This is a genomic window from Streptomyces sp. NPDC050145, from assembly GCF_044460245.1.
Taxonomy (GTDB): Bacteria; Actinomycetota; Actinomycetes; order Streptomycetales; family Streptomycetaceae; genus Streptomyces.
In genome coordinates this window covers 340,617-398,287 of sequence record NZ_JBITJS010000006.1, presented here as the reverse complement: position 1 = coordinate 398,287, position 57,671 = coordinate 340,617, and the positions used below count along the sequence as shown (strand labels likewise).

Here is a 57,671-nt window from a genome sequence, read left to right as displayed (position 1 = left end):
CGCTGAAGGACAGCACCCTGCACGCCTGGTTCCTCGATCCGGGGGTCGACGGGCTCGGCACCCCGAACCCCACCAATGCCGACCAGCTCCTCATCCACCCGACCGGCACCCTCCACCACCGCCCCTCGGCCCGCACGGCGATCCCGAACCTCTACCTCGCGGGCGACTACGTGGCCGTGCCGATCGACCTCGCGACGATGGAGGGCGCCAACACGTCCGCGCGGCTCGCAGTGAACGCGCTCCTCGACCGGAGCGGCTCGGCCGCCGCTCGCTGCACCGTGCGGGCCCTGCACCGCGAGCCCGCGCTCGAACTCCTCAAGCGGCACGACCGCACCCGCTACCGGCTGGGCCTGCGCAACGCCCTCGACCTGGGATGACGGGCCCCTCCGGCGGGTATGAGCCGGGCGTGGACGCACTGCGCAGACGCGTCGCCCTCGTGGCGGGACTGCTCGCGGCGCTGCTCGCGGCCTGTACCCCCGGCGGGACGCCGCCCGACGGGGGCGACTCGTCGGGGCCGGCGCCGGGCGGCGCCTCCGTGCTCGCCGTCAAGATCGACAACGTGGGGGCGGCGCGGCCGCAGACCGGGATCGAGAACGCGGACGTGGTGTACGCGGAGCGGGTCGAGGGCGGGCTGAGCCGGCTCATGGCCGTGTACGGGACGCGGGTGCCCGGGGTCGTGGGGCCGGTGCGCAGCGCCCGCGAGACCGATCTCGAACTGCTCGGGCAGTTCTCGCGGCCGACGCTCGCGTTCTCGGGTGCGCAGCGGGCGCTGCTTCCGGAGATTGCGGCTGCGCCGCTGCGAGCAGTGACGCCGGACTCGGCGGGCGGCGCCTTCTCTCGCGGCGCCGACCGGCCCGCACCGCACAATCTGTATCTGCGGCCCGGGAAGCTCGGGCACCCGGTCTCCGGCACGAACGCGGGCACGCTCGCCGGGTTCACCTTCGCGTCGCGGGCCCCCGAGGGCGGGAGCCCGCTGTCGCACCGCACGGTGCGCTTCCCCGCGGCCCGCTTCGACTTCACCTGGTCCGCGCGGCAGCATCGCTGGCTGGTCTCGATGGACGGCCGCCCGGCGACCACGACGTCCGGCACCCGTCTCACGGCGGCCACGGTCGTCGTCCAGTACGTGGACATCCACGACTCCCGCCTCCACGACAAGCTCGGCAACGCGTCCCCCGTGTCCCGCACGGTGGGCTCCGGCCGGGCGGAGGTCCTCCGCGACGCCCGCGCCTACCCGGCCCACTGGACCCGCCCGACCCCCACTTCCCCCACCCACGTCACACCCCCCAAGAACACCACCCCGCTCCCCTTCGCGACGGGCCCGGTCTGGGTCCTGCTCGCGCAGGCGCCGGGTACGGGTGGGGGGCGGGACTGATTCGGCGCCCCTGGGGGCGCACGGAGTGCGCCTTCAGGGGCGCGGGGAACTGCGCGAGCAACCACGACGACGCGGCACCCGGCGACGAACCTCAACCCCTACGGCGGTGACGCACTGGCCGAGGCCCACTGAATCGCGCCCCCGGCGCCGGGGTTCCGCCTTGCCCACCCGTGCCGCCCCAGGCGGCAGACTGCCCAAGGCTGGGAAGACCGAACGGGTACCCCGAGCGGAAGGCAGGGCGCCGGGCCGACGCCCCCGGAGGGGGCGGGTGGGCGGGAAGGGGCTGGGGCCCATGGTCCCGCAACAAGGCGCGGGCGAGCCTGCCCTGGCAACGAGGGCGCGGGCGTTCCGCGACAGGGCTCGGGGCGTCCCCTGGCCCCGTAGAGCAAAGGCGCGGGCCCAAGTCGGCTCCCGGTTCCGGCGGAGCCGTCGCGCTACCTCAGGCCACGCCCCGTCTCCAGAACCTCCCGCGCCCGGGCCGCGAGGCCGTCCGCCCCGCAGGAACGGGCCAGGGTCAGCCCCTTGTTGAGCTCGGTGAGGGAGCGGGCGGCGATGCCGTACTCGACGCGGGCCAGGGCGTGCTCGTAGGCGCAGGGCGACGCCTCCAGATACGTCACGGCCTTCGCGTAGAGGTTGAGCTGGGCCTGCCCCGTCTCCAGCGCGGCGGCACACCGCAGGGCCTCGCCGATCGCGGTGTCCGTGCCGAAGCGCTCGGCCTGCACCCGGGCCTCCCCGGCCAGTTCGGCGGCACGGCGCGGGTCGGTGAGGGCCAGGGCGCGGGCGAGGTCACAGGCCCAGGGCGCCATGATCGTGTTGTGCCCGCCACGGGCGATGGAGGCCTTCGCTGCGGCCTCCAGTTCACTGATCCCCGCGTCGATGTCACCGGTCGCGAGGAGCAGCCGCCCCCGTACGGAGTGCGCGTCGGGCAGGACGAGCGTGGACGGGTAGGGCGGCCCGAAGGAGTACCGCTCCGCGATCTCCAGCGCCTCGTCGGCCTTGCCGCGGGCCAGCAGCGTGTCGATGAGGATGCAGGCCGCGTCCCAGTGCATGGGCAGCCCCGTGCCGACCCGGTCCGCGAGCCGCAGCGACTCCCGCAGGAACGCCTCGGCCTCGGTGAGCCGGCCGCGCCTGCGGTGCACGAAGCCCACGAAGGCCTGCGCGAGAGCGAGATGGCCGCCGCTCCAGCCGGCCGTCTCGTAGGCGCGGACGGCCTCGGTGAACAGGCTCTCGGCGCGGTCGAGCCGGTCGGACATCACGTACGAGTTGCCGAGCATGATGAGGACCTCGAAGCCCCATTCGGGGTCGGTCCAGCCGAGCCCCGGGGCGAGCCGCCCGTTGACGAGGGCGCGGTCGCAGCGCTCGACGACCTCCTCCGCGTTCTCCCCGCGGGTCATCGCGTCGAAGGCGCGCAGGATGAGCAGCACGCGCTCCGGATTGGCGCGGCCCGGGAGCCGGTCGGCGAGGGCGGCGAGGTTGCGGGAGCGCCCCGGGGAGTCCTCCTCCCCCGCGTGGATGCCCTCCCACATGAAGTGGACAGCCTGGAGGCGCAGCCGTGCCGGGCCCGGGTCGAGCAGTTCGGCCTCGCCGTCGATGAGCCGGAGGGCGTCCTCCAACTGGTCGTTGTGGACGAGCGCCTGGGACAGCCGGCACACCGCGTCGACGCGGCGGTCGCCGACAAGCCCGGGGGTCGCGTCGAGGGCCGCCTCCAGGTGCCTGACGGTCGTCGCGGGCGAGGTCAGGAGGGTCGCGCAGCCCAGTTCGTAGAGCACCTCGGGGCGGGTCTCGGGCAGCGGCGGCTCCTGCAGCGCGCGCTCCAGACAGCGGCGCGCCGCGTCGGGCGCGCCGACGGCGAGGTGCTCGCGGGCGGCGGCGCGCATCTGCTCGACGAGCTCGGGGTCGTCGTCGGGGTGGACCTCGAGGAGGTGCCGGGAGGCGGCGGCGGGGCCGTGCCCGGAAGCGGTGACGGCCCAGGCGGCCTGGCCGTGCATGGCGGTGCGGGTGGCCGGCGGGATCGCGTCGTAGACGGCGGAGGCGATCAGCGGGTGGACGAACTCCAGGGTGCCGACGTCCCCGTAGGTGGCGTCGGTGAGGATGCGGGCGGCGAGGAGCCGCTCGGCGCAGCGGCCGGCCTGCTCCGGGTTCATCCCGGCGAGGAGCGCGGCGAGTCCGGGCTCGATGCGGGTGCCGAGGATGGCGGCGGCCCAGGCGAAGCGGGTGGCGTCGACGCCGAGTCCTTCGAGCCGGTCGACGAGGCCGCGGCCGCGCGCCGCCTTGTTGAGCGCGCGCAGCTCGGCGGCGGAGCCTTCTTCGGGGGCGAGGTCGCTGTCCTGCACCTTGGCGAGCAGCTCGACCGTCTCGTACGGGTTTCCGCCGGTGACGGCCCAGACCTCGCGGCAGAACGGGTCGTCGGCGTGGGCGCCGAGCGTGGCGCGGGTCAGTCCCGCTGTGGCGTCGGGGGTGAGGGCGCGCAGGCTGGTGGTGCCGGGCCGGGCGGCGTCGCCGACGGCGTCGAGGCAGGCGGCGGCCTGGGCGTCCTCGGGGTCGCGCTGGGCGACGACGACGAGGACGGGCAGGTCGTCGAGGCGCTCGGCGAACGCGGCGAGCCATTCCAGGGTCTCGAGGTCGGCCCAGTGGGCGTCGTCGACGAGCAGCACCAGGGGCCAGTGCAGGCGGGCGAGCCGGGAGCTCGCCGCGACGAGACCGTCGCGCACACCCTGGGGGTCTGCCTGACGTCCCGTCGGCTCGGCTATCCCGAGCGCCGGTCCGGCGATGTCGTACCAGTCGCCGAAGTACTCGCGGGCCTCATCCTCGGTGAGGGCGAGCAGCGCGGGCTGCAGCAGCTGGCGCACGACGTTGAACGGGACGGAGGTGACCGTCTCGCCGCCGCGTGCGGACCAGACGGTGGCGCGGCCCGCGGCCATCGCCTCGACCCGAGCGAGCAGGGCCGTCTTGCCGATGCCCGCCTCTCCCTTGTAGACGACGAGGCTGCCGGACGAGGCGGCGTCGCCGCACAGGTCGTCAAGTGCCCTCGCGGCGACGTCGAGTTCGGATTCCCGCTCCCACAGCGGCGGGCCTGAGGAGGCGGCGTCGGCGTGCCGTCCCTGAGTCATCCCGCACCCTCCCGGTGTCGTGCGCTTCGATCGATCGGCGTACTGCTGTCGAGACTAGTGGGCGCCGGCCTGCTGTGAAGGGGGGTCTTCGCAGCCCGTGGCGAACACGCGTGCCGATCGGTAACGATCCCGATCGCAATGCGGACCCTCTCATCACCTTTTCAGGCACGCCTCATACTGTTCCGTCCATGACCTCGCAGACTCCCGCAGGCTGGTACCCCGATCCCGGCCAGGTCCAGGGCGGCCCGCGCACCGAACGCTGGTGGGACGGCGGCCGCTGGACGGACCAGACCCGACCCGCCACGACGGCGCCGCCGCTCCCGCCGCAGCCGGCCGGGCAGGCGCCCGCGCAGCCCGCCCCGCCCGCGTACCTGGCGCAGCAGCCGACGACCCCGGGGACGCTTCCGGCGTACGGTCACCATCCGGGATATCCGGGGCAGTTGCCGCCGAAGCCGCGCAGCGGGGCACGTGTCGCGATCGCCGCGGTCGTGGCGGTGGTGGTGCTCGCGGGCATCGGCGGCGGTGTGTACGCGCTGACCGCGGGCGACGACGGCTCGGACAGCGTGGCGCAGTCGAAGGAGTCTCCAGAGCCGGAGCCGCCGGGGACCGACGGCGGCAACAGCGGGGGCGGCGGCGGCACGTCCCCGTCGCCGGACGACGGGCAGCAGAGCCCGCGGGCGCCGCTCGACAAGGGTTTCGCCACCGATGTCGCGAACGGGATCGCGCTGCCGGTGCTCGACGGCTGGACCGGCGCCGACGGCGCGGGCACAGCCGGCGTGACGACGGGCCCGTACCCGTGCCCGGACGACACGACGAAGAAGTGCGTGCGGGGCGGGGCGTCGACCGCTTCGGCGAAGGACCTGAAGCTGGACGCGAAGACGGCGGAGGCGGCGGCGAAGGAGGACATCCTCAAGAACGCGCAGGCCTCCTACGGCGGCAAGACGTACGGCGGCCTCCTGAACCACGACGAGCTGGTGTCGGAGAAGGTCACGGTCGCCGGGCAGCAGGGCTACCGGGTCCGCTGGAACGTGGACACCAAGTCGTCGCTGGACGCGTGGGTGGAGTCGGTCGCGTTCCCGTCGCCGTACGACCCGAAGAAGCTCGTCGTGGTGCGGATAGGCGTCGACATCCCGAAGACCGCGAAGGAGAAGGACGAGGGGCCGGACGACACCGCGATCGACGGGATCGTGAAGGGCATCAAGGAGGCCCGGGTCACGAGCGGCGGCGCGGGCGGCACCGGCGAGAACGTCTGACGGGCCCCGGCCCTCGCGAAAGCACACAGGGGCCGGGCGGGCTCCCCTCCGCTCAGTGGAGGAGCCCGCCCGGCCCGGGGGTGCGCGCCGCCCCCGTCCCCACGGTGCGGCGCGGGCAGACCGCCGGCCGGTCATCCCTGCGGCCGGCGGTCTCCCGATCAGGTGGCCTGTTCCGGAACGGTCAGGCCGAGTCCCGGGACGAGCACGTCCGTCACGAAGCGGACGAGATACTCCGCGTCGGCGTCGCGCCCTTCCAGGACGGGTCGGCTGCGCATGACTCCGAAGAGCTGCGCACCCAGGTAGGGCAGCATCGGGTGGCCGGCGTCGATCTCGCCGCGCGCCACGGCCCGCTCGACCATCTCCGCGATCGACGCGAGCTCCGGCTCGACGAGCGCCTCGCGCAGCGCGGCCTTCAGCTCGTCGTCCTGGAGGGCGGCGTGCCCGAGGGCCTGCATCAGCGCGGTGTCCCGCTTTCCCTGGCCCGCCGCGTTGCGCGCGGCGACGATCAGGTCGCCGGCCAGTGAGCCGGTGTCGGCGGAGAAGAACTTGACGCAGCGTCCCGCCCGCAGCGCGGCCGCGACCATCTGCGGCTTCGTCTTCCACTGCCGGTAGAGCGTGGACTTGCTGCAACAGGCCTGGGCGGCGACGCCCTCCATGGTGAAGGCGTCGTAGCCGTGCTCGCGCAGCTGGTCGAGGACCGCGTCGTAGAGCTCCTGCGCCCGCTCGGGCGAGATCTTGGAACGGCGCGAGCTGGTGGGTCCGCCGCTGGTGGCCCGTTCTCGCGTCGTCATGACTCTGCTCTCCTCGCCCGGTCGCGGTGGTGGCGGCCTCTGCTGCCGACATGTCGATGAGATCACATCAGCTATCGATACGCCAGTGTACCGGTACGCCGTCGTATCGGTACACTGGCGTATCGGTACGCGGACGTATCGCACAACTCATTCGTCACGAAAAGAGGCCGGGGGATGACTTCCCTTACCGAGCCTGCCGAACCGGAGCCGGACCCTCGCGCTTCCCGACCGCCCCTGGTCCGCGAGCTCCTCCTGGTCGTAGGGCTCTTCCTCGTCTACAAGTTCGGACGGCAGCTGGCCAACGGCCACACCGCCGAGGCCTTCCACAACGCCGACCGCGTGTGGAGCCTCGAGCGCGCCCTCCATCTGCCGGGCGAGGGGAGCGTCCAGGGCGTGCTGCTCGACAGCGACACGCTGGTGCACCTCGCGAACGTCTACTACGCGACCGTGCACTTCCCGGCGACCCTGGCGTTCCTGGTCTTCCTCTACCTGCGCCGCCCGCGCCACTACGTGTGGTCGCGCCGCGTGCTGGCCGTCCTGACGGCGGCGGCGCTCGTGCTGCACCTCTCGTTCCCGCTGGCCCCGCCCCGGATGCTGCCGGCCGCGCACCTCGTGGACACCGCGCAGGTCTTCGGGCCCTCGGTCTACGCGGCGCGCCCGGACACCGACACGATGGCCAACCAGTTCGCGGCCATGCCCTCGCTGCACTTCGGCTGGGCCCTGATGGTCGCGATCGGCCTCATCGCCGCGACCCGCTCGCGCCGGCGCTGGCTCTGGCTGCTGCACCCGCTGCTGACCCTGCTCGTGGTCGTCGGCACGGCGAACCACTACTGGCTCGACGCCCTCGTGGCCACGGCCCTGCTCGCGGTCGCGCTGGCCGCACTGCGCATGCCGGCCGCGGTCACCGCGCCACGGCTGCGCCGCCACCTGCTGCCCGCCCCGGCCCACCCGGCGGTCCCGGCCGGCCCCCACGGGCCCGGCAGCCCGGCGCCCTGGTCCGCGCACGCCGCGTTCCGCACCCCGCCCGACGCGCTGACCGCCGCCCAGATCCTGGACCGGGCCCGGATCCCGGTCCAGGTCACGGCCGGCTCGGCCTCTGCGGCCACCACTCCCCCGCCCGTCCCGACAGGAGCCCGCCGATGAGCGCCACCCTGCTCGCCGTCGCCCTCTCGCTCGTCTCCGCCGTGGCCTACGCGGCGGCGGCCGTGGCCCAGGAGCGGCTCGCGGCCCGCACCGCGGACGCCGGCGCCGGCGTGTGGCGGCTGCTCGGCACCGGTTCCTGGTGGTGGTCGGTGTCGCTCAACGCGTCGGCGGCGCTGCTGCACGTGGCCGCGCTCAAGTTCGGGCCGCTCACCCTCGTGCAGCCGCTCGGCGCGCTCACGCTCGTCGCGGCCGTGCCGCTGGGCGCCCGGCTCGCCGGGCGGCGGGTCACCGCGGGCGAATGGCGCGGCACGGCCCTGACCCTCGCCGGTCTGGCGGCGCTGCTGGTGACGGCGACGGGCCCGGCGCCCGACGACACGCTCGCGCTGCCCGAGGCGCTCGCGGTGGCGGGGGCGACGGCTGCGCTCATCGGCTTCCTGGCCCGGCGCGGGGCCCGGCCCGGGCTGCGGCACGCCACGGCCTCCGGCCTCGCCTCGGGGGTGGCGTCCGCGCTGACCCAGACCGTGACGGTCGCGGCGACGGACCGCTCGGGTCCGGCGCTCGACGCGCGGGTGATCGTGGTGGCGCTGCTCGTGGCGGCGTTCGCGGCGGGCGGCCTCCTGCTGTCGCAGACCGCGTATCAGGGCGGGCTCGGCGCGCCGCTGGCGATGGTGACCCTGTCGAACCCGGTCGCGGCGGCGCTCATCGGGCTCTCGCTCCTGGGCGAGCGGCTGCAGGGCGGGATCGCGGGTCTCGCGCTCGCGCTGGCCGGTGCGGTGCTCGCGGCCCGGGGCGTGGTCCTGCTGACCCGCTCGGCGGCACCGACGGCGCCGGATCCCGTGCCCACGGGGCCCGAGCCGGACGGGGCGCTGGCCGCGGTCGTGCCGCTGCCGGTCCGGGCCGAGCCCGAACCGGTCGTGCTTCAGGCGTCCTGATCGTCCGGCCGGGTCTTCCCGGCCGGACCGTCAGGCGGAGCCGGTCATCCGAAGCCGCGCGAGTCCTGCTTGAGCGCCGTGTCGACGGTCAGCGCCGTCGCCACGACCAGGCTGAGCAGCGGCTCGGGCAGCTGGAAGTGGATCTGCAGGACGTAGTTGTCCGCCGTGGTGAACATCGTCTTGGCGAGGCCCTCCCACGTCTTCGTGATCCGCGCGACCTCCTGGTCGGCGTGGTCCACGATCGCGAAGTTCCAGGCCCGCCAGTTCTCCGCCTTGATCGCGCCGACCTGCTGGCCGTTCACCATCATGCCGAAGTTGATCTTGCCGATGACGTTCTGCTGGACGATCTCGCCGACCGGCGAACCGTCCGGGCGCTCGACGATCACCCGGGACTTCATGAACTTCGCGGGGCGCGTGAGGATCAGCTGCGGCTGCCCGTAGGCGTCGCGGATCTCCAGCTTGTGGGTCATGAACTGGTCGACGCTGGACACGAAGCGCAGCGCCTTCTTCAGGCTACTCTGGCCGATCTCGGTGACCGTGCCGAGCGGGCGGCCCTGCTGGTCCATGACGCTGTACTCGTTGGTGAGCTCGATCAGCTTGGCCTTCTGGTTCACGACCAGGACCGGCTCGGTGAACAGCGAGCCGCCGCCCTGCGCGCTCGGCGCGACACCGGCCTGCTGCTGCACCTGGTGCTGGACCCGGGCCGCGTCGGCGTGCTGCTGCGCCTGCGCGCCGAAGGCCTGCTGCTGAGGCGCCTGCTGCGGCTGGCCGCCGTAGGCCTGCTGGGACTGCCCGCCGTACGGCTGCTGCTGCGGCTGACCGCCGTAAGGCTGCTGCTGCGGCTGGGCCTGGGGCTGAGCCGCCTGAGGCTGGGGCTGGGCCTGCTGCGGCTGCGCCTGCGACGGGGCCTGCTGCTGCGGGACCTGGGCCGCCGCGTGCGTGTGCTCGGTCCACTGGGAACCGTCCCACCACCGCAGCGTCTGGGGAGTCCCCTGGGGGTCCGGGTACCAGCCAGCGGGGGTGTTCGATTGCGTCGTCACCGGGGCACACTATCGCGCCGCCCCATGGACCGGACCAGGCCGCACACATGTGATGTGTGCCCCTCCGGTCCCGTCGGCACCGGAGGGGCACAGGGCTGTCACACGGTGGCGATGGCCGGGTCGCTCACGCCCGCCGTGCCGTTCTCCACGTGCCCGGCGAGCCGGCGCAGATAGCCGCTGACGCCCTCGGCGACGATCGTCAGGTCGTACCAGCGCCGGGTGCCCGAGAGGTCGACGGTCCGCTGGAGCGAGCCGCCCGCGGGCACGGTGTGGGTCTGCGCGCCGCCGCCGTACGCGTTGGTGACCGTCAGCCGGACCGCGGCCGCCGTCGGGTTGGTCAGGGTCAGGTCCAGGTTGCCGGTGCCCCCGTTGTGGCGGGCGGTCACCTCGGGGCCCGCGACCTTGTTGTCGCCCTTGAAGGCGCGCAGGAACCCGTTCGGGCCGTGCACGGTCAGGTCGTAGGCGCCCTTGGAGTAGTACGAGTTCCAGCTGTCCGAGATCGACTTGCCGGCCTCGGCCGTGTACGTCCAGGGGCCGTCGGTGCGGTTCTGGGAGCGGATCTGGAAGGCGGCGCCCGCGCGGTCGCCGCCGCTGAGGGTCAGCTTGTACTTGCCGGTCGCGAGGTCGGCGGCGCCGTCCACGTACGGGGCGTAGGCGAGCGGGCGGCTGCGGCGGGAGCCCGCCTCCTGGCGGGGCAGGGAGCCCTGCGCGGGCGGCTTGGGAACGTAGCTGGGGTGCCGGTCGCGGTCCGGCGGAAGGTAGCCCGCCGTGTCGGGCAGCTGGGCCGGGTCGGTCACCTTCAGGGAGAAGTCGAAGGCGGAGGTGAGGTCGCCGCAGATGGCACGGCGCCACGGGGAGATGTTGGTCTCCTGCACCCCGAACCGCTGCTCCATGAACCGCAGGATCGAGGTGTGGTCGAAGGTCTCCGAGCACACGTATCCGCCCGTGGACCAGGGCGACACGACGATCATCGGCACGCGCTGGCCGAGCCCGTAGGGTCCGGCGGCCCGGGTGATGCTGCCCGGGTAGTAGTCCAGCTTGGTGTCGACGGTGGACAGGCCCTGGCTCGCGGAGGACGGCGGGTACGGCGGCACGACGTGGTCGAAGTAGCCGTCGTTCTCGTCGTACGTGACGAACAGGGCCGTCCTGCTCCACACCTCGGGGTTGGAGGTGAGCGCATCGAGAACCTGCGATATGTACCAAGCCCCGTAGTTGGCAGGCCAGTTGGGGTGCTCCGAGAAGGCCTCGGGGGCGGCGATCCAGGAGATCTTCGGCAGCGTCCCGGCCTTGACGTCGGCCTTGAGGATGTCGAAGTAGCCGTCGCCCGCCTTGGCGTTCGTGCCGGTGCGGGCCTTGTCGTAGAGCGGGTCGCCGGGCTTGGCGTTGCGGAAGTTGTTGAAGTACAGCAGCGAGTTGTCGCCGTAGTTGCCCCGGTAGGCGTCGTTGATCCAGCCCCAGCTGCCGGCGGCGTCGAGCCCGTCGCCGATGTCCTGGTAGACCTTCCAGGAGATCCCGGCCTTCTCGAGCCGCTCGGCGTACGTGGTCCAGCCGTAGCCCGCCTCCTCGTTGCCCAGGACGGGGCCGCCGCCGGTGCCGTCGTTGCCGACGTAACCGCTGAGCATGTAGTAGCGGTTGGGGTCGGTCGCGCCCATGAACGAGCAGTGGTAGTCGTCGCAGACGGTGAACTTGTCGGCGAGGGCGTGATGGAAGGGGATGTCCTCGCGGGTCAGGTACGCCATCGTGCCGGTGCCCTTGGCGGCGATCCAGTTGTCGTAGCGGCCGTTCGCGAACGCGCTGTGCCCGCCCGCCCAGTCGTGGTCGAGGCCCGCGATGAACTGCATGCCGAGGTCGGCCGCGTCCGGGTGGTACGGCAGCGTCTCCTTGCCGAGGCTCGACTGGTTCCAGACCGGTTTGCCGCTGGGCAGGGTGACCGGACGCGGGTCACCGAAGCCGCGGACCCCCTTCATGGTGCCGAAGTAGTGGTCGAAGGAGCGGTTCTCCTGCATGAGCACCACGATGTGCTCGATGTCCTGGACGGTGCCGCTGCGGCGGGCCGCGGGGATGGCGGCGGCCCGCTCGATGGAGCCGGACAGGGCCGTGTAGGCGGCGGTGGCTCCGGCGATCTGCAGGAAGCGGCGCCGGTTCAGTTCGGTCATGGGTGGGGGGATCTCCTGTTATGTCGGTGGGTGCGTCGGCGGACGATCGACGGGAGTACGCCAACGGGAGTGTTCAAGACCACCGGGAGAAAGGGAAGGGGTGGTGACGGACGCGTGAAGCCGGTGGGGCGGACGGCCGAAAGTCACCGCTGCGGCGCCGGATCCGGACCGAGAGGCTCCGCTGCCGGACCGAGGGGCTCCCCCGCGAGCCACTGTGCGACGGCCCGGCCGATGCGCTGCCCGGTCTCGATCTCGACGAAGCCGAACTGGCCCGACTGGTTGCACTCCAGGAACCACCAGATGCCGTCCGCGTCCTCAGCGAAGTCGAAGGCCCCGTAGGCGAGTTGGGCCCGGGTCAGATAGGCGTGCACGCCGTCGGCCACGCGCCGCGGCACGGGCACCGGACGCCAGGGCCCCGCCGCGTCGTCGAAGCGCACGTCGACGACCGACCCGTCCGCCTCCGCCGCCTGCGGCTCGCTCTGCGCGCGGGCGGCGAACAGCCGGTCGCCGACGCAGGTCAGCCGGATGTCGGCGACCTTGCGGACCCGGCGCTGCAGCAGGGTCGGGCCGTGCGCGACGTCGCGGTAGTCCTCATCGGGCCGCACCCGTGTGGTCGGCACGGCGAGGCCCTCGCCACCGGGGTGTGCGCCGGAGACCGGCTTCACGACGAGGTCGGGATAGCGCTCGGCGAACTCCCGGGCCACGCGCGGGAACGTGGTGATGAGCGTGGCGGGCACCGGCAGCCCGCAGGCCCGCGCCAGCCACAGCTGCCAGGGCTTGTGCCGGGCCTGCCGGGCCGCGTCCGGATGGTTCATCCAGCGGGCGTCGGTACAGCGCAGCATGCCGTACAGCGACTGCGAGGCCTCCTCGGTCAGCCAGTCGGAGGCCGCGAGGGCGCGGGCGGCGGGAGTGCCGGGCCTGCGCACCCACACGGAACGCAGGCCGGCCATGCTCACGACCCGGCCACCGACGGACAGATGGCCGTGGAACGCCCCATGGGCGAACTCTCCGGACACTCCGACACCGCCGGGCAGTTCGGCCGGATCCAGCCGCAGCACCGGGATTCCCCCGGCGTTCAATTCCACGACGGCCATGTCGGCCGTCACGTCCTGTTCGTTCGTCAGGATCAGAACGGTCATTTCCGCGCGGCCGTTCAGTCGTCGAAATGGGTTTTGGACCCTGCCGTGGACGTGGTAGCGGCACTTTCTCGCAACACAGCGTAGTCGTACGCGGCCACTCCGCCGTCGGGCAGCACATTCAACTGCAGTGCGGAGTCGTATGTGTACGGCGCGCTGACCTCTGCCTCTCGTACAGCTCGGGCATAGTTCAGGGCGAACGGTCGCATGGGTACTCCTCGTTGGGGGGCGCACCAAGCTAAGCGCATGGTGACTCTCCGGCGTCACACTCCTAGCGAATTTCTCAGATTCTTTCTGTAGGACGCATCACACCTGCGGACGAGTTCATTCCGCCACGGAGCGTGATGACGCAACGTCAGCAACCAGAAAGGGGCGGCCCTTTGGGCCACCCCTCTGCTATACCGCGCCTTTACAGTCCTTTACACTCCTTCACGCCGCCGTCACCGGCTCGCCCCGCGCCCTGCCGTCAGGCCCGCAGCCGGGCCAGTTCGGGGTGCGCCGACACGTATCCGTCCAGGAGCCGGCGGGCGACGCCGACCGAGTCGACGAGCGGGTGCAGGGCGAAGGCCTTGACCGCGGCGGCGCGGGACGCGGTCGTGGCGGCGGTCAGCACCTCGCGTTCCACGGCCTTGACCGAGGTGACCAGGCCCGCGGCGTGGTCCGGCAGCGGGTCGACGGCCACGGGGTGCGCGCCGTTGGCGTCGACGAGGCAGGGCACCTCGATGACGGCGTCCGCGTCGAGCGCCGAAAGGACGTGCCGGTTGCGGACGTTGAGGATGAGCGTGGCGCGTTCGTCGCGGGCGATGGCCCGCATCAGGGCGAGCGCGACCTTCTCGTACCCGCCGGACTCCTCCAGGTCGGCCTCGTCGCGCTCGCCCGCGCCGGCCGCCTCGCGGTTGTCGGCCATGTAGGTGGCCTCGCGCTCGGCGCGGGTGCGGTCCCAGGAGGCGTAGGAGGGGTCGGCGTAGAAGGCGGACTGCTGGTCGGCGAGGAAGGCGCCGCGGGTGCGCTCGGCCTCGCGGTAGGCGCGGACGGTCTCGCGGTTGAAGTAGTAGTAGTGCAGGTACTCGTTGGGGATCGCGCCGAGGGAGCGCAGCCAGTCGGTGCCGAAGAGGCGGCCTTCCTCGAAGGAGCCGAGCAGGTGCTCGTCGGCGAGCAGCCGGGGCAGTTCGTCGCGGCCGTTCACGCGCAGGCCGCGCAGCCAGCCCAGATGGTTGAGTCCCACGTAGTCGATCCAGGCCTCGCCCGGGTCGGCGCCGAGGACGCGGGCGACGCGGCGGCCGAGGCCGACGGGCGAGTCGCAGATGCCGATGACGCGGTCGCCGAGGTGCCGGGACATGGCCTCGGTGACCAGGCCCGCCGGGTTGGTGAAGTTGATGACCCAGGCGTCGGGGGCGACGGCGGCGACGCGACGGGCGATGTGGGTGGCGACGGGGACGGTGCGCAGTCCGTACGCGATGCCGCCCGCGCCGACGGTCTCCTGGCCGAGAACCCCCTCCTCCAGGGCGACGCGTTCGTCGGCGGCGCGGCCCGCGAGACCGCCGACACGGATCGCGGAGAAGACGAAGTCGGCGCCGCGCAGCGCCTCGTCGAGGTCGGTGGTGGCGTGCACGGCGGGCGCGTCGAGGACGCCTGTGGCCTGCTGCGCGAGCACCCCGGTGATCGCCTTCAGCCGGTCGCCGTCGATGTCGTGGAGGGTCACCTCGGTGACCCGGCCGGGGGCGTGGTCGCCGAGCAGTGCGCCGTACACGAGGGGCACCCGGAATCCGCCACCGCCGAGAATCGTCAGCCTCATGGCCCGATCGTAGGGCAGCCTGATCCCCGACCAGATCTTCGACCGGCGGAGGACCCCCATGCACATCCGCTCGACCACGACGTCGACCACGACCTCGACGTCGACCACGACAAGACGCACCGGACGCCGACTCCTCACCGTGGCCGCCGCGTTCGCCGCGCTGGCGCTCGGCGCGGGCACCGCGACGGCGGCTCCCGCGTGGACCGAGACCGGCACCGCGCGCGTGGACTCGCTGTCCGGCAGCCAGGGCCTGGCCAGCCGCGCCGACGGCTCGCTGCTCTACCGCGGCCTCGCCTCGGTCCCGCTCGACCTGCGAATAGCCGGCTGGACGCATGTCGGTGACCCCGACATCGCGGGCGGCTACACCTTCGACGCGTACCAGGGCGGTGACGACGCGAAGAAGAAGATGTACGCGGTGACGGCGCCCGGCGGCAAGCGCACGACGTACGAACACGCCCTGGACTCGGGCGAGTTGCTGAACAACTCGTTCGCCACGGTGTCGCCGGACAAGCAGTGGCTGGTGTCCGGCGAGTGGGGCACGATGCGCCGCCTCCAGGTCTTCCCGACCCCTGTCCTGAACCCGTCGGCGCCCGCGCCCGGCACGAACCTTCCGCAGGCCGGCCAGATCACGCTCGACCGGTCCGTCGACAACATCCAGGGCTGCGACTTCACCGACGCCACACATCTGCTGTGCTCGTCGGACGGCGCGACCAAGGAGGTCCTGGAGGTCACCCTGGACCGCGCCCTCGACGGCGCGCCGGTCACCGGCCGGGTCGCCTCGGCGTTCGCGATCCCGAAGCGCAGCATCTGCTCGGGCACCTTCGAGTCCGAGGGCGTCGACTACGACACGGCGCGCGGCACGCTCCGGGTGGAGATGGTGCCGCCGTCGCCCTGCCTGGTGACGACGGCCGTGATCGCGTACCGCAAGGGCTGACCGGTACGAGCTGTCACGGGGTGGGGCCGGCGAGATCAGCCTTGGTCTCGGCCGGCCCCACGCCTCTGTCAGGCCGGTACCGGCACGCCGGCGGGGAGATAGGGCGTGATGTTGCGCAGGGCGCGCTCCACGTACTCCTCCTTCTCGCCGACCGGCGCGACGTAGTGGAGGGCGCTCTCCGCGGCTTCGGCACCTCGGGTACGGGCGATGATCCATGCGGCGAGGTAGGGGGAGGCCAGGCAGCCGCCGGCGGTGGCGATGTCGTCCCGGGCGTAGAAGGGCTGGTCGACGACTTCGATCCCGGCGGCGACGACCCAGGGCCTCGTCGTCAGGTCGGTGCAGGCGGGGACGCCGTCGAGCAGGCCGAGCCGGGCCAGGACGAGCGCTCCGGAGCACTGGGCGGCGATGAGCTGGCGCGCGGGGTCGAGTCCGCGCAGGACGCTCATGATCGCCGGGTCCTCGACGACCTCGCGGGTGGCGATGCCGCTGCCGATGATCACGGCGTCGGCGGCGCACGCGTCCTCCAGCGTGGACATCTGCTCGACGACCACGCCGTTCATCGACGTCACCCTGGGGCTCGGGGTGGCGATCGTGACGCGCCACCCTTCGGCCTTGACGCGGTTGAGCACGCCGAGCGCGATCAGGGAGTCGAGTTCGTTGTAGCCCTCGAAGGTGAGGATGGCGATGTGCACGGCGGCGGTCCTTCCCGATACGAGCGGGTGCGGGGGTGCGGGCGGGGATGGAAAGTGACCGTACGGACCGGCGACCAGGACAGCCAAGAAATTGTCATGCGTACAATCCGCCGCATGGCAGCCCCGCGGTACAAGACGCTGGTCGACGCGCTCGCGTCCGACATCCGGTCCGGACGGCTCGCCGCGGGCACCCGGCTGCCGACGCATCGCGGCCTCGCCGCGCGGGAGGGCATCGCCGTGGTGACCGCGACCCGGGTGTACGCGGAGCTGGAGGCGATGGGTCTGGTCAGCCGGGAGCAGGGCCGCGGCACGTTCGTGCGGGACCTCGCGGTTCCCGCCGGGCACGGCATCGACCAGCAGGCCGTGGCCCCGGACGCCGTCGACCTCAGCTTCAACTACCCGTCGCTGCCCGGGCAGGCCGGTCTGCTCCGTCAGGCCCTGCGGGAGCTGGCCGGCTCCGGTGATCTCGAGTCGCTGCTGCGCTATCAGCCGCATCCGGGGCGCCCGCAGGACAGGGCCGCGATCGCCCGGCACCTGAGGCGGCGGGACCTCACCACGGACGCGGATCGGGTCCTCGTCGTCAACGGCGCGCAGCACGGCCTGGCCGTCACCGTCATGGCCCTGCTGGAGGCCGGTGACGTCGTCGCCGTCGACGCGCTGACCTACCCGGGGTTCAAGGTGCTCGCCCATGCCTTCCATCTCGACCTGGAGCCCGTGCCGGTGACGGCCGACGGCCCGGATCTCGACGCCCTCGAGCGGCTGTGCGCGACCCGCCCGGTCCGCGCGATCTACACGATGCCCACTCTGCACAACCCGTTGGGCCGGGTCATGCCTGCGGCCGACCGGACCCGCCTCGCCGCGATCGCGCGGCGCCACCGTGCCCTGATCGTCGAAGACGCCTCCTACGCCTACCTGGTGGAGGACCCTCCCCCGCCGCTGGCCGCGACCGCGCCGGACCTCACCGTCTACGTGTCGGGGCTGTCGAAGAGCGTCGCCACGGGTCTGCGCGTCGGCTTCGTCGTCGCCCCGCCGTCCGCCGTGCCGTCGCTCGAGCGCGCGATCCGGGCGACCACCTGGAACACCCCGGCGCTCACCACCGCGATCGTCTGCCGCTGGCTCGAGGACGGGACCGTGGACGAGTTGGAGACGCGGAAACGGGCCGACGCCGGGGCCCGCCAGCGCATCGCCCGCGAGGAACTGGCGGGCCTGCCCTTCCTCGCCCACCCCGCGTCCTACTTCACCTGGCTGCCGCTGCCCGACGACGCCCGCGCCGACCGCCTCACGGCCACGCTCGCGCGCCGCGGCATCTCGGTGTCCACGGCCGAGCCCTTCACCACCACGGCCCACACACCGCAGGCCCTGCGCCTCGCTCTCGGCTCGACCGACCCGGACAGTCTCCGGTCGACGCTGCGGACGGTGCGCGAGGTCGCGATCGAGGACGCCTTCACTTAAGCGCGTCACGCCTGTGCGTAGCATCCAGGCATGCTGAGAGTCGGGTCTGTCGTGCTGGGTGTGTCGGATGTGCCGCGTGCGGCCGCGTTCTGGACGGAGGCGCTGGGGTACGTCCCGCGCGACGCGGTGGAGGACGACTGGGTGGTGCTCGTCCCGGCGGACGGTCCCGGGGTCCAACTCGCCCTCGGGCTCAGCGAGTCACCGGTCCAGGAACACCCGCGGGTCCATCTCGACCTGTACGCCGGGAACGCGGCCGAGCAGGCCGCCGAGGTCGAGCGGCTGGTGGCCCTGGGCGCCCGGCACGTCGACTGGGACCTGTACCCGGACGACCCGGACTTCGTGGTGCTGGCCGACCCGGACGGCAACCGCTTCTGTGTCATCGACACCGCTCATCCCTGAACCCTCCGCGTGAGCGGGGCCCCTCCGGGGAACAGGTCAGGATCATGACAGAAACACCGGAGATCCTCAGCACCGCGACCAGGCCCGCACGACCCGTACGCCAGCTCCTCGCCGCCTCCGTCGGCAACGCGGTGGAGTGGTACGACTGGTACGCCTACACCTTCCTGGCCACGTACATCGCCGACCAGGTCTTCCCCAAGAGCGCCGACAACTCGCTCGTACCGCTGCTGTCCACGTTCGCCGTCTTCGCCGTCGGCTTCTTCATGCGGCCCGTGGGCGGGCTGCTCATGGGCGCCGTCGCCGACCGGCGCGGGCGGCGGGCCGCGCTGACCGTGACCATCCTTCTGATGGGCGGCAGCAGCCTGTTGGTCGGGCTCACCCCGACGTACGCGGCGGTGGGCGTGCTCGCGCCGGTCGTCCTCGTGCTGGCGCGGCTGCTGCAAGGGCTGTCCGTGGGCGGGGAGTTCGCGGCGTCGACGACCTTCCTCGTCGAGTCCGCCGGGCCCGGGCGCCGCGGCCTGTTCTCCTCCTTCCAGTACGTGTCCACGTCCATCGGGCAGTTGATGGCCTCGGGTGTCGCCGCGCTGCTGGTGAGCACGCTCGCCGAGGGGCAGATGGACGGCTGGGGCTGGCGCGTGCCGTTCCTCGCGGGCGCGCTGCTGAGCCTGGTCGGGTTCTGGATCCGGCAGGGGGCCCAGGAGACGCGGGAGACGCAGGGCCCGCGGCCCGGCCTGTTCGACGCGCTGCGCCACCATCCGCGGCAGTCGCTGCTGATCTGCGGCATCACGGCGGGTGGCACCCTCGCGTACTACACGTGGACCTCGTACCTGCCGACGTACGCGGAGCTGAACACCGGCATCGACAAGTCCGACGCGCTGCTCGCGGGCACGCTCGCGCTGGCGTTCTTCGCCTTGCTCCAGCCGGTCGGCGGGCTGCTCTCGGACCGGTTCGGGCGCAAGCCGCTGCTGCTGTTCTTCGGGCTCGGGTTCGCGCTCCTGAGCGTGCCGCTGCTGCACGGGCTGACCGGCTCGTTCGTCTCGCTGCTGCTCACGCAGTGCGCGGGCATGGTGCTGCTCACCGGCTTCACGTCGATCTCGGCGGCGGTCAACGCGGAGGTGTTCCCGGCGCGGGTGCGGGCGGCCGGGATCGGGTTCCCGTACTCGCTGACGGTCGCTCTGTTCGGCGGCACCGCCCCGTACATGGGGACCCTGTTCAAGGAGCTCGGGCACAGCGGACTCTTCCCCTGGTACGTGGCCGCGCTGTGTGTCGTGTCGTCGCTCGTGTATCTGCGGCTGCCGGAGAGCGCACACCGCGAACTGGACCGGTGACGGCCTAACGTCAGGACATGAACCGACGTGCGCATGTCTCCCTCGTCCTGCTGGCCGGCGCCTCCGGGGCCGTGGACGGGCTCGCGTTCACCGTGCTGGGCACCGTGTTCGCCGGGGTGATGACCGGGAACCTGGTGCTGCTCGGCATCTCGGCGGGCGGCGGGGACGCGGCGGACGTGGCCGCTCCCCTGTACGCCCTCGGCGGGTACGCGCTCGGGGCGGCGCTCGCCGCCCTCGTGTGCCGGGGCGCGCCCGCGCGCTCCGGCGGCGGCTGGCCGGGCCGGGTCGTGGCGTGTCTCGCCGGGCAGGTGGCGCTGCTGGGCTTCGTCGCGGTGGTGTGCGCGGCCCTCGACGGCCGGCCGGACGGGGTCTGGCGGACGGTGCTGCTCGTGGTGTCGGCGCTCACGATGGGCGGCCAGTCGGGCGCGATGGTCGCGGCCGGCGCCTCGCCGACCACGTATTTCACGGGGACGCTCACGACGCTGGTGACCGGGCTCGTCGACGGTTCGGGGCGCGGGGGCGGCCAGGTGTGGGGCGCCGCGCGGCTGCTCGCGGTGGCGGGCGGGGCGGCGTGCGCGGTCGCCGTGCACCGGGGCGCACCGGTCTGGGCGTTCGTCCCGCCGGTCGTGCTCACGGCCGCCGCGGTGCTGTGTCAGAAACCTGCACATCGATTGCGCACCGCGGGCACGACGGTTCACGAAAATCCATTGCGGGATACACGTGACGGGCTCCATTGATGCGCCCGTGTCCCATTCCGGGAAAGTGGGCACAGCATGTTCACCATTTCCTCAGTGAAGAATGTGAAGGAGCTGCCAGCACCTCGTGAACGGGTGCGCACCAGCCGGTAGTTGAGCGGGCACATCCCCTCTGACCGGGGACCTTCCGATTGGCTGTGCGAGCTGCGGTCATGCTTTGATCCACGGCATCGTGGAACGGACGGACTCGGTTCCCCGCCGGATTCCCACGCCTTCCGCGTTTTTCGAATACCACGTACACCCCCCATTGAGAAGGGCGGCTCATCATGAGCAACACCCCCAAGGTCGAGACCCTCGAGATTTCCGACGCCGAGCTGGACAACGTCTCGGGCGGTCTGCTCGGCGGCGTCGCCGGCAACCTGACCGGCACGGTCGACTCCATCGCCCCGGTCTCGGGCGTCGTCGGTGGCCTCACCGGCACGGTCGAGGGCCTGACCGGCGTCAACACCGCCGCCGTCACCGGCCTGGCCACCGGCCTGACCGCCGGTCTCTGAGCCTGATCCCACGGATCGGTTCGATCGGGCCGCCGCCGTCCTGACCGGCGACGGCCCCCAGGCCTCGGGACCCCCTCCGGTCCCGGGGCCTTCGGCCGCGTCCGGACCACTCCCCTTCCGGTCCGGGCGCGGCCGTTCTTTCGCCAGACAAGGGAAATCCGCTCGTGCAGTTCCGCCAACAGGCTCTGTCCAAGCTGCAGTCGCCGGAGGCGCTGGACCTCCCGGTGCGGCTCGCGCGGCCCCAGGGGCTGCTCGTGCTCGCCGTCACCCTCGTCGTGATGGCCGCCTCCGCCGTGTGGGCCGTGACCGGCTCGGTGTCCTCGACGCTGAAGGCCGACGGCATCCTCACCTACGGGCAGGGCAGCTACGTCCTCCAGACCCCGGTCACCGGTCAGGTCACCGGGGTGTACGTGCGTGAGGGGCAGCGGGTCCGGGCCGACGCCCCGGTGCTCAAGGTCCGTACCGAGCAGGGCGACCGGGCCGTACGCGCCATCGAGGCGGGCCGGGTCACCGCGCTGGTCGCGCGCATCGGCGCCGTCGTGACGACGGGCTCCGACGTCGCCACCGTGGAGCGCACGGGCTCGGCGCGCGAGCCGCTGGTCGCGATGCTGTACGTGCCGGCGACCGGCGCGGGCACGGTCCCGGCGGGCGCCGCGGTCGATCTGACGGTGCCGCAGGCCCGGCAGTACGGGATGCTGCACGGCACGGTGAAGGCGGTCGGGCGCGGCGCGCAGACCCGCCGCCAGGTCGCCGACCTGCTCGGCGACACCGAACTGGCCGGGCAGTTCACCAAGGGCGGCCCGCGGGTGCCCGTCCTCGTGAAGCTCACCAGGTCGTCCACGACGCGGTCCGGCTACGCCTGGTCGACGCCCGACGGTCCGCCGTACGCGCTCCCCTCCATGACCCTGACCTCCGGCGCCGTGCACCTCGCCGAGCAGCGCCCGATCGATTGGCTGCTGCCGTGACCTCGACCTCGCTGCCGCCCGCGGGCCACGGCCGCCGTCGCGCCCGCCCCGCGCCGCCCCCGAAGAAGGCGAGCCGCCACAAGACGGTGCGCACGCCGACCGTGCTCCAGATGGAGGCGGTGGAGTGCGGTGCGGCCTCGCTCGCGATGGTCCTCGCGCACCACGGCCGGCACGTCCCGCTGGAGGAGCTGCGCATCGCGTGCGGCGTCTCGCGGGACGGCTCGCGCGCCAGCAACCTCCTGAAGGCGGCGCGCAGTTACGGCCTGACGGCCAAGGGCATGCAGATGGAACCGGCGGCCCTCGCGGACGTGCGCGGGCCGGCGATCCTGTTCTGGGAGTTCAACCACTACGTCGTCTACGACGGCACCGGCCGGCGCCTCGGACGGCGCGGGGTGCACATCAACGACCCGGACAAGGGACGCCGGTTCGTGCCGACGGAGGACTTCGACACGTCCTTCACCGGCGTCGTCCTGGTGATGGAGCCGGGCGACGACTTCCGTACCGGCGGGCGCAAGCCGGGCGTGCTGAAGGCGCTGCCGGGCCGGCTGCGCGGGACGACCGGCACGATGCTGGCCGCGCTCCTCGCGAGCCTGCTCCTGGTCCTGGTGGGCGCGGCGGTGCCGGCGCTCAGCCGCACCTACATCGACCTGTTCCTGATCGGGGACCAGACCTCGCTGCTGGGCGCGCTGTTCGCGTCGATGGGCGCGATGGTGGCGCTGACCGCCGTGCTGACCTGGCTCCAGCAGGCGAACCTGCTGCGCGGCCGGATCATCTCCTCCACCCTGTCCAGCGCCCGCTTCTTCGGGCATCTGCTGCGCCTGCCGGTGACGTTCTTCGCCCAGCGCAGCCCTGCCGACCTGGTCCAGCGGCTCCAGTCGAACGACGCGGTCGCCGAGACCCTGGCCCGCGATCTGACGGCCGCCGGGGTGGACGGCATCGTGGTGCTGCTGTACGCCGCACTGCTGTGGACGTACGACCCCCAACTGACTCTGGTCGGGGTCGGGATCGCGCTGCTGAACGTGGTGGCGATGCGGATCGTCATCCGGCTGCGGGCCACCGGTACGCAGAAGCTGCGGGCGGACTCGGCACGGCTGACGAACACCTCGTACACAGGCCTGCAGCTGATCGAGACGATGAAGGCCACCGGCGGGGAGAACGGATACTTCCGGCGGTGGGCGGGCCAGCACGCGACGACCCTCGAGGAGCAGCAGCGGCTGGGGGTGCCGAGCGCGTGGCTGGGGGTCGTGGCGCCGACGCTCGCGACGCTGAACAGCGCGCTGATCCTGTGGATCGGCGGACTGCGGGCGGTCGAGGGGCATCTGTCGGTGGGCCTGCTCGTCGCGTTCCAGGCCCTGGTCACCCGGTTCACGGCGCCGATCACACGGCTGAACGGGGTCGCGGGCCGGATCCAGGACTTCGCGGCGGACGTGGCCCGGCTCAAGGACGTCGAGAACTTCCCGGTCGACACGCTGTACGCGCGGCCCGAGCAGGTGCGCAGCACGCGCCGCCTGAAGGGGCACGTGGAGCTGGAGAACATCACGTTCGGCTACAGCCCGCTCGACAAGCCGCTGCTCGACGGGTTCTCGCTGAACGTCGGTCCGGGCCGGCAGGTCGCGCTCGTGGGCGGGTCGGGCAGCGGCAAGTCGACGGTGTCGCGGCTGATCTCGGGCCTGTACGCGCCCTGGGAGGGCGTCATCCGGATCGACGGGACGCGGCTCGACGACATCCCGCGCGGGGCGCTCGCCGCGTCGGTGTCCTTCGTCGACCAGGACGTCTTCCTGTTCGAGGGCACGGTGCGGGACAACGTCGCACTGTGGGACCCGTCGATCAGCGACGAGGCGGTGGCGGACGCGCTGCGCGACGCGTGCCTGTACGAGGTGGTGGCGCGCAGGCCCGGCGGCATCCACGGACGGGTCGAGCAGGACGGCCGGAACTTCTCGGGCGGGCAGCGCCAGCGCCTCGAGATCGCGCGGGCGCTGGTGCGCCGGCCCAGCATCCTGGTGCTCGACGAGGTGACGAGCGCGCTCGACGCGGAGACCGAGCAGACGGTCATGGACAACATCCGGCGGCGCGGCTGCGCCTGCGTGGTGATCGCGCACCGGCTGAGCACGGTGCGCGACAGCGACGAGATCGTGGTGCTCGACCACGGCGAGGTCGTCGAGCGCGGCCGGCACGAGTATCTGGTGGCGGCCGGCGGGCCGTACTCCGAGCTGGTCAGGGAGCACTGAAGTGACGTACGCACAGGCCGACTTCCCCTCGCACGCCGCCGCGTCCGACCAGGTGGTGGCGGCGTTCGGCGGGCTCGGCACGCCGGTGGACTGCGCGGGGGTACGCAGCCTGCCGCTGGAGGGCCCGCAGGTGCTGTGGCTGGTCGCGGACGGGGCGCTCGACCTGTTCGCCGTTGACGCGCTGGCGCAGGGCCACTGGCACTTCCTGGGCCGTCTGGAGCCGGGCACCCTGCTGCTGGGGCCGGTCGAGGGGGCGCAGCACACGCTGGTGGGCCGCCCCGCGACGGGCTGTGCGCTGCGCCGGATCCCGCTGCGGGAGCTGCCGTACACGCCGCCCGCGCACGACGGCTCGTACGACGCGACGTACGGGGGCGAACACGGGGCCGGGTACGCACCGGCGTGGAGTCTGCTGGAGGAGGCGTTCGCGCTCGGGGTGGGGCGCGGGCAGCGGGTCCTGTTCGAGGCGCCGCTCGACGGGCGGACGACCGACGGCGGGTTCGACGGGCACGAGGAGAGCGACGACGACGTGCTGTGGCCGCAGCTGTCGCCGGGCAGCGTGCAGTACGGGGCGGCGTACGCCGCGGACGCGGCCGGCGATCTGCTGGTGGACGGCGCGCTGTGGCAGCGGATGGTGAACCAGCAGTTCCGGCTCCTGTCGGCGCTCGACCGCTGGATCGAGCGGCTGGAGAGCGCGCACGAGGACCGGGCCGCGGCCGGGATCCGGGCGGGTGAGGCGGTCCGCGAGCAGGCCGAGCGCACGCTCCTCGCGTCGATCGGCTCGGGCCGGCGGCGCAACCGGGGCGGTGAGGCGGCCGGTGTCGACGCGACGTACGCGGCGTGCGCGGTCGTGGCGCGGGCGGCCGGGCTCACGCTCGCCGAACCGCCGCGCGGGCAGGCGGTGAACGAGCGGGTCGAGCCGGTGGAGCAGATCGCGGTGGCGTCGCGGATCCGGACGCGCCCGGTGCGGCTCGCCGGGGACTGGTGGCGCCGTGACGCGGGGCCGCTGGTCGGGTTCCGGGCGGCGTCGGGGGCGCCGGTCGCGCTGCTGTGGCGGCGCGGCGGCTACGAGGCGGTGCATCCGTCGGGCGAGCGCAGGACGCGGATCGACGAGGACAACGCGGAGGACTTCGAGGAGCGGGCCGTCATGCTGTACCGGCCGCTGCCGGACGGGCCGTCGAGCCCGTGGCGGCTGATGCGGTTCAGCATGCGGGCGAGCGGTGCGGATGTACGCAGGCTGCTGCTCGCGGGCCTGGTGACGGTGGGGCTCGGCTCGCTCGTGCCGATCGCGACGGGCCGGGTGCTCGGCACGTACGTGCCGAATGCGCAGACCAGCCTGATCACGCAGGTGTCGCTCGCGGTCGTGGTGGCGAGCGTCGTGTCGGCGGCGTTCATGCTGTTGCAGAACCTGACGGTGCTGCGGGTGGAGGGGCGCGTGGAGAGCGTGCTCCAACCGGCGGTCTGGGACCGCCTGTTGCGGCTGCCGACCCGCTTCTTCGCCTCACGCTCGACGGGTGAGCTGGCGAGCGCGGCGATGGGCATCAGCGCGATCCGGCGACTCCTTTCCGGAGTCGGTCCCGTGGTCGTGCAGTCCGTGACGATCGGCGCGATGAACCTCGTGCTGCTGCTGGTGTACAGCGTGCCGCTGGCGCTCGCCGCGCTCGGCATGCTGGTCCTCGTCGCGGGCGTCTTCCTGACACTCGGGCTCTGGGAACTGCGCTGGCAGCGGCAGTTGGTGGAGCTCGGCAACAAGCTGAACAACCAGGCCTTCCAGACCCTGCGCGGGCTGCCGAAGCTGCGGGTCGCGGGGGCGGAGAGCTTCGCGTACGGGGCGTGGGCGCAGGAGTTCGCCCGCAGCCGGGAGCTGCAGCGCCGCGCGGGCCGGATCAAGAACGTGACAACGGTCCTCAACACGGTCTATCTGCCGCTGTGTTCACTCGTGATGTTCATGCTGCTCGCCGGGCCCGCGCGCGGCTCGCTGTCGGCGGCGGCGTTCCTGACCTTCAACACGGCCGTGACGATGCTGCTCACGTCGGTGACCCAGCTGACCGGGGCGCTGCTGTCGGCCGCCGCCGTGCTGCCGATGTACGAGCAGATCAAGCCGGTGCTGGAGGCGGAGCCGGAGGTGCAGGAGGCGGCGTCGCAGCCCGGCGAGCTGTCCGGCGCCCTTGAGGCCCGGGGTCTCTCCTATCGCTACGGCGACGACGGGCCACTGGTCCTGGACGACGTGTCGCTCGCGGTGCGCCCCGGCGAGTTCGTGGCGGTCGTCGGCGAGAGCGGCTGCGGCAAGTCGACGCTGCTGCGCCTCCTGATCGGCTTCGACGCACCGACCTCCGGCAGCGTCCTCTACGACGGCCAGGACCTCTCCGCGCTCGACCGGGCCGCGGTGCGCCGGCAGTGCGGGGTGGTGCTCCAGAACGCGCAGCCGCTGACCGGGTCGATCCTGGACTGCATCTGCGGTGCGGAGGCCTTCTCGCAGGAGGAGGCGTGGGAGGCGGCCGCGATGGCGGGCCTCGCCGAGGACATCAAGCGGATGCCGATGGGACTGCACACCATGATCGCCGGGGGCGGCGCGATCTCCGGCGGCCAGCGTCAGCGCCTGATGATCGCGCAGGCCCTCATCCGGCGCCCGAAGCTCCTGTTCTTCGACGAGGCGACCAGCGCCCTCGACAACGAGACCCAGCGCACCGTCATCGACAGCACGCGGGCCCTCCGGGCGACCCGCATCGTCATCGCCCACCGCCTCTCCACGGTCCTGGACGCGGACCGGGTGATCGTGATGGCGGCAGGCCGCGTCGTCCAACAGGGCGCACCGGCTGACCTGTTGGCCGACACGGGGGGCCGCCTGCACGAGTTGGTGCGGCGCCAGATGGTGTGACCGTCCCACAGCGGCGGCGAGGCCGACCGATCGCGCACCCGGCACCTGGGTGCCGCCTTGCCCACCCGTGCCGCCCCAGGCGGCAGACTGCCCAAGGCTAGGGCGCCCGAAGCCGCACGCGGCGCCGAGGTACGGCCCCATGCCGAGGCGCGGGGCGGTGTCGGCATGCGGCTCCGCCGCGTGGGCGCGACCAGCCACAACGACGCGACACCCGGCGATGCCGAAGCGCCGGGCAGGGTGCGCCCCGTAAGGGGCGCGGGGAACTGCGCGACCAGCCACAACGGCGCGGCACCCGGCGATGATCCTCAACCCCTACGGCGGCGGCCCGATCGGCCACCGGAAGGCGAACCCGGCGCCGGGCCGACGCCCCCGGAGGGGGCGGGCACAGGGCCGGGGCCAAAGCGGCATGGCCCCAGCCAGGCGCCAAACGCCGGAGGCAGACGCGCGGCGCCGCTGCCGGCGGCGACTTCAACGCCGCCCCCGGGCCAGACCCGTCGCCGCCCGCGCCCCGGGCGAGAACAACCGGCACCGGGCGGAGCCCAAGGGTCAGGGTTCGACCGGCGCCGGGCTCGCATCGAAGAGGAGGCGGATGGCCTCCTCCCGGTAGTGGCGAACATGGCGCAGCGCGCAGTCGGCGGCACGGTCCACGTCCCGGGCCGCGATGGCCTCGTACAGCTCGCGGTGTTCCTCCCAGACCGCCTCCGGGTCGTCGACCTGCTGGAAGAGCCAGCGCATCCGGCCCTCCAGGGGCTGGAGCGTACCGGCGAGCATCGTGTTGCCCGCGATCTCCACGATGTGGTGGTGGAAGTCGGTGTTGGCGCGGGAGATCCGGGCGGCGCGGCCGGTGCGGGTGGCTTTGCGCGCGGTGTCCAACAGACGTCGTAGCGCGTCGAGTTGGGGTTTCTCCGCGCGCTCGGTGGCGCGGCGCACGGCCAGGACCTCCAGGGCCTCGCGCAGGTCGAAGAGGTCGAGGACGTCCTGGAACGAGAGCTGCTTCACCACGATCTTGCGCGGCGACACGGCTTCCAGGAAGCCCTCGCTGAGCAGAACGCGGATCGCCTCGCGCACGGGGATGCGGGAGACGCCGAACTCCTCGGCGACCTCCCGTTCGAGGAGTCGGTCGCCCGGGCGGAGGTGCCCGGCGATGATCCGGTCCCTGATTCCCTCGCAGACCTGGTCGCGCAGCCATCCGACCTCGCCGGACCCCGCCTGTGCCATGTGTCCTCCCCGGGCGCTCCTGGAAAATTTGAAATTACGGTATACCAACGCCTTGACGCAGGCCATGGTCTTCCGCATTCTTTGGTATGCCATAGCGCCGAACGCGCACGTCACATGCACCTCACATCTGCCCGTGCGACCGCCACCGCGGCCACCCGCAGCATGCCCCCGTTCCGCAGCTCGTCCCCCTGCCGAAACAAAGGGTCAGTCATGTCGTCAGCCAAGCCCACGTCTTCCCCCGACGTGGCCACCGAGGCCCCCAGAGCCACCGCCAAGGCCGCTCCCACCCGCACCCGCTGGAAGGTCTTCCTCCTTCTCCTGGGCGTCGTCTCGCTCAACTACATCGACCGCGGCTCCGTCTCCGTCGCGCTCCCCCTGATCACGAAGGACCTCCACCTGACGAAGGAGGTCACCGGCTTCGTGCTCAGCGCGTTCTTCTGGACGTACGCGCTGATGCAGCTCCCCGCGGGCTGGCTGATCGACCGCTTCGGGCCCCGCAGGATGGCCGGCGGCGCCTGCGTCGGCTGGGGCATCGCGACCGGCCTGACCGCCGGAGCCACCGGCGTCGGCTCGCTGCTCGCGGCCCGCCTCGCGCTCGGCGCCGTGGAGGCCCCGGTCATGCCGGCCGGCGGCAAGCTCAACGCGACCTGGCTGGCCCCCAAGGAGCGCGGCCGCGGCGCGGTCCTCATGGACGGCGGAGCCCCGCTCGGCTCCGCCCTCGGCGGCATCGCGATCTCCGGCCTCATCGCCTGGACCGGCAGCTGGCGGATCAGCTTCGTCGTCGCGGGTGTCGTCACGGTCGCCGTCGGCTTCCTCGCCCTGTGGTTCCTGCGCGACACCCCGCGCGAGCACCGTTCGGTCAACGAGGCCGAGGCCACGTACATCGAGGAGGCGCACGCCGCCGAGGACGCGGCCGCCCCGTGCGAGGACCGTCCCGCCAAGCTCCGCTCCTACGTGCACCACCGCTCCTTCTGGGGCATGTGCCTGGGCTGGATGGGCTTCAACGGCGTCTTCTACGGCCTGCTGACCTGGGGCCCGCTGTACCTCTCGGAGACCAAGGGCTTCGACATCAAGTCGATCGGCTGGTCCACCCTGGTCATCTTCGGCGCCGGTTTCGTCGGCGAGCTGATCGGCGGCTGGCTCTCCGACACCTGGCGCGACCGCGGCGGCAACACCAACACCGTGCTGCGCACCATGATGGGCGCCGCGGGCGTGGCCGTCATGGCCGGACTGCTCGGCGTGGTCCTCGTCCCGGACGCGCTCACCGCCGTCCTGCTGCTCGCCGGCGTCCTGTTCTTCCTGCGCTGGGCCGGCCTGTACTGGGCGCTGCCCTCCACGCTCGGCGGCCGCGCCAACGCCGGTGTCGTCGGCGCCGCCATGAACCTGTCCGGCAACATCGCCGGAATCGTCACGCCCATCGCGGTCGGCTTCATCGTCGGCGGCACCGGCTCCTACACCTGGGCGCTGCTCTACTTCGTCGGCGCGGGCGCCCTGTTCACCGTCTCGTCCCTGTTCATCGACTACTCGAGGAGGCTCGTCGTCCGATGAGCGACAACCGTCCGACGACCGGCATCGGCACCAGCACCCGTCCGCTGCGCGTGGGCATGCTCACGCCCTCGTCCAACACCTGCCTGGAGCCCGTGACGTACGGGCTGCTGCGGGGCGCGGCCGGCACGGTCACCGCGCACTTCGCGCGGGTGCCGGTCACCCGGATCGCGCTCGACTCGGGCAGCGACGCCCAGTTCGACCCGGTCCCGATGCTGGCCGCCGCCCGGCAGCTCGCCGACGCCAAGGTCGACGTCCTGGTCTGGAACGGCACCTCCGGCTCCTGGCTCGGCATCGAGCGCGACCGCAAGCTCGCCGCCGCGCTCACCGAGGCCACCGGCGTCCCCGCCACCACCTCGACGCTCGCCCTGCTCGACGCCTGCGCCGCGTACGGCGTGACCCGGCTCGGGCTCGCCCTGCCGTACACCCGCGACGTCGCCGACGCGATCGTCGCGGAGTACGCCAAGGAGGGCCTGGAGTGCGTGCTCGCCGAGCCGTTCGGCGAGGACGACAACGAGGCGTTCGCCCGGATCCCGGCCGCGGACGTGGCCCGCCAGGTCGAGGCCGCCGCGACGGACGGCGCCCAGGCCGTCGCCGTCGTCTGCACGAACGTGCACGGCGCCTTCGAGGCCGAGCGCCTCGAACAGGCCCTGGACATCCCGGTGTTCGACTCGGTGACGGCCACGCTGTGGAACGCGCTGCGGCTCGCGGGCGCCGCACCGTCGTGGTCCGGCTTCGGCACCCTGCTGCGCGACGGCGCCCTGCGTGCCGAGGTGCAGTCGGTGCTCGGCGGGCTGCTGTCGGCGACCGGCGCGGACCGTACGACGTTCCGCGTGGATCTGCCCGCGCACGGTCTGCACGTGGACCTGACCGCGGGCGAGGCCCTGGGCGAGGGAGTGCGCTCGATCCGCCGCGACGCCTCCCTCGACCAGCGCCGCCTCAACACCGTCGAGTGGCTGGAGACCGAGCGCCGCGCGCTGGTCCAGCCGCACTTCCGCGACGCCCCGAACCCGCCGCAGGCGCTCATCGACGTCTACGGCGTCAACGCCCAGATGCTGTCGCCGGTCCAGACGGGCGGCGCGATGACCGGCTGGATCTCCGTGCACAGCATGCGCGAGCGCGCCTGGTCCGCGACGGACCAGGAGGCACTGGCCGCCGCCACGGCCGTCCTCACCGAACGCCTCGGCTGAGCCCCATCCACTTCTTCACCCGCACCAAACGCATCACACAGGGAGCACACCTTTCATGGCCAAGGACATTCAGATCGCACTCGGCGTCGACGTCGACGCAGTGGCCGGCTGGCTCGGCTCCTACGGCGGCGAGGACTCGCCCAACGACATCCAGCGCGGCGTCTTCGCCGGTGAGATCGGCACCCCCCGCCTCCTCAAGCTGTTCGAGCGCTACGGCATCCGCACCTCGTGGTTCATCCCCGGCCACTCCATCGAGACCTTCCCGGAGCAGACCCGGATGGTCGTCGAGGCCGGTCACGAGGTCGGCGCGCACGGTTACTCGCACGAGAACCCGATCGCGATGACGCCGCAGCAGGAGGAGGACGTCCTCGCCAAGTCGGTCGAGCTCATCGAGGAGTTCACCGGCCGCAAGCCCAAGGGCTACGTCGCTCCCTGGTGGGAGATGTCCGAGTCGACGGCCGCGCTCCTGCACAAGTACGGCTTCAGCTACGACCACTCGCAGAACTACCGGGACTTCACCCCGTTCTACGCCCGGGTCGGCGACTCCTGGACGAAGATCGACTACAAGGCCGAGGCCAAGGACTGGATGAAGCCCCTCGTCCACGGCCGCGAGGTCGACCTCGTCGAGTTCTGCGGCAACTGGTACGTCGACGACCTGCCGCCCATGATGTTCAACAAGCACAGCCACAACAGCCACGGCTACGTCTCGCCGCGCGCCCTGGAGCAGGACTGGAAGGACCAGTTCGACTGGGTGCACCGCGAGCTCGACTACGCCGTCATCCCGGTCACGCTCCACCCGGACGTGTCCGGCCGCCCGCAGGTGCTCCTCATGCTGGAGCGCTTCATCGAGTACGTCTCCGGGCACGAGGGCGTCTCCTTCGTGACGCTGGAGGACGCGGCCGACGACTTCCGCCGCCGCTTCCCCTTCGAGGGCACCGAGCGCCCCGCCGACATGCGCTGACGCTCCGCTCCCCTCTCCCTCCATGAACGGCCGCGCGTGCGTGCGGCCGGACGAGGGCGCCCGCCGCTCCCGCGGGCGCCCTCCCGTACTTCTCACCGATCAGCTGCATCCCACTCACCCCCCAACGGAGGGGCACATGGCCAGCGCAGAAGAGTACGAACACGCACCTGTCCCCGCCACGGCACGCAAGAGCCTGCTGTCCGTGGCCGCCGTCTGGTTCGGCTTCCCCATGAACCTCGGCAACGCCGTCTTCGGCGGCGTCATCGTCTACAACCTCGGCCTCGTGCAGGGCCTCCTCGCGATCCTCGCGGGCAACCTCGTCCTGTTCGCCTACGTCGGCGCGCTCAGCCACTACGCGGGCCGCACCGGCAAGAACTTCGCCCTCCAGGCCGCCGACACCTTCGGCACCCGCGGCCGGATCGCCGCGGCGGGCTTCCTCGCCACCGTCGTCATCGGCTGGTTCAGCTTCCAGATCGGCCTGACCGGCTCCACCCTCGAGGACACGCTCGGCTGGAACCCGATGTGGGGCGCGGTCGTCGGCTGCGTCATCTACACCCTGCTCACCGTCGCCGGCATCCGGGCCCTCGCCATCGTCGGCATGATCGCGACGCCGCTGTTCGTGATCCTCGCCGCCGTCGCCATCGGCTACGGCACCACGCACTCCTCGCTCGGCGACGCCGTCACCTACCAGGGTGCGGGCAGCGCGCTCGGCTTCGGCGGGGCTGTCGCCATCGTGGTCGCCGGGTTCTCCGACTCCGGCACCATGACCGCCGACTTCACCCGCTGGTCGAAGACCGGGCGCAGCGCCGTCACCGCCACGTTCTTCGCCTTCCCGCTCTCCAACTTCCTCGCCTACGCGCTCGGTGGCGTCGTCGTCGCGATCGGCGGGTCCGCCGACCCGGCCGCCGACGGAGGCGGCTTCCTGCCGCTGCTGACCGGGCACGGGCCGCTGCTCACCGCCGTCGCCGTGCTGTTCGTCTTCGTCAACCTCGGATCCGTCGCCTCGCACTGCCTCTACAACGGGGCCGTCGGCTGGTCGGCGCTCACCCCCCTCCGGATGCGGCCGCTGGCGCTCGGGCTCGGTGTCCTCGGTCTCGGGTTCGCGCTCGCCGGGGTGTGGGGGCACTTCGTGGAGTGGCTCAACCTCCTCGGCGTCTTCGTCCCGCCGATCGGCGCGGTGCTCATCGCCGACCAGGTCCGCCGGCGGGGCCGCGCGGTCTCCGAGGTGCGGGCGTTCCGCTGGAACGCGCTGGGGGCGTGGGCCGCCGGGGCCGTTGTCGCGGCCCTGGCCCACTATCTCCTGCCGGGTTCACCGGATCCTCTGTTCGGCATCGCGGTCGCGGCCGCCGTGTACGTCCTGACGGACCGTCGGCCCCGTTCTGTGGAACCGGTGCCCAAGGCGGAGCCCTCCGTAGTCCCGGCCCCCTGACCCCGTCTGCCGGTTGACGGTGGCTGGTCGCGCAGTTCCCCGCGCCCCTGGAAGGCAGCGGCTTCGCCGCGCCTTCCCCCGATAGATCGGGGAAATGCGACCCGAAGGGTCTGCATTTCAGGGGCGCGGGGAACTGCGCGGCCCGCCCCCACCGGACCCGCACACGCCACCGAACCCGAAAGGCCCCACCCCAGATGCGCCCCACCGACGCCGACGAACTCTGTCGGCTGACCGCCACCGAGATCGCCGCCCACATAAGGACCCGCACCCTCTCCCCCACCGAGGTCACCGAGGCCGCCCTGACCCGCATCGCGGAAAGGGACGGTGAGCTCGGCGCCTTCTGCACCCCGACCCCGGACCACGCCCGCGCGGCGGCCCGCAAGATCGAGGACGCGCTCGCGGCGGGCGAGGACGTGGGCCCGCTGGCAGGCGTCCCCCTGGGCGTCAAGGACCTGATCTGCACCCAGGGCATCCGCACCACCTCCGGCTCCCGCGCCTACGCGGACTTCGTCCCGGACGAGGACGACATCGTGGTCGAACGAGCCGTCGCGGCCGGCGCCGTCGTGCTCGGCAAGACGAACGCCTCGGAGTTCGGCTACGGCCCCACCGGCGACAACCCCCTGTTCCCCGTCACCCGCAACCCCTGGGACCCGGCCCGCACTTCGGGCGGCTCCAGCGCCGGCTCCGGGGCGGCGGTCGCGGCCGGCATGGCCCCGGTCGCGCTGGGCAGCGACGGCGGCGGCTCGATCCGCATCCCCGCCTCCCTGTGCGGCCTGGTCGGGTTCAAGGCGTCGATGGGCCGCGTACCCGTCTACCCGGGCTGCCGCGACGAGCGCTACCCGGGTGTGAACGGCTGGGAGTCCGTCGAGCACATCGGCCCGCTGACCCGCACGGTCGCCGACGCCGCGCTCATGCTGTCCGTGCTCGCCGGGCCCGATCCGCGCGACCGGCACTCCATCCCGTGCGACGACGTCGCCTGGACGGTGCGCCGCCCGGTGGGCCGGCTGCGGATCGCGTACAGCCCGGACCTCGGGCGCATCGCGGTCGACCCGGAGGTGCGCCGCGTCGTCGAGAACGCGGTCCGCGTCTTCGAGCGGGACCTCGGCGCGGACGTCGACCTCGTCGACCTCGAACTCCCCGACTACGCCGAGGCGTTCGGGGCGATCGTCGCCGCCGAGACCGACCTGACCGGGATGCGGGCGATGGCGGAGCGGCTCGGCGACGGCATGTCCCCGCATCTGCGGGCGCTGCTCGCCACGCCGTGGACCGCCGAGCAGTTCACCGACGCGAGCCGGGTCCGCAAGGCCGTCGCGAACCGGCTGGCCCGGCTGCTGACCACGTACGACCTGATCGTCTCGCCCACCACGGCCGTGGCCGCGTTCCCGGTGGGGATGCGCGGGCCGCGGGAGATCGACGGGCGGACGGTGGACGAGGACCACTGGACGACGTTCACCCCGATCGCCAACATGGCGAGCCTGCCCGCCGCCTCGCTGCCCGCGGGGCTGACCGCGCAGGGTCTGCCCGTCGGCATCCATCTGATCGGACGGCATCTGGGCGACGCGACGCTGCTCGACGCGTGCGCCGCGTTCGAGGCGGCGGCGCCCTGGCCGCTGCTGCCGCCGGGTGACCGCTCCGGCGATCGGGCCGATCGGGTGCGTCAGGGCCGATGAGCCGGGCCCCTCGGGGCAGTCTTCCCTTCACGACATGCGGGCGCGACGGGCGCGGCCGCGTCCGCACCGTGGAGGGTGACCATGACCGACAGGACCGCGCTGGCCGATGTGCTCGCACCGCACGTCGTCAAGGGCCCGGTGCCGGGCGCCGTCGCCCTCGTGGCCCGTGGGGACGACGTCGAGGTCGCGGCCGTCGGACACACCGACGCCGAGGGCTCGCGGCCGATGGCCCGCGACACGATCTTCCGGATCGCCTCGCTGACCAAGCCGGTCGTCGCCGCGGCCGTCCTCACCCTCGTCGAGGACGGCCGCCTGACGCTGGACGCGCCGATCGCGCACTGGCTGCCGGAGCTGGAGTCGCCCGGCGTCGTGCGGGATCCGGCGGGCCCGATGGAGGACGTGGTGCCCGCGGTCCGGCCGATCACGGTCGAGGACCTGCTGACGTTCCGCGCGGGCTGGGGCTTCGCCCCGGACTTCTCACTGCCCGCGCTGCGGCCGCTGTTCGCCCTGATGAACCCGTTCCACCCCCAGCAGGTGCCGGACCCGGACACCTGGCTGGCGGGCCTGTCCCGGGTGCCGCTGCTCCACCAGCCCGGCGAGGCCTGGCTCTACAACGCCTGTTCCGACCTCCAGGGTGTACTCATCGCGCGCGCCACCGGCTCCTCCCTGCCGGAGTATCTCGACGAGCGGGTCTTCGGCCCGCTCGGCATGAAGGACACGGGGTTCCGGGTTCCGGCCGACCGACGGGACCGGTTCACCAGCTTCTACACGCCCACCCCGGACGGCGGCGCCGAGCTCGTCGACCGCCCGGACGGCGACTGGTCCGAGCTGCCCGCGTTCCCCTCCGGCGCGGGCGGGCTCGTCTCCACGGCCGACGACCTGTGGGCGTTCGCCCGCATGCTGCTGTCGGGCGGCGGCGACGTGCTGAGCGCCGACTCGGTCCGGCTGATGACGACGAACCACCTGACCGATGCCCAGCGCGCGGCGAGCGAACTGTTCCTCGAGGGCCAGGGCTGGGGCTACGGCGGCACGGTGGACGTCACCCTGCGCGACCCGTGGAACGTGCCGGGCCGCTACGGCTGGGTCGGCGGCTTCGGCACGGCCGCCCATCTGACGCCGTCGACGGGCCTGGTCACGGTCCTGATGACGCAGTACGCGATGACCGGCCCGACGCCGACGCCGATGATGCGGGAGTTCTGGGCGTACGCGGCCTCCTGACCGTCAGCGGCCGCGCAGCATCGGCAGCAGCAGCGCGGCCGACCAGCTGAAGTTCGGGGAGTTGAGCGGGGCGCCGGTCAGCGGGTCGTAGTTCTCCATGATCGGCCCGTTCCCGCTCAGTCCGGAGGCCTGCGCGAGGAGCCGGCCGGTGAGGTCGTCGGCGTCCGCCCCGTAGCCGTAGCGGCGCAGTCCGGCCTGGGCGAAGTAGGCCTGGTCGAGCCAGACGGGGCCGCGCCAGTACTTGGTCGACGCGAAGTACGGGGAGGACCGGGCGACGGTCGGGAAGGGGACGCGGGTGGCGAACTCGGCCGGGTCGGTGAGCCGGTCCCGTACCGCGCGGGCCTGTTCCATCGTGGCGGTGCCGGTCCACAGCGGGATCGCGCCCTCGATGCCGCGGCCCCGGTCGGTGAGCGGGGCGCCGTCGCTCAGGCCGATGTCGTGGAACCAGCCGTCGGAGGGGTCGAACATCTTCGTGCGGACCGCCTCGTGCGTGGCGGCGGCGCGGGTCCGCCAGCGCTCGGCGTCGGCGCCGCGGCCGAGGGCGTCGGCGATGCGGGCCAGGTACTCCTGGTCCTGGGCGAGATAGGCGTTGAGGTCGACGGACTCCTGGTCGAGCGAGTAGCCGAGCAGGGTGCCGTCGGCGGCGTGGTTGGCGACGACGCCCGTGCCGAGCTTCGCGTCGAAGCGGGGCGCGTTGTCCATGCCGCTCTCCCAGGCGGCGGCGAGGCGGCGCTCCTCGGTGGAGTCGTTGGCCGGGTCGACGGTGGCGCCGTACTCGGCGAGGCCGTCGCGGTCGTGGTCCCGGTTGCGGTACCACCAGGCCTGGTAGGCGGCGAGCTTCGGGTACATCTCGCGCAGGAAGGCGCGGTCGCCGGACTTCCGGTACACCTCCCACACCGCCCAGCCGGCCAGCGGGGGCTTGGAGTTGCGCTCGTTCCAGTTGCCGCCGCCGCGCGCCGGGTCGTTGTAGAAGACGACGTCGGGGATCATGCCGGCGTCCTGCGGCCGTTCCTTGTCGTCGGCGGTGATCTGCCAGTCGAACATGGAGCGGATCTGGGACTCGGCGAGGCCGGGGTCGAAGCGGGCGGTGCCGACGGCCTGCTTCCAGGTGTCCCAGGCCCAGACGCCGCCGGTGAACCACTTGTAGGAGATGGACGGCGTGATCGCGTCGTGCTCGATCCGGCCCGCGGCGGAGCGCCAGTTGGTGACGAGGGTCTCGAGCGACTTCACGGCGATCCGGCGCCGCCCGGCGGGCACTCCCTCGGTGACCCCGTCGACGTAGCGGCGCCAGCGGGCGTCGCCGGACGCGGTGAAGGAGGCCGGGCGGGCGAGGACCGTACGCACCCGCTCGGCCTCGCGGGAGCGTTCGGCGGCGGTGAACGTGTAGGACTCGGTCCAGTCGAAGCGGTGCTTGGCCCCGGGCCGCAGGGTGACGGCGGACTTGGCCTGCGAACGGTAGGAGTCGCCGTCGACCGTGGTGCTCACGGGTTCCTTGTGGGTGACCTCGAAGCGCTCGGTGCCGTCGGTGAGGTAGTCCCAGGTCTCGCGGACCTTGGCGAAGTCGACGCCGACGCCGTGTCCGGTGGCGGCGAGCGAAGGGGCGTCCTTCATGGGGGCTTCGGCGGGCCGCAGCAGGCTGCCGGACCAGTCGGCGCGCAGCGTGCGGGCGGCCTTTCCCGTGTTTCTGACCTCGGCGCGCACGAGAGCCGACCGGTCGGTGGCGAACCGCAGCTCCAGGCTGAGCCTGAGGCCGTCCCCGAGGTCGTACTCCTGGGTGAGGCGGCCGGGCAGCGAGGTGAAGCGCGGGGTGCCGCCGGCGTCGAGGGCGAGGGTGCGGCCGTCCTCGGTGAGCCGCATCCGGCTGAAGGACCGGCTGAGCCACCACGGGTACTCCTGCGCGATGTAGAGCGGCCCGCCGAATCCGCCGTACCCGGCGCGGTCGCCCGCGTCCGGGAGGCTGTACGCGTGCCAGGCGCCGCGGTCGGCGAAGACGCCGACGGGGTTGTTGTCGTCGGCGTCACCGGCCTCGGCGGCGGCCGGGGTGCCGTGCAGGTCGAGCACGTCGGCGTAGTCCCCGGGCGGCGGCCCCGCCGCGGCGGGCGGCGCGGCGAGCGCACCGCCCCCGACGAGCAGCAGCGCGGCGAGCAGGGCGCGGGTCGTGCGAGGTGCGGTCACGGTTCTGCCTCCCAGAGGGTGGGTAGGGGGACGTGCCTCGGGTGGTACGTGGAGCGGTGCCCGGCCGTCGGATCGAACCGGCGAGCGGTCCCGACCGGCGCGGGGCGCCTGGTGATGACGGGCGGACGGCCGGCGCGCCTCGGAGCCTGTTCCGGACGGAGGGCGGACCCGGTGCCCTGCGCGCCGTCTCATACCTCCCGCAGGACGGCCGCGCCCATGGGCGGCAGATGGAGCCGGCCGTCCGTGGGGGTACCGGTGAGGAGGTCGGTGCCGGTGGCGGGGAGGTCCTGGGGGCTGTCGGTGTGGTTGAGGAGGAAGCGGTAGCGGGTGCCGCTCTCGGTGACGCGGACCGTCGTCTCGACTCCGGCCGGGAGCTGGGCGTTCGGCGTGCGGCCCGCCTCGGTCAGGGCCGCGTCGAGGACCGTGCCGATCGCGTCGGGCAGGTGGCAGCTCACGTAGCGGGCGGTGCCGGTGCCGTGGCGCGCGACGGTGACGGCGGGGCGGCCGTCGAGCGGGCCCGAGGCGTAGGTGTCGAGGACCTCCGCGCCCGTGGTCTCCAGCCATTCGGTCCACAGCGCGGCCCGGGCGCCCGAGGCCAGGGGGACGGTGTCCCCGTCGGGCACGGGCCAGAACTCGTCGACGCGGACGCCGAGGAGGCCGGCGAGGGGGCCGGGTGCGCCGCCGTCGTGGATGTGGTCGTGCTCGTCGACGACGCCGCTGAACGGGCCGCAGACCAGGTGGCCGCCGCCGTGGACGTACGCGGTGAGGCGCTCCGCGTCGGCGGTGCGCAGGAGGTGGAGGCTCGGGGCGAGGACGAGGGGGCGGCCGGTGAGGTCGGCGTGCGGGGGCACGAAGTCGACGGTGAGCCCCCGGGCGTGGAGCGCGGCGTACCAGGGGCGAAGCAGTGCGGGCCAGCGCATCCGCGCGGAGGGGTGGTCGTCGGACTCGAGGGCCCACCAGGAGTCCCAGTCGAGGACGATCGCCGCGTCGGAAACGACGCGGCTGCCGGCGAGCTCGGCGAGCCGGCCGAGTTCGGCGCCGAAGCGGACGGTCTCGCGCCAGCCGCGCGAGGCGGTGCCGCCGTGCGGGAGGAGGGCGCTGTGGTACTTCTCGGCGCCCGCGCGGGAGGCCCGCCACTGGAAGTAGAGGATGCCGTCGGCGCCGTGGGCGAGGGCCTGGAGCGACCAGAGGCGTTGCAGTCCGGGCTTCTTGGGGACGTTGACGGGCCGCCAGCTGACGGCGGAGGGGGCCTGTTCCATGAGGATCCAGGGGCGGCCCTGCTTGAGGGAGCGCATGAGGTCGTAGTTGCGGGCGGCGGTGACGTGGGCCTCGGGGTCGGCCGGGTCGGGGTAGGCGTCGTCGGAGACGAGGTCCTCGTGCTCGGCCCACTTCCAGTAGTCGAGGGCCTTGAACATCGACATGAAGTTGGTGGTCGCCGGGAGGGGGCTGCGTTCGGCGAGCACGGCGCGTTCGGCGCGGTGGAGGGCGAGGAGGGTGTCGGAGCAGAAGCGGCGCCAGTCGAGCAGCTGCGTCGGGTTGACGGGGCCGGGCGCGGTGCGCGGCGGTTCGATCTCGTCGTAGGTGCCGTAGCGCTGGGACCAGAAGGCCGTGCCCCAGGCGTGGTTGAGGGCGTCGACGGTGCCGTACCTGTCGCGCAGCCACGCCCGGAAGTGGGTGGCGGAGCGCGGGCAGAAGCATTCCGTGACGTGGTCGCCGTACTCGTTGTGGATGTGCCACAGGGCGAGGGCGGGGTGGTCGGCGTAGCGCTCGGCGAGGGCTCGGGTGACGCGCAGGGCGGCGTCGCGGTACTCCGGGGACGAGGGGCAGTAGTGCTGCCGGGAGCCGAACTCGAGGCGGACGCCGTCGGCGGTGACGGGGAGGATCTCCGGGTGGGCGCGGACGAGCCAGGCGGGCGGGGACGCGGTGGCGGTGGCGAGGTCGACGGCGATCCCGTGGGCGTGCAGCAGGTCGAGGAGCCGGTCGAGCCAGCCGAACTCCCAGGTGTCCGGCCCGGGTTGGAGCCGGGCCCAGGAGAAGACGCCGACGGTCACCATGGTGACCCCGGCCTCGCGCATGAGGGCGGCGTCCTCCTTCCACACCTCCTCGGGCCACTGCTCGGGGTTGTAGTCCCCGCCGTAGAGGAGGCCGTTCACGCGGGTGAGGCGTTCCGCCGTGGGCACTGGGGTCATCCCTTCACCGCCCCGCCGAGCAGTCCGGCCACGAACTGCCGCTGGAAGAGCAGGAACAGGGCCATCAGCGGGAGCGTCGCGAGCAGCGAGCCGAGCATCAGGCCGGAGTAGTCGACGTGGGAGAGGCCCGTGAGGGTGTTGAGGGCGACGGGCACGGTGTAGCGGTCCTCGGAGTTCAGCATGAGCAGCGGCCAGATGAAGCTGTTCCAGCCGGCCATGAACGTGAAGATGACGAGGGCGCCGAGCTGCGGGCGCACGCAGGGGAGGACGACGCGGTAGAAGGTGCGCAGTTCGCCGGAGCCGTCGATGCGGGCAGACTCGATGAGTTCGTCGGGGAAGTCGACGAAGGACTGCCGCATGAGCAGGATGCCGAAGGAGTTGGCGAGGAAGGGCAGGATCACGGCCTGGTAGGTGTCGATCCAGCCGATGCTCGCCATCATCTGGAACAGGGGCACGAGCAGCACCTGGAACGGGATCATCATGGTGGCGAGGACGACGCCGAGCAGCAGGCCGCGCCCGCGGAAGCGGTACTTGGCGAGTCCGTAGCCGCACATCGCGGAGACGACCGAGCTGAGCAGGGTGTGCACGACGGCGACGCCGAGGCTGTTGAGCATGACGCGGCCGAAGCCGATGGTCTCCTGGAGCCGGCTCAGGTTGTCGAGGAGCTTGCCGCCGGGCAGGAACGGGGGCGGCGAGTGGAACAGCTCGGACGTGGAGTGCGTGGCGGCGATCGCCATCCACAGGAACGGTACGAGGCTGACGATGCCGCCGGCGACGAGGACGCCGCGAGCGAGCAGCCGCATGCCGATTCTGGCGCCCTTCATCGGCGGCGCTCCCTTCCGAACAGGAGGTACTGGAGCGCCGAGATCGCGGCGATGAGCGCGACGACGACCCAGGCGATGGCGGCGGCGTACCCGAAGTCGAACTGCTGGAAGCCGACCTTGTAGAGGTAGACGACCGGGGTGAGGGTGGCGTCGTCGGGGCCGCCGCGGGTGAGGACGTAGTTCTCGTCGAAGAGCTGGAGGGTGCCGATGGTGGAGGTGACGACGCAGAACAGCAGGACGGGCCGCAGCTGGGGCAGGACGACGCGCGTGTACGTGGTGAGGGTCCCGGCGCCGTCGATGGACGCGGCCTCGTACTGGTCCTTGCCGATGGCCTGGAGTCCGGCGAGCACGATCACCGCGTTGTAGCCGGTCCAGCGCCAGGTGAGGGTGAGGATCAGCGAGATCCGGGCCCAGGTGGGGTCGTTGAGCCAGTCGACGGGGCCGAGGCCGAACACGCCCACGATCTGGTTGACGAGGCCGCCGTCGGTCTTGAGGAGGACCTGGAAGACGACGGCGTACGCGACGAGGGTGGTGACGGCGGGCAGGAAGTGCAGGGCGCGCCAGGTGCCGCGGAAGCGCAGCCAGGACTGGTTGAGCAGCACGGCGAGGACGAGACCGAGGCCGATCATCACGGGGACCTGCACGACGAGGATCAGCCCCGTGTTGGCGAGGGACTTCAGGAACGCCGTGTCGTGGAACATGCGCCGGTACTGGTCGAGGCCGACCCAGTGGACGGCGCCCGCGTCCTCGCTGGTGAAGGACTGCAGGACGCTCGCGCCCAGGGGGTAGGCGAAGAAGAGGGCGAAGAGCGCGGCGGCCGGTGCGGCGAAGATCCAGCCGGTGCGCCGCAGCCGGCGGCGCGGCCGGCGGGTGCGGCGGCCGGGCGCCGGGCGGGCGGAGGTGGTGCCGGGCCCGGTGCGGGTGTCGAGGACGGCCATGGTCGCTAGGCCACCTTCTTCCGTTTGGTCGCCTCGGCGAGCTGGTCGGCGGCCGAGGCGAGCGCGGCCTTGGGGTCCTTGCCGCGCAGCATCACGGCGTTGACGGCGGCGGTGGCGATGTCGCTCGCCTTGGCGTCGTCGTCGGTGTACTCGACGGGCGGGATGTTCTGGGCGAGGCGGGCGAAGACGGCGTTGGCGCGCTGTCCGCCGAAGTACTCCTGCGGCGCGCTCAGGTACGGGTCCTCGAGCGCGGGCAGGTAGGCGGGGAAGAGGCCTTCGCGTTTGAGCATGGAGATCTGGTTGGCCCTGCCGGTGAGCAGGAAGCGGATGAACTCCCAGGCCAGGTCGGCGTTCTTGGTCTGGGCGGGGACACAGAGGGTGGAGCCGCCGATGTTGGAGGTGCGGACGCCGTCGGCGGTGAATCCGGGCAGCGGGACGACGCCGAACTTGCCTTTCAGTTCCGGCATCTCGGCGGTGAGGGTGCCGGTCCACCAGGCGGCGGTGGGCGTGGTGGTGACCTTGCCCTCCTTGGTGGCGGTGACGAGTCCGTCCCAGCCCTTCTCGTAGGAGACGAGTCCGTGTTCGGCGAGGTCGCGCATGACGTTCATGGCCTTGAGCGCGGCGGGGGTGTCGAGGGCGACGCGGCCGCCCTTGAAGTAGGACTGGCCCTGCTGCTGGAGCAGCATGGGGAGGATCCCGGAGTCGGTGGAGTCCATGACGAGGAGCTTGTGTCCGGTGGCCTTCTTGATGCGGATGCCGGCCTTCACGTAGTCGTCCCAGGTGCGCAGGGAGTCCGGGGTGATGCCGGCCGCGCGCAGGTGGTCGCTGCGGTGGTAGAGGGCGCAGGGGCCGATGTCCCAGGGCAGGGCGAAGACCTTGTCGCCGTCCGGGCCGCCGGTGACGGTGCGCCAGGCGGCGCGGTCGAAATCGCCGCCGTAGCGGCCGCCGAGGGCCGCCAGGCCGTAGAAGCCGGTGGGGAAGTTGGCGGTGTAGCGGGGCAGGTAGCTGCCCTCCATCGTGAGCACGTCGGGCAGGCCTCTGCCGCCGCGCAGGCCCACGGTGATCTTGTCGTAGGCGTTGTCGTAGCCGATGTCGACGACCTTGATCTTCGTGCCGGGGTGTCTGGCCTCGAAGGTGCGGCCGAGCCGTTTCATGGCGGTGGCGGCGACGTCCCACGACCAGACGGTGATCGTGCCGGAGAGTTTCGGGCGGTCGCCGGTCTTGTCGTCCTTGCCGCCGAGTTCGCGCGTCTCGCCTCCGCCGCCGCCCGAGCCGCCCATGGCGCAGCCGGTGAGCAGGGCGGATGCCGAGGCGGTGAGACCTGTGGCCAGAACACTGCGTCGGGTGGGTGCTGTTGACACTCTTGCCTCCTGGAGCCTGAATGCCTAATGCTGTATTCAGAACACTGAATGACGGACCCGGCCGTCAAGAGGCGTACACACAAAGACTTCTCGGCCCCACCGGGCCCGCTCCCCCTCGGAGCCCCCTCCCAGCCCCCTCCAAGTCACCCCGACTTCCGCCCACCCGAAAGGCGAGGCATGACGTCGTCCCAGGCCCAGGCCTTCGAACCCACCGAGCCCTCCGAGCCCTTCGAGCCCGCTCCGCACCCGTACATCCCGAACGCCGTGCCCGCCGTGCGGCGGGCGATGCTCGACGCGATCGGCGCCGCGAGCGTCGAGGAGTTCTACGCGGACATCCCCGACGGGATCCGGCTGCACCGCCCCCTGAACCTGCCCGCGCCGCTGCGCTCCGAGGCCGAGCTGACCCGGCACATGGAGCGGCTGCTCGGCCGCAACACGACCACCCGCGAGGCCCTGAGCTTCCTCGGCGCGGGCTGCTACCAGCACCACGTACCGGCCGTCGTCGACGAGATCGTCGACCGCAGCGAGTTCCTGACCGCCTACGCGGGCGAGCCGTACGAGGACCACGGGCGCTTCCAGGCCCTGTGGGAGTACCAGTCGATGATGGCCGAGCTGCTCGACGTCGAGATCGTCAACGTGCCGGTGTACGACGGCTTCCAGGCCGCGGGCACCGCGCTGCGCATGGCCGGACGCGTCACGGGCCGCCGCCGGCTGCTCGTCGCCTCGTCGGTCGGCGCCGACGAGCTCTCCCGGATCCGCGACTACGTCCGCCCCGACCACGACGTGACGGTCGTCCCGGTCGACCCCGCCACGGGAGGCGCCGACCTGGCCGCCGTGCGGGAAGCGCTCGCCGAGGGCGAGGTCGCCGCCGTGTACGCGCAGGCCCCCTCGGCGCTCGGCGTGATCGACGCGGGCCTGCCGGACCTGGCCGAACTCGCGCACGACGCGGGCGCGTTGTACGTCGTCGGCTGCAACCCGATCACGCTCGGCGTGCTCGCTCCCCCGTCCTCCTACGGCGCCGACATCGCGTGCGGGGACATCCAGCCGCTCGGCGTCCACCAGAGCTTCGGCGGGGGCAACGCCGGGTTCATCGCCACCCGCGACGAGGAGCGGCTCGTCGCCGAATACCCCTCACGCCTGTTCGGGCTCGTGCCGACGCAGGTCGAGGGCGAGTACGGCTTCGGCGACGTCGCGTACGAGCGCACCTCCTTCGCCCAGCGGGAGGAGGGCAAGGAGTGGGTCGGCACCGCCGCCGCGCTGCACGGCATCGGCGCCGGGGTGTACCTCGCGCTGATGGGCCCGCAGGGCATGCGGGAGATCGGCGACACGATCCTGCGGCTCACCGCGTACGCGCGCGCCCGGCTCGCCGAAGTGCCGGGGATCGAGGTGCCGTTCGGGGACACTCCGCACTTCGCCGACTTCACCGTGCGGTACACCGGCTCGCGCTCGGCGGCCGAGATCCGCACCGACCTGCGCGGGCACGGGATCTTCGGCGGGGTGCCCGCCGGGGAGCGCACGGCCGCGTTCTGCGTGACCGAGGTGCGCACCAAGGCCGACATCGACCTGCTCGCCACGACGCTGGAGGAGATCGTCAAGTGACCGCCCACGCCACCCCCGCCCCCGTCTCCCCCGACGCGGCGCGCATCGCCCCGAAGCCCGCGCTGCGCCGCTTCCACCAGGCGTCCTGGGACGAGAAGCTGATCTTCGAGCTGGGCTCGCCCGGTGAACGCGGCGTCCTGGTCCCCGAGGCCGACCCCTCGCTCCCCGCGCCCGAGCTCCCCGCCGCCCTGCGCCGCGCCGAGCCGCCCGCGCTCCCCGAACTGTCCCAACAGCAGGTGCTGCGCCACTACTTGAGGCTGTCGCAGGAGAACCTCGGCGCCGATCTCAACATCGACGTGGGCCAGGGCACCTGCACGATGAAGTACAGCCCGAAGGTCAACGACCGGTTCGTACGCGATCCGCGCATTGCCGCCCTGCACCCGCTCCAGGAGGAGGAGACCGTCCAGGGCGTGCTGCGGATCATCCACGAGCTGGAGGGCCTGCTGAAGGAGATCTCCGGCATGGACCGGGTGTCGCTCCAGCCGGGCGCCGGCTCCGCCGCGATCTACACCAACGTGGCCATGATCCGGGCCCACTTCGCGGCGCGCGGCGAGCTGGAGCAGCGCGACGAGGTCATCACGACGATCTTCTCGCACCCCTCGAACGCGGCCTGCGCGAAGACCGCCGGGTTCAAGGTGATCACCCTGCACCCGGACGCGGACGGCTACCCGGACATCGAGGCCCTCAAGGCCGCCGTCGGCCCGCGCACCGCCGCCCTCCTGATCACCAACCCGGAGGACACGGGCATCTACAACCCGCGCATCGAGGAGTTCGTCCGCATCGTGCACGAGGCGGGCGGCCTGTGCTCCTACGACCAGGCGAACGCCAACGGCATCCTCGGCATCACCCGGGCCCGCGACGCCGGTTTCGACCTGTGCCACTTCAACCTGCACAAGACGTTCTCCACCCCGCACGCCTGCGGCGGTCCGGCGGCGGGCGCGTGCGCGGTCACCGCGGAGCTGGCCCCCTATCTGCCGGTCCCCACCGTCGAGTTCGACGGCGAGCGCTACCGGCTCGACGCCGACCGCCCCGAGTCGGTCGGCAAGATGCGCCCCTTCCACGGCGTCGTCCCGAACCTGGTCCGCGCCTACGCCTGGATCATGTCGCTCGGCGCCGACGGCCTGCGCGCGGCGGCCGAGACGGCCGTCCTCAACAACAACTACCTGCTCCACAAGGTGCGGCGGATCCCCGGCGTCGAGGTCCCCTACGCCGAGGGCCGCCCCCGCGTCGAACAGGTCCGCTACAGCTGGCGCAAGCTGTACGAGGACACGGGCGTGCACTCCGAGGACCTCGGGCTGCGCGCGGCCGACTTCGGCACCCACTACTGGACCAGCCACCACCCGTACGTCGTCCCGGAACCCATGACCCTGGAGCCGACGGAGTCGTACACCCGGGCCGACCTGGACGAGTACGCGGCGATCCTCGCGGAGGTCGCCCGGGAGGCGTACGAGGACCCGGAGACGGTCCGCACCGCGCCCCACCGCTCGACGATCCACCGGGTCCGCCCCGAGGCCCTGGACGATCCGTCGACCTGGGCGGTGTCCTGGCGCGCCTACCGCCGCAAGATCCTCGGCGAATCCGCGTGACACGGCCCCGCGTCGGCCTCGTGGTGAACCCGGTCGCCGGGCTCGGCGGCCGGGTCGGCCTCGGCGGCACGGACGGCCGGGACCGGGCCCGGCGCGCCCTTGAGCTGGGCGCGGTCCCGCAGGCCTCGGCGCGCGCCGGGGAGGCCCTGGCCGAGCTGCGCGCCCGTGGCTGCTCCCCGGTGGTCGTGACCGTCCCGGGGGCGATGGGCGAGGAGGCGGCGCGGCGGGCGGGGCTCGACGTGGAGACCGTCCCGGGGCTCCGCTCCGGCGCCCCCGGACCGGTCGGCACCACCGCCGAGGACACCGTCGCCGCCGTCCGGGCCGTCGTCGCCGCGGGGGTCGACCTGGTGCTGTTCGCCGGGGGCGACGGGACCGCGCGGGACGTGGCCCGGGCGCTCGACGGCGCCCCGTGCGTGGTGCTCGGGGTGCCGACGGGGGTCAAGATGCACTCGGCCGTGTTCGCCGTCGGGCCGCGCGCCGCCGGGGAGGTCGCGGCCGCGCGGCTGAGCGGGGCCGCGACCGGGGTCCGGGACGCGGAGGTCATGGACCGCGACGAGGCGGCGCTGCGCGCGGGCCGCACCGCCTCCCGGCTGCACGGCTGGCTCACCGTGCCCGATGTCCCGGCCCGGGTGCAGCAGCGCAAGACGGGCAGCTCTTCGGCCGCGTACGACACGAGCGGCGGGATCGCGGCCGAGCTCGCCGCGCGCGTGGGCGACGGGCTGCTCGTGCTCGGGCCCGGCACGACGACCCGCGCCGTCGCGGCGGCGCTCGGCGCGGACGCCTCCCTCGCGGGCGTCGACGTGCTCGACCTGCGCGACGGACAGGCCGTCGTCACGGCGAAGGACGCGTCGGAGGACGGGGTCCTCGCGCGCCTGGACCCGGCGCGGCCCTGTCATGTGGTCGTCTCGCCCATCGGCGGGCAGGGCTTCCTGCTCGGCCGGGGCAATCAGCAGATCTCGCCCCGCGTGCTGCGCGCGGCGGGAGGGCGCGACGGGCTGCTCGTGGTGTGCGCGGAGGCGAAGCTCGCCGCGCTCCAGGGCCGTCCGCTGCTCGTCGACACCGGCGACCGCGCCCTGGACGCCGAACTGACCGGCCACGTCCGGGTGATCACCGGGCACCGCCGGATCTCCCTCTACCGAACCGAAGCCTGAATCCCAGCCTGAATCCCAGCCTGGATCCCCATCCCTTCAGCTCCTCCAGGAGGACACGATGATCTCTCTCGACGGCAAGCGCGCGATCGTCACCGGCGCCGGCGCCGGCATCGGCCGGGCCACCGCCCAGGTCCTCGCCGAGCTGGGCGCCCGCGTGGTGGTCGCCGACATCGACGCGGAGGGCGGCGAGCAGACGGCGAAGGACGTCGGCGGCGCGTTCGTCCGGTGCGACGTGTCGCGGCGGGCGGACTGCGAGGCGGTCGTGGCGACGGCCGAGGACCGGTTCGGCGGCGTCGACGTGCTGTTCAACAACGCGGGCATCATCCGCCGCTCCACGGTCTGCGAGATCACCGAGGACGACTGGGACCTCGTGATGGCGGTCAACGTCCGCTCGATCCTGCTGATGAGCCGGCTCGTGATCCCCGGCATGGCGGCGCGGGGCGGCGGCTCGATCGTCAACACCGGCTCCGGCTGGGGTATTTCGGGCGGTGCCCGGGCGGTCTCGTACTGCGCGTCGAAGGGCGCGGTCGTCAACATGACCCGCGCGATGGCCATCGATCACGGCCCGGACAACATCCGGGTGAACTGCGTGTGCCCCGGCGACACGGCCACCGGGATGCTCGCCGAGGAGGCGCGGCAGCTCGGCGAGAGCGCCGACGCGTTCTACACGGACGCCGCCGACCGGCCGCTCGGCCGGATCGGGCAGCCCCGGGACATCGGGCAGACGGTCGCGTTCCTCGCCTCGGACGCCTCGGCGTTCATCAGTGGCGCGATCATCCCGGTGGACGGCGCCGGTACCGCCTGACCGGCGGCGTGGCGGATAATCGACCGGACCGAATGGGGAGGGCTGCCGAGATGCCGATCGAGAACCGACCGTTGCGCGAGCAGGTCAAGGAGGAACTGCTCAGACGGCTCGGCAGCGGCACGATCGCGACGAACGAGCCGATCAACGAGGGACAGCTCGCGACCGAGCTCGGCGTGAGCCGTACGCCCCTGCGCGAGGCCCTGATCACCCTGGAGCGCGAGGGTGTGATCACCAGCGAGCGCGGCAAGGGCTTCCGGTTCACCCCGCTCAGCGCGCAGGAGTTCCGGGACCTGACGGCCATCGTCGCGACCCTGGAGGCGCTCGCGCTGCGCTCCAGCGCCCCGGACCATCTGGCGGAGATCGCGCCGCGCCTGCTGGAGGAGGCCCGGGCGTTCTCGGCGCCGCAGGCCCCGCACGACGTCATAGAGCGCTACGACGACGCGTGGCACGACCTGCTCCTGTCGGGCTGCGCCAACGCCCGGCTGATGCAGCTGATCACGTCCCTGAAGCTGACGATGCACCGCTACGAGCGGGTGGCGCTCGGCGACCAGGACGTCCTGGAGCGCTCGGCCGTCGAGCACGAGCGGATCGCCGAGTGCCTCCAGAGCGGCGACCTGGACGCGGCGGTGGCGGCGCTCCAGGAGAACTGGAACAGCGGGATGGACCGCATCCTGGAGCGCCTGAAGGACTGAGCGCGCTCTGCGCAGTCGGTTGGAAGGGGCCCGGCGTCGTGACGCCGGGCCCCTTCCTGCGCTTTCGGTTGACATGAACCTGCGTGACGCGGAAATCTTCAGCACGACGCTTGCGCGAAGCTGCACGCTGATCGCAAGTTTCAAGCAAAAGTAAACAACTGCTGGTCGTTCTGAGTGGAGACGCGCCACATGCGACAACCGCACCAACGACACCCACACCGCAGAGCCAGAGCCCTCGCCGCCTGGACCACCACCGCGCTCGCGGCCGCGCTGCTCGCCGCACCCGCCCAGGACGCGGGCGCGGCCACCCCCGGCAGCGGCACCCTCGACGCCGAGCACAAAAGCGTCACCTGGCAGAGCCCCACGTACGCGGCGGGCACGGTCGACAGCCCCTCGAAATGCCCGCCTGCCGCCGAGGACCCCGACGGCAAGGTCTGCGACCGCTTCGACCTGAAGGTGTCGGTCCCGGACGGGTACTGGGACGACAACCCCGAGGGCGGCGTCCCGGTCTCGATCGAGTGGGCCGAGCGCCCCACCGACGACTTCGACATGTACATCTACGACGACGCGGGCAAGCAGGTCGCCTCCAGCGCGGGCACCGCCGACCCCGAGGCCACCGTCATCCCGAAGGCGAACGGCACCTACCACGTCGTGGTCGTGCCGTACGACGTGCACGACAACTCCTTCGTCGGCAAGGCCTATCTGCCCGAGACCACCGACGCGGGCGACCTGACCTCCTTCAAGGGCGGCGACGGCCGGTACGAGATCGCGGCGGGCGGCATGAAGGCCCGCGCCGACTTCCTGAAGGGTGGTCAACTCCGCCTCCAGGCAGACCCGTCGGGCGCCTTCAGCGACCCGGCCGGCTCCCAGATCGTGCGCGAGCAGCCCGCCCTGAACACCCACACCTCGTCCTTCGACGCGGGCGCCTACTACGGCATCCGCTCCGCCGACGCCGTCCTGCGCGTCTACAAGAAGCCCCTGCGCTTCGGCCTCTACAAGGCGGACGACAAGACGCGGATCTGGCAGGAGGACAAGCCGCTGCGCTGGTCCACGGGCGGCATGCGGCAGAGCCTCCAGCGCGCCGCGGACGAGCAGTTCTTCGGCGGCGGCGAGCAGAACGGGTCCTTCTCGCACCGCGACAAGACGGTCCGCGTCGCCAACAACACGAACTGGAACGAGGGCGGATACCCCAACTCCCAGCCGTTCTACCTCTCTTCGGCGGGCTACGGCGTCTACCGCAACACGTTCGCCCCCGGCGTCTACGACTTCGGCCCCTCGGTCCACACCGGCCAGCAGGAGCGCCGCCTCGACGCGTACTACTTCCTCGGTGACGCCAAGCAGGTCATCGGCAAGTACACGTCACTCGTCGGCAAACCGTTCATGCCGCCGGTCTACGGTCTCGAACCGGGCGACGCCGACTGCTACCTCCACAACGCGAACCAGGGCGAGCGGCACACCCTCGACTCCCTGAAGGTCGCCGACGGCTACGTCGAGAACCAGATGCCGCTCGGCTGGATGCTCGTCAACGACGGCTACGGCTGCGGCTACGAGAACCTCGCCGAGACCGCCAAGGGCCTCCAGGAGCGCGGCGCCCAACTCGGCCTCTGGACGCAGGACGGCATCGACAAGCTCGCCGACCAGGTCAAGGCCGGGCAGCGGGTCGCCAAGCTGGACGTCGCCTGGGTCGGCAACGGCTACGGCATGGCCCTGGACGCCTGCGACCGGGCGAAGGCCGGCATCGAGGACAACAGCGACGCGCGCGGCTTCGTCTGGATGCCGGTGTCGTGGGCGGGCGCCCAGCGCTGCGCCGTCCTGTGGTCCGGCGACCAGAAGCTGTCCTGGGACTACGTGCGCTGGCAGATCCCGACCTACGCGGGCGCCACGCTGTCCGGCATCGCGTACAACACGGGTGACGTGGGCTCCATCTACTCCCACGACGCCAAGATGTACGCCCGCGACCTCCAGGCCAAGACCTTCCTGCCGGCCGTCATGACGATGGACGGCTGGGCCCGGGACATGACGACCGGCCAGAAGATCAACCAGCAGCCGTGGGTGGACGGCGAGCCGTACACGTCCATCAACCGCAAGTACCTCCAGCTGCGCGAGCGCCTGATGCCGTACCTGTACACGCTGGCGAAGCAGGCCTCCGACACGGGCGTCGGCGGGGTCCGGCCGCTGTGGCTGGAGTACCCGGACGACCCGGCCACGCTGGACGCGAACGCCAAGTACGAGTACCTGGCCGGCGACGACTTCCTCGTCGCCCCGGTCTACAAGGACGCGGACACGCGTGACGGCATCTACCTGCCCAGGGGCACGTGGACGGACTACTGGACGGGCAAGCAGTACAAGGGCCCGACGACCCTCGACGGCTACCACGCCCCGATCGACACGCTCCCCGTCTTCGTGAAGTCCGGGGCGATCGTGCCGATGTGGCCGAAGGGCACCACGTCCTGGAAGACCCGGGACAAGGCGCAGCTCGGCTGGGACGTGTACGCGGACCGGGGCGGCCGGAACTCGTACACGCTCTACGAGGACGACGGGGTGACCCGGAAGTTCGCCAAGGGCGAGTCGGCGACCCAGCGCGTGACGCTGGAGTCCGACCGGGACGGCACCGTGCTGAACGTCGGGGCCGGCAAGGGCGATTACGCGGGCAAGGCCGCGCAGCGCTCGTACACCTTCACCGTGCACGGGGCGCCGGAGCCGCACCGGGTGACGGTCGACGGACGACCGCTGCCGGCCGGCTCGTGGTCGTACGACGCGGCGAAGGACGTGACGACGATCCGCACGGCGCCCCTGCCGACGGACCGGTCCTTCACGGTCCGCCTGAACTGAGCTGAGCTGAGCGAGGGGGTGTGCGGGGCTCCCACCCCGCACACCCCCGTCAGTCGGCGCGTTCGGACTCGTGCCAGCCGGCGTGCTGCGCGCGGTACTCCTCGGCGGTCGCCTTCGGCACGAAGGTGCCCGGCCCGAACATCGCCTTCGCCAGCCGGGCCCTGACCCGCTGGCGAAACGTGAACCGGCGGGTGGCCCCGGGCGCCAGCTCGTAGGCGACCGGCTGCTCATGCGCCGTCAGCCGATACAACTCGCCGCGCGACAGCGGCTCCTGCACCTCGATGCCCTCACCCCGCGACGCCCGCCTCCCCCGACGGAACAGGAACCACCACAACCCCGCAAGCCTGCGTCCGCCCATGCGACTCCCCCTCGGGGCCGATGCGTCCCTCCCAGCGTAGATCGGGGCCCGGCCGGCCGACAGGGGGCGATGAGAGGCCGTCGGGGCCTGGCTCGCGGGGTGTGGCGTGGAGGTCACGATCCGCCGATGCTGGTGAGGGGTCCGTGAGGGAAGGGGGGTTTGCCGCTGTGATGTGGGGGCGAGCGATAGGATTTCGCGTCCAGCGGTCCGTTCGGGGCCGCTGGTGGTGTACGTGAGTCAGACGGGACCGGGCAGGGGCGCAATGCGGGGGTCAGCCGATGAGATTCGCCGTTCCGACGAGGACGGGTGTGCTGCGGAACCGATTCTTCGCGAACCGGCCGAACCAGTCGAACCGGCTGAACCGGCGGCTCCGATGAGTGCCGCCGAGGCCGTGGAACCCGATGATTCTGTCGAGGCTGCCGTTTCCGTCGGGCCTGGCGAGGCCGTCGGGCCTGGCGAGGCCGTCGGGCCTGATGAGCCCGTTGAGATCGCTGCGGCCCTCGGCGCTGACGAGGTCTCCGTCGCCAAGTCTCCGCTCCCCGTCCGCCGCCCGGACGAGCACCGGCCTAATCCCGGCGACCGCAGCCTGAAGCGGAAGGAGGCGGGCGAAGTGTCCGCCGGCCTGCCGCCGGCCCCGGCCTCGCTGCCCGGCGAGGCCACGGTGAGGCCCGCCGTGCCCGAATCCTTGCTGGCCTCGCTGAAGTCCCTGCCGGACCAGGCACCCGAAACCCCGGGCGCTCCGGAGCCGGCACCCTCCCCTGCGGAAACACCCTCTCTGCCGGACGCCCTCACCAAGTCCCCCGCCGCAGCGCCGGACGCCGCCGGCACGCCCGCACCTCAGCCCACCCCGGAATCGGCGCCGGACGCCGCTCCCCGGTCCGTACTGGCCTCGTTCGCGCCCGGGCCGCACGACACCCCCGCACCCGCCGAGGCCCCCGGTGTTTCCGGGCGGACGGTGGATGCGCCCCAGCCGGAGGATGCCGTGCCCGCCGAATTCGCCGCCCCGCTGCCGCCGGAGAACCCGCCGCCCGTGCCCGTACCGGCGCCCCAGGCGCTTCCCGTGCCGCCCCCTCCGGCCCCGTACACGACGCACCCGGCTCCCCCGGCGACGGCCAACGTGCCGGCGGTGCGGCCGAGCGCCGAGCTCGCGTTCCCCTCGCCGGAGTCCGTGCTGACCGTCGATCCCCGGCTCGCGCCCGCCGCGGGCAAGCCGCTGCACGGGGACTCCGTGGCGCGGCGTACGGGCCGGTCGATCCGGCGGATCACGTCGTCGGACGCCGAGGAAGGCGCGCGGCTGCTGCGCGACCTCCAGCAGCCGACCGGCATCGGCCGGCTCGTGGCCGTGACCTCGATCCGCGGCGGCGTCGGCAAGACGACCGCGGCCGCGCTCGTGGCCCGCTCGCTGCAGATGCACCGCCGGGACCCGGTGCTCGCGCTGGAGGCGGACGCCGCCCTCGGCACGCTCGCGGTGCGGCTCGGCGCCGAGTCGGTGCGCTGGTCGTGCGTGGAGCTGGCCCGGATCCTCACCCCACGCATGGATCTTCTGGACATCACGGGCTATCTGGTGCCGCTGCCGAACGGCGGCTGGCTGCTGCCCGCGAGCCGGGGCCGGGTCGGTCCCCCGCTGGACGTGCCGACGTACCGCACGGTCACGCTCGCCCTGCGCCGCCACTTCGCGGTGACGGTCGCGGACTGCGAGACGCTGCCCGGCGAGGTGGCGCGGACGGCGATGGACACGGCGCACGCCCGGATCGTGGTCGCGCCGATGACCCTCGAGGGCGTGGGCGGGACCCGTGTGGTGCTCGACTGGCTGGCGGGGCTGCCCAAGTCGGCGCTGCCGTCGACGGTCGTCGCCCTCACCTCGGGGGCCCCGGACCAGAATCTCGACCTGTCCGCGGCCGAGGCCCATCTGCGCGAGACGGGTGTCGGCGTCGTGCACCTGCCCTACGACCGGCACCTCGCGGCGGGCGGCCCGATCCAGCCGGAGCTGCTAGCCGAGTCCACCCGCCGCGCGGCCGTGCGGCTGGCCGCGGAGGCCGTGCAGCGGGCGGTGTGGGCGCCGTAGCGCCCACCGTGACCGGAAGAGGTCAGCAGCCCTGGCCGATGGGCTCGAAGCTGACCTTCGCGTGGTCCTCGGCCGAGTTGACCTCGCTGTAGACGGACCGCTGGACGCGGTACCAGGCGTCGTCCCGGCCCTTCTTGCCGCCGACGTCGTCGAGCCGGACGCACCAGCGCTCGCGGCGGACGACCCGGGTGTACGTCTCGGTACCCTTGCGCACCCGGTCGCAGTCACGGACCTTCTTGGTCGTGTACCAGGTCCTGGTGCGGCCGTTGGTGCGCTTGGTGTGGCGCACCCGCTTGGTGTCGTAGTCGCACTTCTTCACGTAGTGCGGCCGCTTCCCCTTGGCCGTCTTGCGGGTCTGGTGGCGGACGGCGTCGCGCAGACCGGTCACCTTGTCGCTGCCCGCGGGGCGGGAGTACCCGCTGTCGGCCTTGCCCCCGCCGCGCGCGTCCGAGCCCTTGTCCGAGCCGGAACCTCCGCCGCAGGCCGCGAGCGCGGCCACGAGCACCATCGTCAGTCCGGCGAGCGCCGAACGTCGCTTCAGGGCCATAACTCCTCTTGCTATACACACCGTCAGGAACCGGCAGCGTAGCCGATGCCCTCCGGGCCCCCGCCGCCGCCCCGGATCGGGAAACCTCGCGCCTGCCTTCGATCATCCGAATAACCTTGCGAGGACAGGGAATTGAAGAGTTCTCGCAAGGGTCGGCAGGAGTCGGCAGGGGTCCGCGGGGACGGGTGCGGCCGGTGGGGGGAGCGGGGTGGCCGAAGACACAGGAACGACGGGCGGCGGAGCGGGGCGCTCGGAGCGCGACGCGGCGGTGCGCCGGCGCGTGGCGGGCGAGATCGACCGGCCGCCGGGCCCGCTGCGCCCGCTGCCGGTCCTGGTGCTGCTCGGCGAGCGCGGCAGCGGCAAGTCCACGCTCACCGGCCATCTGCGCGGCTGGGCCCGCCGGGTGCCGATCGCCGCGCTCGACCTGGAGCCGATCGGCGAGCGCGGCGGCACCCGGATCGACGTGCTGACCGAGCTGGCCTTCCAGCTGAGCGCCCGCCACGACGACCTGCCGCAGCTGTCGTTCCCCGCGCTCGGCTCGCTGCTCGCCGCGGTCGGCACGGCCGTGGACGCGCGCAGCCGCGAGCGGGCGGTGCGCGACATGGCGGAGGCGCTGCGCGAGGGCCGGGCGCGGGAGTACGCGTACGAGGACCTGCTCGGGATCGCGGACACGGCGGCGCAGGCCGCGGGGCTGCCCGGCTGGACCTCGGCCGTCGTGCCGCTCGTGCAGGGCGGCCTGCGCTCGTGGCGCGGTCTGAAGCTGCGCCGGCGCTTCGCCGAGACGTCCGCGACGGCACCCGGGCGCGGCGGCACGGCCGACTTCCTGGTGGGTGTGAACCGGCTGTACCACGGCTATCCGGCACAGCGCGAGGAGGCCGAGCGGGTGCTGCTCGACGCCTTCCTCGCGGACCTGCGCGGCGCGTACGCGTCGGGCCGCGCCGAGCGGCTGCGCACCACCCACTGCCTGGCCCTGCTCGACAACGCGGACTCCCCCGTCGGGGAGGCCTTCCTGCAACTGCTGCTCGACGCGCGGGAGCGCGCCCGGCGTCCCGACCCGCTGCTGGTCGTGGCCACGGCCCGGCGCCGCCCGGAGGCGCTGGTGCGGGCGGAGACCGGCAGCGGGCGCCGCCCGGAGTACGGGGACAGCTGGCCGCAGCAGGGCGAGTTCGCGCCGCTGGACGCGGGTCCGCTGCGCGCGGGCCGGCTGCGGAACCTGACCCGGCGCGAGGTGGAGGAGCAGGCGGCGGCGACGGTGGACGCGCTGCCCGCCGGTTCGGTCCTGCCGCGCGCGGACAACGCGGTGCAGTGGCTCGGCTGGATCGTGCACGAGCTGACGCGCGGGCATCCGGCGGGCACCGCCCGGGTCCTGGACGTGCTGCGCCGGATGCCGGCCGACCTGCCGTGGGACGAGCGGGTGCGGCAGTGCCTGACGCCCGCCGACGGCAGCGTGCGCCCGGAGCCGCTCCTCACCGCGGGACCGGATCTCCTCGAGTGGCTGCTGCGGGACTGCTCGGGGCAGTTGCTGCGGGTGCTGCCCCGGGCCGCGGCGGCGCTCACCCTCGGCCGCGCCGAGACCTGCGAGCCGCTGTGGGAGAACCAGGAGTCGGTGCTGCGCGAGTTCGTGAACCTGAGCGCGGACGAGCTGCGCACGGTGCGCGAGCCCGAGGAGGGGCTGCCCGCGCTGCCCCGGCTGACCCGGTTCCTGCTGCTGCGCCGGCTCGACGGGGCGGCGGGCCCGGACGAGGACGCGGGGACCTGGACGGGCGCGCACCGGGCGCTGCGCCGGGCCGCCCAGGGGCGCGGCGATCTGCGCACGGTCGCCTACCACGATCTGGCCCTGGGCGATCTGCCGGCCGCCGTCGACTTCCTGCGGGAACGATTCGACGAGACGGGCGCCGACGCGTGGTGCGCCGACCTCGCCTGGGTCCAGCGCGCCCCGGCCCGCTGGGCGGGCGCCCCGCCGGAGTCCGCGCGTGAGCGGTACGAGCGCCTGGTGGGGGTCGCCGAGGGCGACGCGGCGCGGCGGGCGATCACCCGGCTGCTCACGGCGGGCTGGATCACCGCGCACCCCCGCCCGGAGGGCGGCGCGCCGCAGCCGTACGCGGACCCGCTGGGCGACCCGTACGCGGAGCTGTATCCGGACATCGCCGAGGAGTTCCTCACGCTGCGCCGGCCGATCGGGGACGAACACGACCGCCATGTGCTGCTGCTCATGGCCCAGCGGTACGAGAGGAAACCGTGGTGGTAGACGAGAGAGGGTTCACGCCACGGCGGCCGCGGCCGCGCCGCTGGCCCTGGGCGCTGCTGTCCGCCGTGGTGCTGGGCGCCGGGGTGTGGCTGCTGGTCTCGCTCCTCGGCGAGGACGGCGACGGACACGGCAAGGAGTGCGCGCCCGGTATCTACGAGACCGGTCCGCGCAAGGAGTGCGTCGGCGTCTCGGACGGCTCGTTCCCCTTCGACGACTCCCT

At 72.8% G+C, this 57,671-nt stretch carries 46 protein-coding genes (2 of these 46 cut by a window edge); 29 read left to right on the top strand and 17 right to left on the bottom strand.

The annotated features are described in order from the left end of the window. Together ACIBTU_RS15190 and ACIBTU_RS15185 are read left to right on the top strand one after the other, a co-directional pair. Positions 1 to 377, top strand: the 3' portion of a protein-coding gene (locus tag ACIBTU_RS15190; protein ID WP_399126553.1) for an FAD-dependent oxidoreductase. The gene continues 1,390 nt to the left of window position 1, outside the view; only the last 377 of its 1,767 coding nucleotides appear in the window; its start codon lies off the left edge, out of view; it ends in the stop codon at positions 375 to 377. Then, complete coding sequence (locus tag ACIBTU_RS15185; RefSeq protein WP_399126552.1) at positions 374 to 1,372, top strand: DUF3048 domain-containing protein; 999 nt, start codon at positions 374 to 376, stop codon at positions 1,370 to 1,372. Before ACIBTU_RS15190 ends, ACIBTU_RS15185 begins: the two co-directional genes overlap by 4 nt. Positions 1,373 to 1,806: 434 nt before the next feature. Here the strand turns inward: ACIBTU_RS15185 and ACIBTU_RS15180 are convergent, their stop codons facing one another. Next, positions 1,807 to 4,482, bottom strand: a complete 2,676-nt coding sequence (locus tag ACIBTU_RS15180) for an ATP-binding protein (RefSeq protein WP_399126551.1) — start codon at positions 4,480 to 4,482, stop codon at positions 1,807 to 1,809. Positions 4,483 to 4,670: 188 nt separating this feature from the next. Between ACIBTU_RS15180 and ACIBTU_RS15175 the strand changes: the two genes are divergently transcribed. After that, a complete protein-coding gene (locus ACIBTU_RS15175) occupies positions 4,671 to 5,735 on the top strand; it encodes a DUF2510 domain-containing protein (protein ID WP_399126550.1) in 1,065 nt (354 codons plus the stop codon). Between the two features lie 158 nt (positions 5,736 to 5,893). On the opposite strand, the gene ACIBTU_RS15170 is transcribed toward ACIBTU_RS15175, so the two are convergent. Beyond that, positions 5,894 to 6,526: a TetR/AcrR family transcriptional regulator gene (locus ACIBTU_RS15170; protein WP_399126549.1), complete on the bottom strand. Its 633-nt coding sequence runs from the start codon at positions 6,524 to 6,526 to the stop codon at positions 5,894 to 5,896. A 174-nt stretch (positions 6,527 to 6,700) separates the two neighbouring features. On the opposite strand from ACIBTU_RS15170, the gene ACIBTU_RS15165 reads away from it, so the two are divergent. Next, the gene (locus tag ACIBTU_RS15165) at positions 6,701 to 7,669 is read left to right on the top strand and encodes a phosphatase PAP2 family protein (RefSeq protein ID WP_399126548.1); all 969 of its coding nucleotides are present in this window, start codon (positions 6,701 to 6,703) and stop codon (positions 7,667 to 7,669) included. Then, entirely contained in the window at positions 7,666 to 8,601 is a 936-nt protein-coding gene (locus ACIBTU_RS15160) for a hypothetical protein (RefSeq protein ID WP_399126547.1), read from the top strand. Before ACIBTU_RS15165 ends, ACIBTU_RS15160 begins: the two co-directional genes overlap by 4 nt. Before the next feature lie 44 nt (positions 8,602 to 8,645). Here ACIBTU_RS15160 and ACIBTU_RS15155 read toward each other — a convergent pair whose 3' ends face one another. From ACIBTU_RS15155 to ACIBTU_RS15135, 5 genes are all read right to left on the bottom strand, one after another. Continuing rightward, positions 8,646 to 9,641 carry a phospholipid scramblase-related protein gene (locus ACIBTU_RS15155; RefSeq protein ID WP_399126546.1) on the bottom strand — a complete coding sequence of 332 codons (996 nt, stop codon included), beginning with the start codon at positions 9,639 to 9,641 and terminating at the stop codon, positions 8,646 to 8,648. A 98-nt stretch (positions 9,642 to 9,739) separates the two neighbouring features. Then, entirely contained in the window at positions 9,740 to 11,797 is a 2,058-nt protein-coding gene (locus ACIBTU_RS15150; RefSeq protein ID WP_399126545.1) for a phosphocholine-specific phospholipase C, read from the bottom strand. A 143-nt stretch (positions 11,798 to 11,940) separates the two neighbouring features. Beyond that, complete coding sequence (gene tgmB, locus ACIBTU_RS15145; RefSeq protein WP_399126544.1) at positions 11,941 to 12,936, bottom strand: ATP-grasp ribosomal peptide maturase; 996 nt, start codon at positions 12,934 to 12,936, stop codon at positions 11,941 to 11,943. A gap of 14 nt (positions 12,937 to 12,950) precedes the next feature. Next, positions 12,951 to 13,142 carry a putative ATP-grasp-modified RiPP gene (tgmA, locus tag ACIBTU_RS15140; RefSeq protein WP_188335912.1) on the bottom strand — a complete coding sequence of 64 codons (192 nt, stop codon included), beginning with the start codon at positions 13,140 to 13,142 and terminating at the stop codon, positions 12,951 to 12,953. A 257-nt stretch (positions 13,143 to 13,399) separates the two neighbouring features. Further along, on the bottom strand, positions 13,400 to 14,728 hold the full coding sequence (locus ACIBTU_RS15135) for a 6-phospho-beta-glucosidase (RefSeq protein ID WP_399126543.1): 1,329 nt from the start codon (positions 14,726 to 14,728) through the stop codon (positions 13,400 to 13,402). A gap of 58 nt (positions 14,729 to 14,786) precedes the next feature. Here ACIBTU_RS15135 and ACIBTU_RS15130 point away from each other — a divergent pair, with 58 nt between their 5' ends. Then, positions 14,787 to 15,662 carry a hypothetical protein gene (locus ACIBTU_RS15130; RefSeq protein ID WP_399126542.1) on the top strand — a complete coding sequence of 292 codons (876 nt, stop codon included), beginning with the start codon at positions 14,787 to 14,789 and terminating at the stop codon, positions 15,660 to 15,662. A 68-nt stretch (positions 15,663 to 15,730) separates the two neighbouring features. Here ACIBTU_RS15130 and ACIBTU_RS15125 read toward each other — a convergent pair whose 3' ends face one another. Beyond that, positions 15,731 to 16,354 (bottom strand): DJ-1/PfpI family protein, encoded by a 624-nt coding sequence (locus tag ACIBTU_RS15125; protein WP_399126540.1) that lies wholly within the window; start codon positions 16,352 to 16,354, stop codon positions 15,731 to 15,733. Between the two features lie 114 nt (positions 16,355 to 16,468). Between ACIBTU_RS15125 and ACIBTU_RS15120 the strand changes: the two genes are divergently transcribed. The 8 genes from ACIBTU_RS15120 (at position 16,469) to ACIBTU_RS15085 (ending at position 26,850) form a co-directional block, all read left to right on the top strand. Further along, entirely contained in the window at positions 16,469 to 17,806 is a 1,338-nt protein-coding gene (locus ACIBTU_RS15120) for a PLP-dependent aminotransferase family protein (protein WP_399126539.1), read from the top strand. Between the two features lie 30 nt (positions 17,807 to 17,836). After that, entirely contained in the window at positions 17,837 to 18,205 is a 369-nt protein-coding gene (locus ACIBTU_RS15115; RefSeq protein WP_399126538.1) for a VOC family protein, read from the top strand. Between the two features lie 44 nt (positions 18,206 to 18,249). Continuing rightward, a complete protein-coding gene (locus ACIBTU_RS15110) occupies positions 18,250 to 19,533 on the top strand; it encodes an MFS transporter (RefSeq protein WP_399126536.1) in 1,284 nt (427 codons plus the stop codon). A 17-nt stretch (positions 19,534 to 19,550) separates the two neighbouring features. Continuing rightward, positions 19,551 to 20,270 carry a DUF1275 family protein gene (locus ACIBTU_RS15105; protein ID WP_399126535.1) on the top strand — a complete coding sequence of 240 codons (720 nt, stop codon included), beginning with the start codon at positions 19,551 to 19,553 and terminating at the stop codon, positions 20,268 to 20,270. A 284-nt stretch (positions 20,271 to 20,554) separates the two neighbouring features. Beyond that, complete coding sequence (locus ACIBTU_RS15100; RefSeq protein WP_399126534.1) at positions 20,555 to 20,782, top strand: type A2 lantipeptide; 228 nt, start codon at positions 20,555 to 20,557, stop codon at positions 20,780 to 20,782. A 164-nt stretch (positions 20,783 to 20,946) separates the two neighbouring features. After that, positions 20,947 to 21,747, top strand: coding sequence for an HlyD family efflux transporter periplasmic adaptor subunit (locus ACIBTU_RS15095; RefSeq protein ID WP_399126533.1), 801 nt, complete (start codon positions 20,947 to 20,949; stop codon positions 21,745 to 21,747). Next, positions 21,744 to 23,975 (top strand): NHLP family bacteriocin export ABC transporter peptidase/permease/ATPase subunit, encoded by a 2,232-nt coding sequence (locus ACIBTU_RS15090; protein ID WP_399126532.1) that lies wholly within the window; start codon positions 21,744 to 21,746, stop codon positions 23,973 to 23,975. Before ACIBTU_RS15095 ends, ACIBTU_RS15090 begins: the two co-directional genes overlap by 4 nt. 1 nt (position 23,976) lies before the next feature. After that, positions 23,977 to 26,850, top strand: a complete 2,874-nt coding sequence (locus ACIBTU_RS15085; protein ID WP_399126531.1) for an NHLP bacteriocin export ABC transporter permease/ATPase subunit — start codon at positions 23,977 to 23,979, stop codon at positions 26,848 to 26,850. 546 nt (positions 26,851 to 27,396) lie between these two features. On the opposite strand, the gene ACIBTU_RS15080 is transcribed toward ACIBTU_RS15085, so the two are convergent. Further along, positions 27,397 to 28,068, bottom strand: coding sequence for a GntR family transcriptional regulator (locus ACIBTU_RS15080; RefSeq protein ID WP_399126530.1), 672 nt, complete (start codon positions 28,066 to 28,068; stop codon positions 27,397 to 27,399). Between the two features lie 210 nt (positions 28,069 to 28,278). On the opposite strand from ACIBTU_RS15080, the gene ACIBTU_RS15075 reads away from it, so the two are divergent. From ACIBTU_RS15075 to ACIBTU_RS15050, 6 genes are all read left to right on the top strand, one after another. Further along, positions 28,279 to 29,616, top strand: coding sequence for an MFS transporter (locus ACIBTU_RS15075; RefSeq protein ID WP_399126529.1), 1,338 nt, complete (start codon positions 28,279 to 28,281; stop codon positions 29,614 to 29,616). Then, positions 29,613 to 30,803 (top strand): aspartate/glutamate racemase family protein, encoded by a 1,191-nt coding sequence (locus ACIBTU_RS15070; RefSeq protein WP_399126528.1) that lies wholly within the window; start codon positions 29,613 to 29,615, stop codon positions 30,801 to 30,803. Before ACIBTU_RS15075 ends, ACIBTU_RS15070 begins: the two co-directional genes overlap by 4 nt. 55 nt (positions 30,804 to 30,858) lie before the next feature. Further along, positions 30,859 to 31,764, top strand: a complete 906-nt coding sequence (locus tag ACIBTU_RS15065) for a polysaccharide deacetylase (protein WP_188335926.1) — start codon at positions 30,859 to 30,861, stop codon at positions 31,762 to 31,764. Positions 31,765 to 31,900: 136 nt separating this feature from the next. Then, a complete protein-coding gene (locus ACIBTU_RS15060; RefSeq protein WP_399126527.1) occupies positions 31,901 to 33,193 on the top strand; it encodes a cytosine permease in 1,293 nt (430 codons plus the stop codon). A 194-nt stretch (positions 33,194 to 33,387) separates the two neighbouring features. Continuing rightward, the gene (locus tag ACIBTU_RS15055) at positions 33,388 to 34,863 is read left to right on the top strand and encodes an amidase (protein WP_399126526.1); all 1,476 of its coding nucleotides are present in this window, start codon (positions 33,388 to 33,390) and stop codon (positions 34,861 to 34,863) included. Between the two features lie 81 nt (positions 34,864 to 34,944). After that, positions 34,945 to 36,081 carry a serine hydrolase domain-containing protein gene (locus ACIBTU_RS15050; RefSeq protein ID WP_399126525.1) on the top strand — a complete coding sequence of 379 codons (1,137 nt, stop codon included), beginning with the start codon at positions 34,945 to 34,947 and terminating at the stop codon, positions 36,079 to 36,081. Between the two features lie 3 nt (positions 36,082 to 36,084). Here ACIBTU_RS15050 and ACIBTU_RS15045 read toward each other — a convergent pair whose 3' ends face one another. From ACIBTU_RS15045 to ACIBTU_RS15025, 5 genes are all read right to left on the bottom strand, one after another. Further along, positions 36,085 to 38,256 (bottom strand): MGH1-like glycoside hydrolase domain-containing protein, encoded by a 2,172-nt coding sequence (locus ACIBTU_RS15045; protein WP_399126524.1) that lies wholly within the window; start codon positions 38,254 to 38,256, stop codon positions 36,085 to 36,087. A gap of 188 nt (positions 38,257 to 38,444) precedes the next feature. After that, entirely contained in the window at positions 38,445 to 40,445 is a 2,001-nt protein-coding gene (locus tag ACIBTU_RS15040) for a beta-galactosidase (RefSeq protein WP_399126523.1), read from the bottom strand. Further along, on the bottom strand, positions 40,442 to 41,269 hold the full coding sequence (locus ACIBTU_RS15035) for a carbohydrate ABC transporter permease (protein WP_399126522.1): 828 nt from the start codon (positions 41,267 to 41,269) through the stop codon (positions 40,442 to 40,444). The genes ACIBTU_RS15040 and ACIBTU_RS15035 overlap by 4 nt, the downstream gene beginning before the upstream one ends. Then, positions 41,266 to 42,207: a carbohydrate ABC transporter permease gene (locus ACIBTU_RS15030; protein WP_399126521.1), complete on the bottom strand. Its 942-nt coding sequence runs from the start codon at positions 42,205 to 42,207 to the stop codon at positions 41,266 to 41,268. The genes ACIBTU_RS15035 and ACIBTU_RS15030 overlap by 4 nt, the downstream gene beginning before the upstream one ends. Before the next feature lie 5 nt (positions 42,208 to 42,212). After that, on the bottom strand, positions 42,213 to 43,568 hold the full coding sequence (locus tag ACIBTU_RS15025; RefSeq protein ID WP_399126519.1) for an ABC transporter substrate-binding protein: 1,356 nt from the start codon (positions 43,566 to 43,568) through the stop codon (positions 42,213 to 42,215). A 177-nt stretch (positions 43,569 to 43,745) separates the two neighbouring features. On the opposite strand from ACIBTU_RS15025, the gene gcvPA reads away from it, so the two are divergent. From gcvPA to ACIBTU_RS14995, 6 genes are all read left to right on the top strand, one after another. Further along, positions 43,746 to 45,167: an aminomethyl-transferring glycine dehydrogenase subunit GcvPA gene (gcvPA, locus tag ACIBTU_RS15020; RefSeq protein WP_399126518.1), complete on the top strand. Its 1,422-nt coding sequence runs from the start codon at positions 43,746 to 43,748 to the stop codon at positions 45,165 to 45,167. Next, positions 45,164 to 46,753 (top strand): aminomethyl-transferring glycine dehydrogenase subunit GcvPB, encoded by a 1,590-nt coding sequence (gene gcvPB / locus ACIBTU_RS15015; protein ID WP_399126517.1) that lies wholly within the window; start codon positions 45,164 to 45,166, stop codon positions 46,751 to 46,753. Before gcvPA ends, gcvPB begins: the two co-directional genes overlap by 4 nt. Beyond that, on the top strand, positions 46,750 to 47,904 hold the full coding sequence (locus ACIBTU_RS15010; protein WP_399126516.1) for an ATP-NAD kinase family protein: 1,155 nt from the start codon (positions 46,750 to 46,752) through the stop codon (positions 47,902 to 47,904). The genes gcvPB and ACIBTU_RS15010 overlap by 4 nt, the downstream gene beginning before the upstream one ends. A 58-nt stretch (positions 47,905 to 47,962) precedes the next feature. Next, entirely contained in the window at positions 47,963 to 48,709 is a 747-nt protein-coding gene (locus tag ACIBTU_RS15005; protein ID WP_399126515.1) for an SDR family NAD(P)-dependent oxidoreductase, read from the top strand. A 50-nt stretch (positions 48,710 to 48,759) separates the two neighbouring features. After that, positions 48,760 to 49,401 (top strand): GntR family transcriptional regulator, encoded by a 642-nt coding sequence (locus tag ACIBTU_RS15000; protein WP_399126514.1) that lies wholly within the window; start codon positions 48,760 to 48,762, stop codon positions 49,399 to 49,401. 189 nt (positions 49,402 to 49,590) lie between these two features. Next, on the top strand, positions 49,591 to 52,233 hold the full coding sequence (locus ACIBTU_RS14995; protein WP_399126513.1) for a TIM-barrel domain-containing protein: 2,643 nt from the start codon (positions 49,591 to 49,593) through the stop codon (positions 52,231 to 52,233). A gap of 49 nt (positions 52,234 to 52,282) precedes the next feature. Here ACIBTU_RS14995 and ACIBTU_RS14990 read toward each other — a convergent pair whose 3' ends face one another. Continuing rightward, entirely contained in the window at positions 52,283 to 52,591 is a 309-nt protein-coding gene (locus ACIBTU_RS14990; protein WP_399126512.1) for a hypothetical protein, read from the bottom strand. A 271-nt stretch (positions 52,592 to 52,862) separates the two neighbouring features. Beyond that, on the bottom strand, positions 52,863 to 53,153 hold the full coding sequence (locus ACIBTU_RS14985; RefSeq protein ID WP_399126511.1) for a hypothetical protein: 291 nt from the start codon (positions 53,151 to 53,153) through the stop codon (positions 52,863 to 52,865). 48 nt (positions 53,154 to 53,201) lie between these two features. Here ACIBTU_RS14985 and ACIBTU_RS14980 point away from each other — a divergent pair, with 48 nt between their 5' ends. Beyond that, positions 53,202 to 54,656: a hypothetical protein gene (locus tag ACIBTU_RS14980; protein WP_399126510.1), complete on the top strand. Its 1,455-nt coding sequence runs from the start codon at positions 53,202 to 53,204 to the stop codon at positions 54,654 to 54,656. A 22-nt stretch (positions 54,657 to 54,678) separates the two neighbouring features. Here ACIBTU_RS14980 and ACIBTU_RS14975 read toward each other — a convergent pair whose 3' ends face one another. Continuing rightward, positions 54,679 to 55,203, bottom strand: coding sequence for a hypothetical protein (locus ACIBTU_RS14975; RefSeq protein ID WP_399126509.1), 525 nt, complete (start codon positions 55,201 to 55,203; stop codon positions 54,679 to 54,681). A 208-nt stretch (positions 55,204 to 55,411) separates the two neighbouring features. Here ACIBTU_RS14975 and ACIBTU_RS14970 point away from each other — a divergent pair, with 208 nt between their 5' ends. Continuing rightward, positions 55,412 to 57,451 carry an ATP-binding protein gene (locus tag ACIBTU_RS14970; RefSeq protein ID WP_399126508.1) on the top strand — a complete coding sequence of 680 codons (2,040 nt, stop codon included), beginning with the start codon at positions 55,412 to 55,414 and terminating at the stop codon, positions 57,449 to 57,451. After that, positions 57,445 to 57,671, top strand: partial view of an ABC transporter substrate-binding protein gene (locus ACIBTU_RS14965; protein WP_399126507.1) — the beginning only. 1,309 nt of this gene lie beyond the right edge of the window; 227 of the gene's 1,536 nt are visible here — the first part of the coding sequence; it begins with the start codon at positions 57,445 to 57,447; its stop codon lies off the right edge, out of view. Before ACIBTU_RS14970 ends, ACIBTU_RS14965 begins: the two co-directional genes overlap by 7 nt.

Bases quoted from the DNA above. Each gene is read 5' to 3' on its own strand.
- ACIBTU_RS15185 (WP_399126552.1), top strand. From the start codon at position 374: ATGACGGGCCCCTCCGGCGGGTATGAGCCGGGCGTGGACGCACTGCGC.
- ACIBTU_RS15180 (WP_399126551.1), bottom strand. From the start codon at position 4,482: ATGACTCAGGGACGGCACGCCGACGCCGCCTCCTCAGGCCCGCCGCTG.
- ACIBTU_RS15175 (WP_399126550.1), top strand. From the start codon at position 4,671: ATGACCTCGCAGACTCCCGCAGGCTGGTACCCCGATCCCGGCCAGGTC.
- ACIBTU_RS15170 (WP_399126549.1), bottom strand. From the start codon at position 6,526: ATGACGACGCGAGAACGGGCCACCAGCGGCGGACCCACCAGCTCGCGC.
- ACIBTU_RS15165 (WP_399126548.1), top strand. From the start codon at position 6,701: ATGACTTCCCTTACCGAGCCTGCCGAACCGGAGCCGGACCCTCGCGCT.
- ACIBTU_RS15160 (WP_399126547.1), top strand. From the start codon at position 7,666: ATGAGCGCCACCCTGCTCGCCGTCGCCCTCTCGCTCGTCTCCGCCGTG.
- ACIBTU_RS15150 (WP_399126545.1), bottom strand. From the start codon at position 11,797: ATGACCGAACTGAACCGGCGCCGCTTCCTGCAGATCGCCGGAGCCACC.
- tgmB (WP_399126544.1), bottom strand. From the start codon at position 12,936: ATGACCGTTCTGATCCTGACGAACGAACAGGACGTGACGGCCGACATG.
- tgmA (WP_188335912.1), bottom strand. From the start codon at position 13,142: ATGCGACCGTTCGCCCTGAACTATGCCCGAGCTGTACGAGAGGCAGAG.
- ACIBTU_RS15135 (WP_399126543.1), bottom strand. From the start codon at position 14,728: ATGAGGCTGACGATTCTCGGCGGTGGCGGATTCCGGGTGCCCCTCGTG.
- ACIBTU_RS15130 (WP_399126542.1), top strand. From the start codon at position 14,787: ATGCACATCCGCTCGACCACGACGTCGACCACGACCTCGACGTCGACC.
- ACIBTU_RS15120 (WP_399126539.1), top strand. From the start codon at position 16,469: ATGGCAGCCCCGCGGTACAAGACGCTGGTCGACGCGCTCGCGTCCGAC.
- ACIBTU_RS15115 (WP_399126538.1), top strand. From the start codon at position 17,837: ATGCTGAGAGTCGGGTCTGTCGTGCTGGGTGTGTCGGATGTGCCGCGT.
- ACIBTU_RS15110 (WP_399126536.1), top strand. From the start codon at position 18,250: ATGACAGAAACACCGGAGATCCTCAGCACCGCGACCAGGCCCGCACGA.
- ACIBTU_RS15105 (WP_399126535.1), top strand. From the start codon at position 19,551: ATGAACCGACGTGCGCATGTCTCCCTCGTCCTGCTGGCCGGCGCCTCC.
- ACIBTU_RS15100 (WP_399126534.1), top strand. From the start codon at position 20,555: ATGAGCAACACCCCCAAGGTCGAGACCCTCGAGATTTCCGACGCCGAG.
- ACIBTU_RS15080 (WP_399126530.1), bottom strand. From the start codon at position 28,068: ATGGCACAGGCGGGGTCCGGCGAGGTCGGATGGCTGCGCGACCAGGTC.
- ACIBTU_RS15075 (WP_399126529.1), top strand. From the start codon at position 28,279: ATGTCGTCAGCCAAGCCCACGTCTTCCCCCGACGTGGCCACCGAGGCC.
- ACIBTU_RS15070 (WP_399126528.1), top strand. From the start codon at position 29,613: ATGAGCGACAACCGTCCGACGACCGGCATCGGCACCAGCACCCGTCCG.
- ACIBTU_RS15065 (WP_188335926.1), top strand. From the start codon at position 30,859: ATGGCCAAGGACATTCAGATCGCACTCGGCGTCGACGTCGACGCAGTG.
- ACIBTU_RS15060 (WP_399126527.1), top strand. From the start codon at position 31,901: ATGGCCAGCGCAGAAGAGTACGAACACGCACCTGTCCCCGCCACGGCA.
- ACIBTU_RS15055 (WP_399126526.1), top strand. From the start codon at position 33,388: ATGCGCCCCACCGACGCCGACGAACTCTGTCGGCTGACCGCCACCGAG.
- ACIBTU_RS15050 (WP_399126525.1), top strand. From the start codon at position 34,945: ATGACCGACAGGACCGCGCTGGCCGATGTGCTCGCACCGCACGTCGTC.
- ACIBTU_RS15040 (WP_399126523.1), bottom strand. From the start codon at position 40,445: ATGACCCCAGTGCCCACGGCGGAACGCCTCACCCGCGTGAACGGCCTC.
- ACIBTU_RS15035 (WP_399126522.1), bottom strand. From the start codon at position 41,269: ATGAAGGGCGCCAGAATCGGCATGCGGCTGCTCGCTCGCGGCGTCCTC.
- ACIBTU_RS15030 (WP_399126521.1), bottom strand. From the start codon at position 42,207: ATGGCCGTCCTCGACACCCGCACCGGGCCCGGCACCACCTCCGCCCGC.
- gcvPA (WP_399126518.1), top strand. From the start codon at position 43,746: ATGACGTCGTCCCAGGCCCAGGCCTTCGAACCCACCGAGCCCTCCGAG.
- ACIBTU_RS15005 (WP_399126515.1), top strand. From the start codon at position 47,963: ATGATCTCTCTCGACGGCAAGCGCGCGATCGTCACCGGCGCCGGCGCC.
- ACIBTU_RS15000 (WP_399126514.1), top strand. From the start codon at position 48,760: ATGCCGATCGAGAACCGACCGTTGCGCGAGCAGGTCAAGGAGGAACTG.
- ACIBTU_RS14995 (WP_399126513.1), top strand. From the start codon at position 49,591: ATGCGACAACCGCACCAACGACACCCACACCGCAGAGCCAGAGCCCTC.
- ACIBTU_RS14990 (WP_399126512.1), bottom strand. From the start codon at position 52,591: ATGGGCGGACGCAGGCTTGCGGGGTTGTGGTGGTTCCTGTTCCGTCGG.
- ACIBTU_RS14975 (WP_399126509.1), bottom strand. From the start codon at position 55,203: ATGGCCCTGAAGCGACGTTCGGCGCTCGCCGGACTGACGATGGTGCTC.